Source organism: Janthinobacterium sp., assembly GCF_009923995.1.
Taxonomy (GTDB): domain Bacteria; phylum Pseudomonadota; class Gammaproteobacteria; order Burkholderiales; family Burkholderiaceae_D; genus Janthinobacterium.
In genome coordinates, this window is the sequence record NZ_RFSK01000005.1 from 112,410 (window position 1) to 170,080 (window position 57,671).

General features: G+C 58.4%; 40 protein-coding genes, 1 tRNA gene and 3 pseudogenes (2 of these 44 cut by a window edge). 23 read left to right on the plus strand and 21 right to left on the minus strand.

What is annotated here, in order from left to right:
* Positions 1-941, minus strand: partial view of a S9 family peptidase gene (locus EBS11_RS04270; protein WP_290600804.1) — the start only. It extends 1,072 nt beyond the left edge of the window; only the first 941 of its 2,013 coding nucleotides appear in the window; it begins with the start codon at positions 939-941; its stop codon lies beyond the left edge, outside the window.
* 458 nt (positions 942-1,399) lie between these two features.
* Between EBS11_RS04270 and EBS11_RS04275 the strand changes: the two genes are divergently transcribed.
* The 7 genes and pseudogenes from EBS11_RS04275 to EBS11_RS04305 all read left to right on the plus strand — a co-directional run bounded on the left by EBS11_RS04275 (position 1,400) and on the right by EBS11_RS04305 (position 9,000).
* Positions 1,400-2,635 carry a site-specific integrase gene (locus EBS11_RS04275; RefSeq protein ID WP_290600805.1) on the plus strand — a complete coding sequence of 412 codons (1,236 nt, stop codon included), beginning with the start codon at positions 1,400-1,402 and terminating at the stop codon, positions 2,633-2,635.
* A gap of 187 nt (positions 2,636-2,822) precedes the next feature.
* The gene (locus tag EBS11_RS04280) at positions 2,823-3,968 is read left to right on the plus strand and encodes an ABC-three component system protein (protein WP_290600806.1); all 1,146 of its coding nucleotides are present in this window, start codon (positions 2,823-2,825) and stop codon (positions 3,966-3,968) included.
* Positions 3,965-4,504 carry a three component ABC system middle component gene (locus tag EBS11_RS04285; protein WP_290600808.1) on the plus strand — a complete coding sequence of 180 codons (540 nt, stop codon included), beginning with the start codon at positions 3,965-3,967 and terminating at the stop codon, positions 4,502-4,504. The genes EBS11_RS04280 and EBS11_RS04285 overlap by 4 nt, the downstream gene beginning before the upstream one ends.
* Positions 4,504-6,492 carry a DUF3732 domain-containing protein gene (locus tag EBS11_RS04290; RefSeq protein WP_290600810.1) on the plus strand — a complete coding sequence of 663 codons (1,989 nt, stop codon included), beginning with the start codon at positions 4,504-4,506 and terminating at the stop codon, positions 6,490-6,492. Before EBS11_RS04285 ends, EBS11_RS04290 begins: the two co-directional genes overlap by 1 nt.
* Positions 6,493-6,583: 91 nt before the next feature.
* Positions 6,584-7,407 (plus strand): annotated as a pseudogene (locus EBS11_RS04295) (IS5 family transposase); the annotation flags it as partial.
* Positions 7,408-7,497: 90 nt separating this feature from the next.
* Positions 7,498-7,617, plus strand: a pseudogene (locus tag EBS11_RS04300) (IS5/IS1182 family transposase); the annotation flags it as partial.
* 219 nt (positions 7,618-7,836) lie between these two features.
* Complete coding sequence (locus EBS11_RS04305) at positions 7,837-9,000, plus strand: hypothetical protein (protein WP_290600811.1); 1,164 nt, start codon at positions 7,837-7,839, stop codon at positions 8,998-9,000.
* 301 nt (positions 9,001-9,301) lie between these two features.
* Here the strand turns inward: EBS11_RS04305 and EBS11_RS04310 are convergent, their stop codons facing one another.
* The 4 genes from EBS11_RS04310 to EBS11_RS04325 are packed head-to-tail and all read right to left on the minus strand — an operon-like array spanning position 9,302 to position 17,061.
* On the minus strand, positions 9,302-12,013 hold the full coding sequence (locus tag EBS11_RS04310) for a TnsA endonuclease N-terminal domain-containing protein (RefSeq protein WP_290600812.1): 2,712 nt from the start codon (positions 12,011-12,013) through the stop codon (positions 9,302-9,304).
* Positions 12,003-13,934 (minus strand): site-specific DNA-methyltransferase, encoded by a 1,932-nt coding sequence (locus tag EBS11_RS04315; RefSeq protein WP_290600814.1) that lies wholly within the window; start codon positions 13,932-13,934, stop codon positions 12,003-12,005. The genes EBS11_RS04310 and EBS11_RS04315 overlap by 11 nt, the downstream gene beginning before the upstream one ends.
* Entirely contained in the window at positions 13,931-16,849 is a 2,919-nt protein-coding gene (locus EBS11_RS04320) for an ATP-dependent DNA helicase (RefSeq protein WP_290600816.1), read from the minus strand. Before EBS11_RS04320 ends, EBS11_RS04315 begins: the two co-directional genes overlap by 4 nt.
* Positions 16,846-17,061 (minus strand): helix-turn-helix domain-containing protein, encoded by a 216-nt coding sequence (locus EBS11_RS04325; RefSeq protein WP_290600818.1) that lies wholly within the window; start codon positions 17,059-17,061, stop codon positions 16,846-16,848. The genes EBS11_RS04320 and EBS11_RS04325 overlap by 4 nt, the downstream gene beginning before the upstream one ends.
* A 167-nt stretch (positions 17,062-17,228) precedes the next feature.
* On the opposite strand from EBS11_RS04325, the gene EBS11_RS04330 reads away from it, so the two are divergent.
* Positions 17,229-20,522, plus strand: a complete 3,294-nt coding sequence (locus EBS11_RS04330) for a DUF3883 domain-containing protein (protein ID WP_290600820.1) — start codon at positions 17,229-17,231, stop codon at positions 20,520-20,522.
* 142 nt (positions 20,523-20,664) lie between these two features.
* Positions 20,665-20,976 (plus strand): annotated as a pseudogene (locus EBS11_RS04335) (integrase core domain-containing protein); the annotation flags it as partial.
* 332 nt (positions 20,977-21,308) lie between these two features.
* On the opposite strand, the gene EBS11_RS04340 reads toward EBS11_RS04335, so the two are convergent.
* A complete protein-coding gene (locus EBS11_RS04340; RefSeq protein ID WP_290600821.1) occupies positions 21,309-21,644 on the minus strand; it encodes a hypothetical protein in 336 nt (111 codons plus the stop codon).
* A 165-nt stretch (positions 21,645-21,809) separates the two neighbouring features.
* On the opposite strand from EBS11_RS04340, the gene EBS11_RS04345 reads away from it, so the two are divergent.
* Entirely contained in the window at positions 21,810-22,250 is a 441-nt protein-coding gene (locus EBS11_RS04345) for a hypothetical protein (protein WP_290600822.1), read from the plus strand.
* A 219-nt stretch (positions 22,251-22,469) separates the two neighbouring features.
* Here the strand turns inward: EBS11_RS04345 and EBS11_RS04350 are convergent, their stop codons facing one another.
* Both EBS11_RS04350 and EBS11_RS28355 read right to left on the minus strand, forming a co-directional pair.
* Complete coding sequence (locus EBS11_RS04350; RefSeq protein ID WP_290600824.1) at positions 22,470-23,537, minus strand: phage/plasmid replication protein, II/X family; 1,068 nt, start codon at positions 23,535-23,537, stop codon at positions 22,470-22,472.
* A 333-nt stretch (positions 23,538-23,870) separates the two neighbouring features.
* Positions 23,871-24,050, minus strand: coding sequence for an AlpA family phage regulatory protein (locus EBS11_RS28355; protein WP_365954799.1), 180 nt, complete (start codon positions 24,048-24,050; stop codon positions 23,871-23,873).
* Between the two features lie 271 nt (positions 24,051-24,321).
* On the opposite strand from EBS11_RS28355, the gene EBS11_RS04355 reads away from it, so the two are divergent.
* The 3 genes from EBS11_RS04355 (at position 24,322) to EBS11_RS04365 (ending at position 28,400) form a co-directional block, all read left to right on the plus strand.
* Positions 24,322-24,876, plus strand: a complete 555-nt coding sequence (locus EBS11_RS04355) for a hypothetical protein (RefSeq protein ID WP_290600825.1) — start codon at positions 24,322-24,324, stop codon at positions 24,874-24,876.
* Between the two features lie 433 nt (positions 24,877-25,309).
* On the plus strand, positions 25,310-27,565 hold the full coding sequence (locus EBS11_RS04360) for an AAA family ATPase (RefSeq protein WP_290600826.1): 2,256 nt from the start codon (positions 25,310-25,312) through the stop codon (positions 27,563-27,565).
* Between the two features lie 442 nt (positions 27,566-28,007).
* Complete coding sequence (locus EBS11_RS04365; protein WP_290600827.1) at positions 28,008-28,400, plus strand: hypothetical protein; 393 nt, start codon at positions 28,008-28,010, stop codon at positions 28,398-28,400.
* A 310-nt stretch (positions 28,401-28,710) separates the two neighbouring features.
* On the opposite strand, the gene EBS11_RS04370 is transcribed toward EBS11_RS04365, so the two are convergent.
* From EBS11_RS04370 to EBS11_RS04390, 5 genes are all read right to left on the minus strand, one after another.
* A tRNA-Pro gene (locus EBS11_RS04370) sits at positions 28,711-28,787 on the minus strand.
* A gap of 102 nt (positions 28,788-28,889) precedes the next feature.
* Positions 28,890-29,504, minus strand: a complete 615-nt coding sequence (locus tag EBS11_RS04375) for a TetR/AcrR family transcriptional regulator (protein ID WP_290600828.1) — start codon at positions 29,502-29,504, stop codon at positions 28,890-28,892.
* A gap of 63 nt (positions 29,505-29,567) precedes the next feature.
* Positions 29,568-31,016 (minus strand): AdeC/AdeK/OprM family multidrug efflux complex outer membrane factor, encoded by a 1,449-nt coding sequence (gene adeC, locus EBS11_RS04380; RefSeq protein WP_290600831.1) that lies wholly within the window; start codon positions 31,014-31,016, stop codon positions 29,568-29,570.
* 1 nt (position 31,017) lies between these two features.
* A complete protein-coding gene (locus tag EBS11_RS04385; RefSeq protein WP_290600833.1) occupies positions 31,018-34,182 on the minus strand; it encodes an efflux RND transporter permease subunit in 3,165 nt (1,054 codons plus the stop codon).
* A 15-nt stretch (positions 34,183-34,197) separates the two neighbouring features.
* The gene (locus EBS11_RS04390; RefSeq protein WP_290600834.1) at positions 34,198-35,274 is read right to left on the minus strand and encodes an efflux RND transporter periplasmic adaptor subunit; all 1,077 of its coding nucleotides are present in this window, start codon (positions 35,272-35,274) and stop codon (positions 34,198-34,200) included.
* Positions 35,275-35,653: 379 nt separating this feature from the next.
* Between EBS11_RS04390 and EBS11_RS04395 the strand changes: the two genes are divergently transcribed.
* From EBS11_RS04395 to EBS11_RS04405, 3 genes are all read left to right on the plus strand, one after another.
* Positions 35,654-35,794 (plus strand): hypothetical protein, encoded by a 141-nt coding sequence (locus tag EBS11_RS04395; RefSeq protein ID WP_290600835.1) that lies wholly within the window; start codon positions 35,654-35,656, stop codon positions 35,792-35,794.
* 66 nt (positions 35,795-35,860) lie between these two features.
* Positions 35,861-37,339 carry an ATPase domain-containing protein gene (locus EBS11_RS04400; RefSeq protein ID WP_290600836.1) on the plus strand — a complete coding sequence of 493 codons (1,479 nt, stop codon included), beginning with the start codon at positions 35,861-35,863 and terminating at the stop codon, positions 37,337-37,339.
* An 8-nt stretch (positions 37,340-37,347) separates the two neighbouring features.
* Positions 37,348-38,880, plus strand: coding sequence for an ATP-binding protein (locus EBS11_RS04405; protein ID WP_290600837.1), 1,533 nt, complete (start codon positions 37,348-37,350; stop codon positions 38,878-38,880).
* Positions 38,881-38,883: 3 nt separating this feature from the next.
* Here the strand turns inward: EBS11_RS04405 and EBS11_RS04410 are convergent, their stop codons facing one another.
* Positions 38,884-40,770 carry an MFS transporter gene (locus EBS11_RS04410; RefSeq protein WP_290600838.1) on the minus strand — a complete coding sequence of 629 codons (1,887 nt, stop codon included), beginning with the start codon at positions 40,768-40,770 and terminating at the stop codon, positions 38,884-38,886.
* A gap of 231 nt (positions 40,771-41,001) precedes the next feature.
* On the opposite strand from EBS11_RS04410, the gene EBS11_RS04415 reads away from it, so the two are divergent.
* Positions 41,002-44,217: a DUF2339 domain-containing protein gene (locus tag EBS11_RS04415; RefSeq protein ID WP_290600839.1), complete on the plus strand. Its 3,216-nt coding sequence runs from the start codon at positions 41,002-41,004 to the stop codon at positions 44,215-44,217.
* Positions 44,214-45,668, plus strand: a complete 1,455-nt coding sequence (locus tag EBS11_RS04420; protein WP_290600840.1) for a DUF3999 family protein — start codon at positions 44,214-44,216, stop codon at positions 45,666-45,668. The genes EBS11_RS04415 and EBS11_RS04420 overlap by 4 nt, the downstream gene beginning before the upstream one ends.
* A gap of 411 nt (positions 45,669-46,079) precedes the next feature.
* On the opposite strand, the gene EBS11_RS04425 is transcribed toward EBS11_RS04420, so the two are convergent.
* The gene (locus EBS11_RS04425; protein WP_290600842.1) at positions 46,080-46,823 is read right to left on the minus strand and encodes a helix-turn-helix domain-containing protein; all 744 of its coding nucleotides are present in this window, start codon (positions 46,821-46,823) and stop codon (positions 46,080-46,082) included.
* Between the two features lie 160 nt (positions 46,824-46,983).
* On the opposite strand from EBS11_RS04425, the gene EBS11_RS04430 reads away from it, so the two are divergent.
* From EBS11_RS04430 to EBS11_RS04440, 3 genes are read left to right on the plus strand one after another with little or no spacing between them, the layout of a single operon-like run.
* The gene (locus EBS11_RS04430; RefSeq protein WP_290600844.1) at positions 46,984-47,406 is read left to right on the plus strand and encodes a hypothetical protein; all 423 of its coding nucleotides are present in this window, start codon (positions 46,984-46,986) and stop codon (positions 47,404-47,406) included.
* Between the two features lie 25 nt (positions 47,407-47,431).
* On the plus strand, positions 47,432-47,848 hold the full coding sequence (locus EBS11_RS04435; RefSeq protein ID WP_290600845.1) for a hypothetical protein: 417 nt from the start codon (positions 47,432-47,434) through the stop codon (positions 47,846-47,848).
* 5 nt (positions 47,849-47,853) lie between these two features.
* On the plus strand, positions 47,854-48,639 hold the full coding sequence (locus tag EBS11_RS04440) for a DUF2145 domain-containing protein (RefSeq protein ID WP_290600846.1): 786 nt from the start codon (positions 47,854-47,856) through the stop codon (positions 48,637-48,639).
* Here the strand turns inward: EBS11_RS04440 and EBS11_RS04445 are convergent.
* The 6 genes from EBS11_RS04445 to EBS11_RS04470 form a co-directional block, all read right to left on the minus strand.
* Positions 48,636-49,682, minus strand: a complete 1,047-nt coding sequence (locus EBS11_RS04445) for an AbrB family transcriptional regulator (RefSeq protein ID WP_290600847.1) — start codon at positions 49,680-49,682, stop codon at positions 48,636-48,638. The two genes, EBS11_RS04440 and EBS11_RS04445, sit on opposite strands and share 4 nt — an antisense overlap.
* Before the next feature lie 2 nt (positions 49,683-49,684).
* Positions 49,685-50,758, minus strand: coding sequence for an ABC transporter ATP-binding protein (locus tag EBS11_RS04450; protein WP_290600848.1), 1,074 nt, complete (start codon positions 50,756-50,758; stop codon positions 49,685-49,687).
* Positions 50,759-50,792: 34 nt separating this feature from the next.
* A complete protein-coding gene (locus EBS11_RS04455; protein WP_290600851.1) occupies positions 50,793-52,583 on the minus strand; it encodes an iron ABC transporter permease in 1,791 nt (596 codons plus the stop codon).
* 68 nt (positions 52,584-52,651) lie between these two features.
* Complete coding sequence (locus tag EBS11_RS04460; RefSeq protein ID WP_290600852.1) at positions 52,652-53,749, minus strand: ABC transporter substrate-binding protein; 1,098 nt, start codon at positions 53,747-53,749, stop codon at positions 52,652-52,654.
* 46 nt (positions 53,750-53,795) lie between these two features.
* Entirely contained in the window at positions 53,796-54,782 is a 987-nt protein-coding gene (locus tag EBS11_RS04465; RefSeq protein WP_290600854.1) for a tripartite tricarboxylate transporter substrate-binding protein, read from the minus strand.
* 3 nt (positions 54,783-54,785) lie between these two features.
* Positions 54,786-55,847 carry a porin gene (locus tag EBS11_RS04470; RefSeq protein WP_290600856.1) on the minus strand — a complete coding sequence of 354 codons (1,062 nt, stop codon included), beginning with the start codon at positions 55,845-55,847 and terminating at the stop codon, positions 54,786-54,788.
* A gap of 203 nt (positions 55,848-56,050) precedes the next feature.
* On the opposite strand from EBS11_RS04470, the gene EBS11_RS04475 reads away from it, so the two are divergent.
* Together EBS11_RS04475 and EBS11_RS04480 are read left to right on the plus strand one after the other, a co-directional pair.
* The gene (locus EBS11_RS04475) at positions 56,051-56,773 is read left to right on the plus strand and encodes a response regulator (protein ID WP_290600857.1); all 723 of its coding nucleotides are present in this window, start codon (positions 56,051-56,053) and stop codon (positions 56,771-56,773) included.
* Positions 56,774-56,781: 8 nt separating this feature from the next.
* Positions 56,782-57,671 carry the 5' portion of a sensor histidine kinase gene (locus EBS11_RS04480; RefSeq protein WP_290600863.1) on the plus strand. 622 nt of this gene lie beyond the right edge of the window, so only the first 890 of its 1,512 coding nucleotides appear in the window; the start codon lies at positions 56,782-56,784; the stop codon falls past the right edge of the window.

The following is a 57,671-nucleotide window of genomic DNA, read 5'->3' on the forward strand; positions in this document are numbered from 1 at the left end:
TTTTTCAGGAAGGCCAGGTCGGCCTTCAGCTCGTCCGTCAGCGGCAGGTATTCCTGCTGCAGGTAGTCGACGGAATAGGCTTGCACGCGGCCCGTGCGCGTGTCGTACAGCGCATCGGCAATGTCGGCGCGCGGGTCTTGCGCCACCACCGTGGTCTTGCCGCTGGCGACGTCCTGCGCCAGCAGCGCCGAGGTATTCCGGCCGCGCGAATCGGTCCAGTACAGGGTCTTGCCGTCGACCGTAAAGGCCAGCGGCGCCGTCGTCTGCGAATCTTCCAGCCCCACTTCCGCCAGCGGCGCGCTCTCGACCTTGCCGTCCGTGATGCGGAAATACTGCATGCCGCCGTCGGCCCGCGCCTTGCTGGCGATGCGCAGATTGAGCAGTTCATCGGCCAGGTAGCCGCCATAGCCGTCGTTCTGCTCCACCAGGGTCAGCTTGCCGCTGGCCAGGTCCAGGCTGTAGACGTCATGCCAGCGCGCGTCACGGTTATTGATGCCGATCAAGATACGGTCCTTGACCTTGCTGCTGATCTGGATCACGCGCACGCGGGTCTTCTCGAAGGGCGTGTAATTGATCTGCTTGCCGGTGGCCACATTCACGCCGTACAGCAGGAAATTTTCATCCCCGCCCTTGTCCTGGATGTACAGCAAGGTCGTCGAATCGGGCGACCAGAAGCTGCTGCGGATGGGCCGTACCTTTTCATCCGTCAGCGGACGCGCCTGCGCCAGGTCGCTGGACGGCGCCACCCACACATTGAGCACGCCGTCGCGCGGCGCGATCCACGACAGCCACTTGCCGTCAGGACTGATGCGCCCGCCGGACTTGCTGGGATTGCCAAAGATCTTCGCCCGCTCGATCAGCGGCGTATCGTTGACTGGGGCTTGGGCGTGGGCCGGCAGTACGCTGGCAAACAACAGGGCAGGCAGGGCATAGCGAATCATGGACACCTCATGGTTGTTGAATGAAGGGAAAACATAATAATTGTGCACGTGCCAGCACATGATAGGCGAAAGCCATGTTGCCAGGTTGATTACGGCGATGAAGGACGAAAATCGGGGGATGGACGGGAAGAAACGGGGAATGGAACGCGGTGCAGGTCAGGCGACAGCCGGCGCGCGGCAGGCGTGACCGGACGGAGAAAAGAAAAAGGCCACTCCGCAGAGTGGCCTGAATCCTTGAATCTAATGGTCGGGGCGAGAAGATTCGAACTTCCGACCCCATGCACCCCATGCAAGTATTCAATCAACTCAACGAAATTCATCCACTTTTTTGTGTGCTATAATTCCCTTTATATTCAATAAGTTAAAAGACATTTTTGTATCACGGATGTTCAGCCTGTTTCAACTGCTGCCATGAACTCTGTGTACATTAAAGTGTACACAATGATGAGGATCATGGTATGGCACTGAACGATAAGCTACTGCGAAACCTAAAGGCACGAGACGCCCGCTATGAAGTTGCAGACGCAGGAGGCTTGAGCGTCCGCGTAACGGCGACTGGCACGATCACTTTTCAGTATCGATTCCGGATAGAGGGTAAACAGCACCGTATGGACTTCGGCAACTACCCCGACCTTTCGTTAGCTGACGCCCGAGAACTTCATCGCAACGCTCGCAACAAGCTCGCCCTAGGCACTAATCCGATCGAAGAAAAACGAGTTCTAGAAGTAACGGAGCGTAGATCGCTTACAGTAGCCGAACTGGTAGAAGACTTCATGAAGAAGGAAATCCGAGTGACCCGCAAGCGTCCACTGTATGCAGAAGAAATACTTAACAAGAACGTAGTTAGCGTGCTTGGCAAGAAGAAGGCAAAGGATGTGTCCAGACGCGACATTGTTGAAATGCTGGAGGCCGTTGTCGCCCGGGGGTCTCCGGTGATGGCAAATCGAACTGGCTCAATCACAAAACAGATGTTCAGTTTTGCTCAAACGCGTGGCTATCTTGAAAACAATCCTTGCTCTAACATCACAAGAACAAGCATCGGCGGTCAGGAAAAGCCCAAGGAATATTTCCTTACCTATCAGGAGATATGGAAATTTTGGCATGGAATCGAAAAAGCAAACTTTAGCGAGTCCCTCAAGATTGCATTGAAAATCTTACTGACAACGGGGCAACGTCGATGCGAAATTATCTATGGGGAATGGGCGCAAATCGACTTCCTAAAGGAACGCTGGATCATCCCCGTTTCGCTTTCAAAAAACGGAAAGGAACACGTTGTTCATCTTGCGCCCATGGCAATCGAACTCTTCAAGCTACTTAAGAGCTACTCCGGTGATAGCAAGTATCTAGTTCCCTCACCAGTCCTTGAAGAAGATGTGCCGATAAGTGAACGCGCAATCAATAGAGCAGTAGCACGCAATCGAGATGAACTCGGATTGAAAGACTTATCCCCTCACGTGCTTCGGCATACCTTTAGTACAAAACTGAGCGGATTAGGCGTAGCTCCTCACGTTATTGAGAAACTGCTAAACCATCAGCTTGGGGGAATGTTTGCCGTCTACAACCATCATCCTTACTATGCAGAACGCAAAGCCGCACTTCTACTCTGGTCAAGTAAATTGGAGGAAATTCTGGCTGCGAAAACAATAGATAGTGTAATTGAAGAACCGGACTTATTTGACGACTCCCCCTCCTAAAGTAACGTCTCCTGCCCTTATCAAGGCAACACTTACCATGACAAGGGCAGGAAGAGCCCTCATTCCTCAATGCAGCTACTTAGATAGTTTACGATGACTTGCAAGATAAGTTACAATTAATCAACACGCACGTTCGGAGTACAGGGCGCCACACCCGGCTAAAAAATGAAAAAGAGGCAAATATAAAGTGAGCCAAAACGCATCAGGTCAATTGTTGGGTTATGCCATGCAGTTCCCTCGAGCGCTTTGCCACTTGCTCAAAGCGGGTCCTGGCTGCACAGTCTGCATTGAAGTGCACGGGGATGTCGCGACCTTGCTACCGACAGGCGAAATTATTGCTGAAGAGGACAAGTCCTCCATCAACAGCAATCCTGTCACGGACAAATCAGTCAATCTTTGGAAAACACTTTCCAATTGGGTGGACAGCGTTAGGGCCGGTGAGTTCGATGTCAAATTAACCACCTTTGTACTGTATCGGAACAAGTCAGGTCAACTGGGCCTAGCAGAGGTCTTTGACGCATGTGCAACTCGAGATCAAGCGAATCAGGCGCTGCTGGACGCGGATCCCGAATTTGCGAACCTGGATGAGTCTCACGCTATCTGGCCATATTACAAAAACGTGGTGCTCGACTATCCAGACATCCTGCTTGATGTGATCGTCAAATTCCAACTTGAAACCGGAGATCTCGCCGGGTATGCGGATGTCGAGCAAGGACTGCGCACGAAACTGGTCGCACTGAACCAGCTCGATGCGGTCGTTCATCACCTAAATGGCTGGTTAGTCAAATTAGTGATGACGCGCATCAGCCAAAACCAGGCAGCCATAATCACATTTGACGAGTTCGCGCACGAGTGCGCCGTGCTCTTTTCCCGGGCCCGTTGCTTCGACTTACTGGACTTCACCACATACTCTCCACTATCTTCGGACGAGATCGACAAACACATCAAGAGTCGCCCTACCTATCTACGCCAGATTGAATTTCTGAAGGCTGATAATGACGACCTCATCGAAGCTGTAACGGACTTCCTCAAAGCAAAAACCAATCGCGACAAGTGGATCGAAGACGAGCTAATCGACGAAGAGTTGGCAAGTCAGTTCGAGGAAAATCTACGAAGGTTTTGGAAAAACAAGCAGAAGGAGGTGAAGCTTGTCAACGGCACACTCGACAAAGAGGCACGAGGCATGGTCTTGTTTGTTCAGTGCCAGAGTCACCAGGAGACAATTCGCAACGTGAAGCCTCCGCCGTCCACCATTGCAGGAACCTACCACGCTCTAGCCGACAAGCCAAACCTCGGCTGGCATGAAGATTGGGAAGCGGAATTCAAGCGATGAGTGAGCCAACCCCCGAAAAGCCAGAGGCAGATGATCACTCCTTGCTCGCCGAAGAAGTGCGCACGTGGAATACTCCGCTAATTGGCGCTTACCAGCTTTGGCAATTCACGCTAGGCTATTGCCAATCCCGAGCAGATGGCGATGCCCCAGTCGGATTACTCCACTTTATAGCCGGGCCAATTCTCGCAAGTCCCCAGCTCAGCGAGACCGTTAGCTTGCGTCGCAAGAGCTTGCAGTCATACGCCCTTGGTTTCGAGGACAAGAAGCAGATGGATCTACTACTCGGCCTGCAGGACCGGATACGTCGTCGTCGCCCTCAGACGATGGCGGCTATCGATGCCGCCATCTGCGCGGGATTGTTGATCTGGGATGCCGAAAGCGGCAAGCTATATCCGCGTCCAGCTCCAACCGCAAGTCGCGGCCGCAATTTGCGTAGCACACTCAAGCGTGAAGGCGACAAGGCACGTATATTGGGCGCCTGGTTTGCCGCACATGACCTTCCAACCATCGCCGCATATCTGAAAGTGGTGTTGTAATGCAGCTTCAACTAGTCAAGCTCATCATCTGGCCGAAGATCCAGACTCATGGCCTACATTCTATAAAATTCAAGAAGGGTGCTGTCAACGTCATCACTGGTGGATCCCGCACAGGCAAGTCGGCAATCATCCCGATCATCGACTATTGCTTGGCCTCTAGCGAGTGCCAAATTCCCATCGACACCATCCGTGATCACTCCGCTTGGTACGGACTTCTTCTGGAAACCGAGAACGAGCAAATTCTGGTCGCTCGAAATGGGCCGAGCGGTCGCGAACCATCGGACGAGTTTTATCTGATGCGAGGCCAAGCTCTCAGTATCCCACCAACCATCGTCGCGCCAAACGAAAAGCTCGATAGTGTGAAGCATATCCTGAATTCGCTGGCAGGCACTCCCTACTTTCGATTAAGTGGCGCCGACGACCCTCGCCCCTATCAGGAGCGGCTCGGCTTCCGGGACCTGATGGCCTTAGTCTTCCAAAGCCAGGAAGTAGTGGCAAATCAAAACATCCTTTTTTACAAGACCCATGCCCACGAGCACCGGGAACGACTGAAAAATTGGCTACCCTACATTCTCGGTGCAGAAACACTCGAAGTCTTGATGGCGAGGCAACGACTAAGCGTGGTGCAGGCTAAGCTCAACCAGCTTCGCCGAGAATTCCAGAAGACCAGGAGCGTCTCTGACAACTGGATCGCTAACATGATGGGCCACTTTCAGGTCGCTAAAAGCTATGGACTGGTTGATGAAACCTATGATTTGCCTGAAGCACCTCTTCCCGACGACCTGATCCGTATGGCTAAGGACATCCTTGCTGCCAAGCCGGACCACCCGACCCCGACTGCGCAGCGGGTCGATCAGGACGTACAGGAAATGCTTCGACTTGAGAGGGAAGATGACAAGCTCAGCGATGAGATCAGCCTCGTTCGCAAACGCCTCAACGACATAAATCAACTCAAAGCAGGGCTGACCGGATATGGCGGCACGGCGAGACGCCGTGCCGATCGACTGCAAATCTCCCAATGGTTCGATGACATAGCACGGGAAGCGCAGGATTGCCCGTTGTGTGGAGAGGCGAAGCACGACAAAAGTCGCGATGAAATCAAAAAGATCGCGGCCGCATTCCAAGTGGTCGAAGCAGAAGCCAATCGCACGAAGGAGATTCCCACTTCATTCGAACGTGAGCAAGTATCCTTGACGCGCCAGCTCGAAACGGCGCTTGACCGCCGCAAGGCCCTCAATAGCCGCATGGACAGGACACTCGCGCAAAACCGCGCCACTAGGGAACTGTTCGATAGACGTCAGAGCATGTTTTTCTTCCTCGGGCACCTCAAGGCTTCTGCAGACATGTTTCAGAACCTTGTCCCCGGCGGAGATATGGCCCAGGCGATCGCTGCCATGGAAAATGAGGAACAAGAACTACTGAAGCAGATGGATCCGCAAGGCGTCCAACGCCGACTTGACGCAGCGCTGAAGATCATCGCACAAAAAGCCTTGGTGCGTCTTGATACCCTCGATGTAGAGGAGAAATACAAGCGCACATCTCCGCAGTTCTCGGTGAAAGACCTGAGCCTTAAGGTAATGAGTAACGATGGCCATTGGCATTTTCTTGCCGAAGTGGGCAGCGCATCGAATTGGCTATCCTTCCATATCGCTTTCGTTTGTGCGCTGCACGAGTATTTCAACGAACTACCAGAATCCTGTGTGCCCAGCTTTGCCGTCTTTGATCAGCCCAGCCAGGTATATTTCCCAAAAACGAACCGCAACACGCAAAGCGATGACCAGTCGCAGTATGACGATGAGGATGTACAAGCAGTCATCGGCATCTTCAAAACGTTGGCTAATTCAGTGCGAGCACAACGGGGAAAGTGGCAGTGCATTGTGCTGGACCATGCGAGAGATGAAATCTATGGTGGAGTCGATGAAGTCTACGAAGTGGATGTCTGGCGGGATGGCAAAAAACTTATTCCGCCACACTGGTACGAATCTTAGCTGTATTGATCGAGACTTGACCTGACGTAAACGGCTTTGTTACACAAATGCCCGAGGCGCGCCGGAATCGCGCTCCAGGTAGACTATCGGCATGAGTGTACCGAGCAAACCGATGTATCGAACGACCAACTGGAGGGAGTACAACGCGGCGTAGAAGACACATGTTTCGCTGCTCATTTGGTTGAACCAGGACATGTGCTGGCACGGCAGTTGCAGTGGCAAACGTGGGCGCAGCCGGAAGTACAGCGAGGCGGCGATTCAATTTTGCCTGACCATCAAGGTGTTGTTCAATCTGGCACTACGGCAGGCGACGGGCATGGTGCAAAGATTGCTCAAGCTAGCGGGCCTCGACTGGGAAGTTCCCGACTTCAGCACCGTGAGCCGCCGACAAAAGCATCTCGCCGTGAAGATTACAGCGAACCCGACGATGACGGGATTACACTTACTAGTCGACGGTACCGACATCAAGATGTTGGGTGAGGGGGAGTGGAAAACGAGGAAACATGGTGCCGACTACCGCCGTCAATGTCGTAAGGTGCACCTTGGAATTGATGCCACGACCTTGGAAATCCGGACTATTGAAGTGACGGCCAACGCCACCGACGATGCGCCGACGCTACCGTGCTTGCCCGACCAGATTGGCGCAAGCGAAGCTATCGCTGGCGTCAGCGGCGATGGCGCCTACGACACCAAGTCCTGCCATGAGGCCATTGCCCTACGTAGCGCACATGCCATTATTCCGACACGCAAAAACGGCAAACCCTGGAAAGACCGTCGGCGGGGGCTGAGGAGCGCAACGCGATACTACATGCCATGCGGCGCCTTGGTCGTCGGATATGGAAGAAGTGGACCGGCTACCATCGGCGCAGCCCGGTGGAAACCAAAATACGCTGCTTCAAGCTACTAGGGGACCACTGATTAATTCGACTTTTCGATGAAACCTCGTATATAAGTATTTGATTTTTAAGGCGACGAGTTTTGTAAATTGAATTAATCAGCGCTTCCCTAGGAGAACGAGTGATGGTACGCGATTTTGACCGTTAGGTCGCCGAGTTGCAAGTGCGCACCGCAATTCTCAACGGATTCACCCAACTCGGCACACCGAAGACGGTGACCATGGCATAACTTCGTTTGGGAAAAAGGGTATTACGCTCTCAATTTATTTGTGCAACAAAGCCGTTTCGCAGAAATAATCGTATCAGCGAGCATATTACTTCTCGGCATTAAGATAGAATCGGGTGTTTCAACTGTAATGAAAAACGCTTTCAATTTCGTATCTTTTGCCCTGGGAATAACAAGAACATGTCTGAAAAGTGGACTGAGCGACAGAGACGCACGAATCAAATGGCCCGCATACTGGGGACTTACTTGCTTAGCCAGGACACTGTCACGCCTCGTCAGCTATACGGACTATCGAAATTATCGTGGATTACCAGCAGCTATGAAGACGATGATGCCGCCTACATTCAAAGCACGAAAATCCCCGCGCTCGGTGATATTTTTGAAGAAAATTATTCTTCTTTGTCACTAAACGATGTCGCTGCCGAGGTTTCAAATCGACTCGATAGCGAGCTTGTCGGGCGCCTGATTCTGCAACACACCGGTTTTACCAATTTCTACAAGGCATATAGGAATAGCGTCAGCACCTGGATCGAAGCGAATCATTCGCGCTTGTTGCCGATGTACCGCGCCGCGTTGCAGGCCACCAATAGCGGCCACCGGCTGAGGATTATTCAAGCCATTCAGGACCTGCCAGGAATATCAAAGGCAAACCATGAAGAGCAAAGGATGCGACCGGAATATTTCTTGACGCCAGCATTTTTCATACTGGATCCGGAAATAAAATTTCCGCTGATTAATGGGAACGCCTGGGTTAAGAACTTGCTCGATACGTTGAAGGTGAAAGATTCCGGGTTGGATGAACAGTACCTAGCAATGGTGGGACTGTACGGCGTCGGCGGCATCAACGATGCCGCCGATCTCGATCAGGTCGGACGTGATTCGCCCGATTTCATAACGACCGAAACCCGCACCGCGACGAAACAACTGCTGCAATCGAAACAGACCGAAGACAATGTCACTTTGCCGCTGAAGGATGAAGCTGACGTCGAGTCGATCAGGAAAGCGGGGTCGGTTATGCAACGGCGTATCCACAACCGACTGACCAATCTGGTGCGCTCCAAATTGTCTGGCTACACCTTGCTGGAGGGACGCGCCCCCGAATGCATGTTCGATGTGCTAGTCAAGAAATACAACGATGAGATTGACTTGCTGATCGAGGTCAAAAGTTCAATCGAAGTCGCGCACGTCCGGATGGCGATCGGCCAGCTGTTCGACTATCGCATGCGGTTGAACGCAACACCAGGGCCACACCTTGCGATACTGTTGCCGGCACGTCCCGAGGAAGAAGTGATGGATCTGCTGATTTGGTTAGAGATTGGCTTGATGTGGTTTGAGGGAGACGCATTATGTACCGAGGACGTATGGTTGGCGCACCTGCAAGGCTAGCGCTGTGAATGAGATTGCCGCATGCATTGCACCCGGTCAAATTGCATGCAGATCAGGATTTATTGACCGCACCGGATAATAGCTGCGCGGTGGTGCGCAGCATGCTGGAATAGGCAGGCGGGGAGTTTCATGCTATCGACTTTGGACGCGAAATGCATTTGATATTGGACCTTCGCTAAAAAGTTAGGCCGACAGTGCCGTTTTAACCTATATGCCACGGTTCAATTGTGCCATCGTCATTGCGCCAAGCTTTCAAAATCCACGCCCCTGAAAAGTACGGGACGTGGGGCTTGAAGTCGACTTACATCAGCACCCGGTAGTGCCGATTGTCCGCGTCAGTTGACTTCATGAGACGGTATTCCATGCCGCTTGCCACAGCGATTTGGTGAGCGAAGTCCTTTTTGGCTTGGACCACCGCATCGTTGATTTGGTTGTCGGCTTTGACCTCAACGATAACGTATTTTTCGCTGCCATCCGGTTCCGCACGCAGAAAAACGAAATCGGGATAGTAGCTGCGCACGGTCTGCGAGTCCGGATCGATATACTGAATGAAGAAATCTGACTGACCATGTGTCAGCATTCCTGTGAAGTAGATTTTCTTGACGCGCTGTTCACGGAGTAGGTCCCAAAAAAGCAATCGTTCAGACCCCGAATCGAAGCAATACGTGTCGAGGTGGAAGCTTTTTCCGCGCTCGGCGTCATTAACATCAGCCATGCGGACGATCTTGTCTTTCGCCGCTGTTACCTCGTAGTAGCCACTAGGTGGCAGCTTGATGAGATCAACTTCGTGCTCCTCAGTTTGCTGCGCCTCGTCCAAATCGAACATCAGGCGGAAGAGTCGGGGAATGATCTCGTCGTAGAGCAACTCGTTAAACTCATTGGCCATCGCCACCAGTTCCTCAGTGCCTTCCGTGGTCGAATCAAGTAAGTCTTCGATTTCCAAAGGGCGGCGGTTGAGGTAGCGAGAAACCTCCGCGATCATGGTCATGCGCGAAAACGCCTGCTTTTCACGGCGAGTGGTCAGATCGAAAGTGCGACTGGTCGGTGCTCGCGCGGCATCTGCAAGGTTGAGCCCGTCCTGTTGAGTTTCAATTAGGCGGTACTTCTCAACCATATTGTTCCAGGCGACCTTATCCGACCGATCAAGACCGAGAGATTGCCCGGGAAGTACTAATTTCTCACGCATCTCGTACTGCTTGCGCACCCGCACAAGTTTGATTTTGACAGGAGGCGCAACGACGCGCACCTCGATGCGCTCCTTGTCGCTGGCGATCTTCTGCAGGTCATCAACACTGATGTGGAAGTTCTGCTGAAGCTCCTCGTTGAGGATATCGAGATTGGCATTTGAAAGGAATACATGACCGGTGTGCTGGGCTTGGCCAATGGACCGTAGGCAGCGCATCGTAGCTTGAAGAACAAAAACGCGCGACTTCGGTTCGCGGAACATGCCCACACCAAAGAGCGAGCGACAGTTCCACCCTTCGCGCCCTTTGTTGACCAACAGAATAAATTGCTTCTCCGACGCTTCAGTGTCGAGGCGATTGAACTCGCGGATGTCATCATTGGTGGTGAGCTTTTCGTCGCCGACGTTCACTAGGATGCGAGAAGTAGGAATGCCATACTTCATCAGCGCCCGCTCGACTGCGGGCTTCAACTCACCAGTCAACTCATCGATGGTGGCTGCGAAGAAAGCTAGCTTTGGCAACAAGCCCTCGGGACGCAGGCCCCCAGCCTCTATGAGAAAGCGCTCGATGGCGATGTCCACGAACTCGTCCGTACGAGAATTTCCGTAGCCGTGCAATAAGACTTTCTTAAGAAACGCCTTATCGATAGCCTCTTTCAAGCCATAGGCGTAAACCACCTCCGGCAACACTTCACGCCCGACGTACGGCGTACCGGTATAGTTGTAGCACGCCACTACGCGCGTTCCTGCAGCGTTGAGGCTTGCTGCAAGAATGTCGATGGTTGTCCGGAGGCTGGTGTCGCTCGCCTTCGCGCCAACGCCCATGTCTTTGGCAAGCGCCTTCCCAAACGCGTGATGAGCCTCATCCACGTAGATACCTAGCTGTTCAAGGCGACGCAGTTTCTCGAAGCGTTGGTTGGTGGTCAGTTCGCCTTCCTCTTCTGGTTGATCGAAGTTATAAAGATCAGCTGCGTCTGCATAAACACCGGTAGCCCCGAGAGTTTCGCCGGTCGCGCCGAAAAGTTTGTCAACGGAAGACCTCTCCTTGCGCTGGCGCTTGAGAATGATCTTCTGTGTATTAGAGACGATGATATTGAAGCGCGAGCGATCCAGAGCATCCAGCGACGTGCCTGCTTCTTCAAGATAGTGAAAGCGCAAATGCGTGGTCAGAAAGTTGACATACTCCGGCGGCACCACACGAGTGAGATCGAACGATTCGATCTCCTTCAGTGAATGCAGGACCGTTTTGTCAGGCGCGAACACGAGCGCGTTGTGGCAATAGCGCGCGTCTTTCTCGAATTTGTTACCCAGTAGAAATTCGTAGAAGATACAGGTTGCCATTAGGATGGTTTTGCCAGTGCCCATCGTCAATGCGAAGATATAGTTTGGGTAGACACGGGAATTCTTGCGCATCTTCTCGAACAACACTTTGTATGAGTTCAATTCAAGCTCATCACTTTCGCCGAACTCGAACATCTCCTGCCTGGCGTTACCGAGGAAGGATCCGAATTTGCGGCCCTCGAACTTGCCGCTGCGCTCGTACCATGCCTTGAAGATTTCCTCGACCTTTGCATTTCCGAGGAACTCCTTAAGGAAGACGTAGGTCTCCAGTGCCTCAAACTGCGGCTGGCGCAGGAAAGCTTTGGGATTACTCTCAGGATTATTGAAGTCGAGAAACTTTCGGGTGAGCTCTTTGTAATTCTGCCGAATCTTCCCTCGGTTGTCTTGATAGAACCGCCATAGAAAACGAAAGAAGGCGAAGTCGAGCGACGCGCCCGACGTGCTCGCCCCCTTGGCGCCGGCCTTTGTCATTGCACGCTTAGTCGCCATTGCCAACGCTCCCTTCCCACGATTCCGAAAGCAGGTCAGTGATCTTCACGCGGATGGTACCCGCGTTGTCCGGCACGTTGTAAATGCCCCTTACCAGGTCGCCCTTGCTCGGAATATCTAGCACTGTCGGTTGCAACACTGCTCCATCGTAGTTCCAGTCGATCAGCACGCTTTCCGTAAGCTCCCTCCAGTCGTCCACTACCTCTTTCTGGAGAGAGAGCTTCTGTAACAGATTCATCGGGTAGAAATTGACGATGACCAGCTCACCCTCCTTTATAGCAACCTTTGCCTCAGAGTCACGCCTGAACTCCAGATCGGCCTTATCTCGCAGGATATCGACCACCTTTACATCGATCTTGAAGGGCTTCGCAACCAGAATCAGTTGCGCTGCCAAATCTGGCTCGTGGCCCATACAGACAAGGGTGATCTTCTCGACTGCGCGATTCGGGTTTTCGTTATGACGGCGCTGCCACGTTTTCTGGTCAAAGTTGTGGATCAGCTCGTTCAAGTCTGCGCGCGTGGCAATGCGGTTGACTGGCATTATCTTAACCATACGCCCGTCCTTCTCACCATCGAACACGGTGTTGAATTCCAGCTTCTGCACCTCCAACGCCTCGATCAGCAGCTCCTTCGCTTGGACTGGGTTCCGGAAAATGTCATAGTGATTGACGTTGTGCAACTCGAACCCAGTGAAGGACTTCGTCTCGCCACTGAGTGATTTCTGTCGCAATTCCTCGGCAATGCCGAGGAGACGCTTGGTGGTCGTCTGGATCGCGCCAAGGTTGATGTCGGCACCAATGAAGCGACGACCCAGTTGCATCGCGACAGCTTGCGTAGTTCCTGATCCCATGAAGCAATCGAGAACAAGTTCACCCGGCCGGGAACAAGCCAAGATGATTCGTTCCAAAAGGGTTTCTGTCTTCTCTGTAGGATAGTCAACGTACTGAGGGTCTTTCATGGTCCATACATCTTGTACGCGATTCCCTTCATCTTCGTCTGCATACCGAATTAATCGTGGATTACCGGAGGACGACCATTCAATCTTTCCCTGAGTATCAAAGTGATCAAGTTGCGAATGAACGTATGCCCAGTGTCGCCCACGTGGTGGTGGCAAGCCGCGCCATGGCTGACCGGTCTGCCCTGCTCGCTCTCCAGGTGCGTGCAAAGCCACCGTCGTAAATCTGCGACCTGTGCCATCCACCTTTTCAAAGATGCGAACTAAGTCTTCTGAATCTTTTTCTTCACGGAGCGGTGTCCAGGCGTAGTTGTCCCCACCCTTTCGATAGAAAAGTACAGTGTCATGAATATTGCCGAACGCAGTCAAATCCGAGTTTTTCGGGTTTGACTTAATTCGTGCGATCTCATTGCAGAAGTTTACCTGACCGAAAATTTCGTCAAGCAGACAACGGATATGATGATTTTTATGCCAGTCGCAGTGAAGAAAAATAGCACCAGTTGGGCTAAGTAGCTCTCTCAGTAGGAGAAGTCTTTCATATAGGAACTGGAGATACTCGTCGTTCGTCCAGATATCCCCATACTGTTTTTCCTCAAATGCAGCTTGATCTCCTCTTGCCTTGTTTCCACGAAGTGAAACCTGTTTTCTATAATCTGCTTTCGAATCGAACGGGGGGTCGATGTAGATCAAATCAACTTTGCCTCTAAATTCCTTCAGCAGATGACTCATCACCTGCAGGTTGTCGCCCCAAAAGATTTTGTTACGCCAACCGTCAACTTCCTCACCATGGATTTCCTTCAATTGCGCTGGGTAGTATTGTGTTGAAGTGAACGGACGCTTGCCCCGCCAATTGAGCATCGGAAAGCCCTTGATCGGCTCGAACTCGTACTTCTCGACGTTAGTCGTCCCGCCGTTGGGCGTAGTCAGTTGCAGACTTTCCTGCATAGGGGTATTGGTGTTTTTCATTTGTCGTTTTCCCTGAATATCCAATTCTTGTTGTCGCAGTAAGCGCGCATGTCACAGTTCTGGCACAGCTTGGCCGGGCGGGCCGCAATCTGGTAGTCGTGCCGCTCGATACGCGCCACGATTTCATCGAAGCGTGCAATGGTTTTCCCGATAGCGCGGTCGTCCTTGGTGAAGGAAATATAAGGATTTCCGCCATCCTCACCGGTGTAGTACAGATGCATACGGCTAACTCTTTGGCCGGTACGTTCCTCGACCAGATGGGCATACACTTCCAACTGATGCTGGTACTGCTGGATTCTGCTGCGATCCTTTTCCATGTCGGGCTTCTTCTCCGACTTGAAGTCGATAATCTCGACCGTGTCGTTTTCGCCCCGGATGAGGTCGACGCTGCCCTTAAGTATGTATTGATCCTTTATTAGGGATATCTCGACCTCGGCTTCTTTGATCCGATCCCAATTTCCATTCTCGCGCTCGTGGTAGCGCATTACGTGTAGCAGCGCCGCCTGCTGGGAGCTGGGAGCGAGGTATACACGCTCCTTTTTGGAAAGCAGGGCGTAGTTAGCCGAGAACCAATCTTTAATGGTGTCAACACTGATGCTGCCCTCCTCGCCGCGTAAGACTGCCTTGTGTATATCCTCGATAGTTTGATGCACCAAGGTACCGAAAAGCATCGGGCTCTCGCGGATCGCGGCGAACTCCAGTTCCTTAAAAAAACGGTATTGTTCAGCGCAGTTTTCGAAAACTGTGATGTGCGAGGTGAATGAGTATTCACGCTTAAGGTTGATCTGCTTGACCGGCGCGTAAGTGAGGACGGCGAGGTCAACGTCTCGCCAACTTGGAAGTTCGTAGAACATGCGCTCGAAGTATTTGGACGGCGACCTTCCCCGCCCCTGCTTTTCTTGAGCGGCCAGCACCAACAAATTTTGTGAGCGGGAAAAGGCTGTGTAGAACAGGCGCCAGAAGTCGAAGTTCTTGATAAGGTCAAGCGGCTCAAAGCGCTCCTTCGAGAGGTAGCCACCATCTTCCAGTAGCACGTCCAGTGCGCTGTATTGCTTGCGCGGTACCGCCTCGAGTGAGCCGCAGACGACAACAGGAAACTCTAACCCTTTGGACTGGTGGATAGTGAGGAAGGACACACAGCCTTTGGGCGCGTACTCCGCCTCGTCCTCGTATTCGCCGATGCCGCCATCCACCAGAAAACGCAGGAACTGGTTAAACAGGTCGCGGATGTTCTTTTCCAGCCATTCGGGGTTGAGCACGCTGACAAAATGCAAGTACTCGAACTTGGTAAGCAGCTTGGAGAAGGTTCCGAGATTGCGCGAAGCGCGGCCCTTGTCCACGCCCTGCACGGCATCCTCGGCGAGGAAGCGCCCGAACAGCGGAAACTGGAGCAGCTGATAAAACAGGCCGGAGAACGAGTAGTCGGTATTCTGAGTCAGCACTGCGTGGCGCTTGGCCAGAGGGCGCGCCCAATCCAGCAGGGGCTTGTTCTCAGGTTTGCGCAGTTCCGTAATAAAGGCTGCGAAGCACTGCTGGTCGTAGTAATCCCAGATTGGCAGCGTGACGCCTTCAGCCCAAGCCCTCACCTTGGGGAACTGCGGGAACAGGAAGATCAGCGCACCAATCATCAGGCGGATTTCCTCGCGCTCGAAGAACATATTCGAGCGCGGTGAAAACACCGGAACGCCCTCGGCTTCGAGAAAGCGTGCCAGCGCGACCACTTTGTCGTTCTTGACTGAGCGGAACAGGAAGGCGACCTGGTTCCAGTCCGATAGGTTGCCGGATACTTTTAGGCCGTTGAGGAAGGCCAGTACCTCGGCATGCCAGTTAGTGGTTTCGTCCTTGTTGTCAGTGGCGGCCAGCCGCACAGCCGTGGGCACGTCGGGAAAGACATCCTCGCGCGGGACAATCTGCTTGGTGAAGCGGAAGACGCGCGTACCATCGTCCCACGACTGCTCACGCATCCATTCGTTATAGAAACGGATGATATCCGGGTGCGACCGATAGTTGACGGAGAGCGTAACACACTTGCACAGACCTTCGTCGAACAGCGCGGGGAACTCCAGGATATTGCGAATGGTGGCCCCGCGAAAGCGGTACAACCCTTGATCATCGTCACCGACTACGCACAAATTGCGCTTCTCGCCCGCCAGCAGCAGCAGGATGCGCTCCTGAATGGTGTTGGTGTCTTGGTACTCGTCAACCATCAGGTAGGTCACCTTCTCGCGCAATTGCGCCAGCACATCGGGGCGCCTTTCCAACAGTTGCAGCGCCTCGTACTGGATGCCCGAGAAGTCAAGCGAGTTGTTCTCGTGCAGCAGCTCCTGATACTTAGCAAAGCACGTGGCCAACGCGCGGATTTCCAATTCAGGGGCAGCTGCCAGGGTGGCGAGATCGAGCGCTTCCTCGCTGACTTTGTTGAGCCACTTGAGCAGGTTCTCCGACTGCGCCCAGCGGCCCAACTGGTCGTCACCAATGACGAGCTGGGCGTCGGGCAATTCGCGGAAGTACTTGATGCGCTGATACAGGAAGTATTGCTGGTCAAACTGGTCGAACAACGTGAAGCTGCGCTTGAGCCGGGTGAACTCTCGAAAGTCCTCCAGGATGCGCAGACAGATCGAGTGAAAGGTACCCAGATACATCTCGTTGAGGTTGAACATAATGCCCAACTCGCTTAAACGGTTCGAGATGCGAGTAGTCAGTTCGCGAGCCGCTTTGTCGGTGAATGTCACGACGAACAGCGACTCGGGAGCCACGCCATTATGCGTGATGAGATATACGATTCGCTCCACGAGCGTAAAGGTCTTACCGGAGCCAGGGCCCGCAATGATCAGCACCGGGCCCTCGGTGGCCAGGATGGCTTCCCGTTGCCGCGAATTCGCCTTGCTCTGGAGGTCGGGGAAAGAGTTCGTCATTTGCCCGCCCCTTCGTCGGCGGAGTCCGTCGCCTCGCCTATCTGGCTGGCTATCCACTGATCAAGTTCCGCTCGACGGAACCGCCACGTACCACCAAGCTTGAATGCCGGAACCCTTCCACTCGACGCGAGTCGATAAACCGTGCGTTTGCCGACCTTCAGGTATACAGCGACCTCGTCAATTGTAAGGATCTCGGCTGGATGGTCGCTCATTTTTTCACCTGTCGGCATTGCAATAAAGGGGTGGTTACTGGTACAACTTGTCACAATAGGGCAAGATTATACAAACTTGGCAAAACGTAACACAGGAATATGTGTATTTGCCCTCACATTCTTGCTTTTTCACGGCTGCAAGAAGTGAACCAACAAAGGAAGCAACAGTGACATCGAACTACGAGGCAATTTGCCAGGAGAATCGGCAGCGGTATGGCACCGAAATAGGACGGATTGGCCCCATGCTGCTGGCGGATCGCTACGATGATCGAACGCATTTTATCTTCGAATTGCTTCAGAACGCCGAGGACGCTCTCAGTCGGCGTGGGACGTCGATGGGAGCCAGGGGGGTCAACTTTAATCTAACAGCCTATAGCCTAGCTCTCACGCACTTTGGACGCCCGTTTGACGAAGCGGACGTACGGGGCGTGTGTGGCATCGCTGAAAGCACCAAGGACAAATTTTCGATTGGCCGATTTGGCATCGGTTTCAAGTCCGTCTACACGTTCACCGACCGACCCGAGATTCATTCCGGCGCGGAAGACTTCGCCGTTGAGAATTACGTTCTGCCGAAACGGGAAGTCTTCCGCGCGCGCAAACGTGACGAAACGCAGATTATCTTGCCGCTGAAATCTGGAGACGAGACTGCAATTCAGGAAATCACAGAAGGCTTCAAACGCCTAGGCCCAAGCGCCCTTCTATTTTTGAGGCAAATCGACGAGATCAATTGGGATGTAGACGGAGGGGCATCAGGCGTTTATTTGCGTAGCCCCCCTGAGTCCCTCGGTCATAACGTTCAACGGATCACTGTGATCGGTCAGGAAAGTGGCCTGCAGGAGATTGATCAGAACTGGTTGGTATTTCACCGTGACGTGTTCACAGTTAACCAAGAAAAAGTTGGTCGAGTCGAGATTGCTTTTTCACTACACGCAATCGAGTCCGGATCGGCCCGTTGGTCGGTACAACCAGTAACAGCGTCGCCTCTCGTAGTGTTCTTCCCAACAGTGGTTTCAACCAATCTGGGTTTTCTCGTTCAAGGGCCCTACCGCACAACTCCCAGCCGCGACAACATTCCGAGAGGAGATCCATGGAATCAGCATCTGGTGACGGAGACAGCCAACCTACTAGTCGAGGCCATGCATTGGCTGCGCGATGAATCAATGCTCGACATTTCCGCCTTGCGCTGCCTCCCCCTAGATCGCGAGAAGTTCCCCGATGGCTCGATGTTCGCGCCGCTCTTCGACGCTGTGCGCGACGCGCTGACTGAGGAGACACTTCTACCGACCTTTGATGGTAGATATGCCCCTGCTTCTCTAGCAAAGTTGGCTCGCACCCAAGAGCTACGCGAACTCTTTAGTCCTGAGCAGGTTTCCATGCTATTTGGAAGCGAAGTTACGGCATGGCTAACCGGAGACATGACGCAAGATCGTGCCCCTGAGATTCGCCAATATGTGATGCGAGAACTAGGCGTCGCCGAGGTGACGCCGGTAACGTTAGTACCGCGACTGAACCAGAGTTTTTTGGAGGCGCAGCCAGATGACTGGATATTGCGACTGTACGAGTTCCTAAGCGGCCAGGAAGCGGCATTGCGTCGCCGCCTCGACACGATTCCTCTCATTCGCCTCTCTGATGGCTCCCATGTCATCGCACGCGAAAACGGCAAGCCAAAGGCATTTCTGCCAAGTTCCTTTGAAACTGGCTTCCCAACGATGCATCCCGCCGTCTGTGCAACTGCGGAGGTGCGCAGTTTTCTAATCTCTCTCGGCATCACCGAGCCAGACCCGGTAGATGACGTCGTTTGGAATGTCCTGCCGAAGTATCGCCAAGATAAGGTAGCCGTGGATAAAGTCCAGTATGCCGCCGACATCGAACGCATCCTCACGGCTTTCGCCTCTGACTCGAAGGCACAGCGGGATAAGCTTCTGTCCGCACTTCGCGAAGCATCTTTCGTGATGGTGATAGACGCAGGTGATGGTATCGGGTATCTCGCCCAACCTACCGGCATCTATATCGCCACAGATCGATTGAAGCAGCTATTTTCGGGAGTGGCCGACGTTTTGATCGTCGATGACTCCTATGCCTGTCTGCGTGGCGAAAGCATGCGTGAGCTTTTGGATGCCTGCGGAGCATTGCGATATCCGCGTCCGATAGAGGCGCCTCGCGTGCTAACATCAATTGAGCGCCAGGAACTACGTCGGCAAACTGGCCACGAGGCTACATCCGGAATCAACGACCGAATCATAGACTGGCTTCTTCAGGGGTTCGACGACCTGCTGAAAGCGCTACCTACACTCCCAGCCAAGGAGCGGGTCCATCGAGCAAGCCTCATATGGGACAGTCTAGGCGATCTTGAGGAGCGGCGTGGGCGCGGGATCTTCGAAGGCGCGTACAGTTGGACGCACAACGGCAGTTATAGAAAGGAGTTTCCAGCGGCTTTCGTGCGCCAGCTAAATGCGATGTCTTGGGTGCCAGACATACACGGTGAACTCCATCCCCCAAGCCTTATTATGTTCGCCCCTCTTGGCTGGAAGTCCAACCCATTTTTGTTGAGCAAGATCGTCTTCAGGCCACCGATCATCGACCAACTGGCGAAGGAAGCTGGCATCGATCCTGCCGCGCTAGATCTATTGAAGTTGCTCGGAATCACAAGCGTCGCCGAATTGACGGCTCGGCTTGGCATCACCGGACAGCCGTCGGGACTGGAAACTAAGCCAGAGGAGCCAGACGCGGCAGAGCCATCTGGCGATGACGTCTACGGCAACGCGAAGGATTTGTATGGCGACGATATGCCAGAGATTCCCCCTGGTACACCTGACCCGGACGGCGGCGATGTAGAGAAGGGGGGGGCGGGTAGTTGCGGCGGACACGGTCAACCTCGTGCCAGCGACGCTGCATCAGGAAGCGGAACGGGTAACGGAGGTTCGCAGGGGGGCGGTTCAAGTCGGCATGGCGAAAAAGGCGAAAGGGGTGAAATATCCGGTGGAGGGCCCCACGGGAGGAGATCCCCCGGTCAAGGTGGAGGACGTCAGTTCATCTCATATTTGGGCACCCATCCTGACGAAGATGGGCAAGATCCAGACGGCCTTGATCAGGCAGCCCGGATGAGGATTGAGGAGTTAGCTATCAATCAAATTCTCAAGTTCGAGCCCGCTCTGATGCGGACACCAGCAGGTACCCCTGGGTACGACCTGTATGAGAACGACATCACTGGCAAGCCTGCTCGCTGGATTGAGGTTAAGTCAATGACAGGCACACTCGCTGATCGACCGGTGGGTATTTCTCGTACCCAATTCGACTATGCCCAAGATCGAGGCGCAAGGTATTGGTTGTACGTCGTCGAGCATGCAACTGACCCCGAACAAATACGAATACTACGAATTCAAGACCCTGTGGCGCATGCCCGGACGTTTACGTTTGACCAGGGATGGATCGAGATCGCCCGAACAGTACCTCCAACGTGACACCGTTGAAGCTTGCAGAAGCTCTGTGCACGAAAACCCAACTGACCTGTCAGCCAGTTGGGCCTTAAGCCACAAAGAGAATCACTACGCGATCATCAAAAGCGCCTGTTCAAGCGCCTTAGCCATAGCGGCCAGCAATCTCCTGCGCGGTGAGGATATCGTAACGGCACTCAACCGCCTCATTGCAAAACGGACGGCGCCGAAGTGCCAGTTCGTCGACAACGGCAGCGAATTTTCCGGGCAAATGCTGGACCTCTAGGCTTACCATCCCCATACCAAGATCGATTTCAGCCGGCAGGGAAGGCCGACCAACAACTGCTTCATCGAAACGTTCAACTGATCGCTGCGTGATGAATGCCTCAACGTCCACTGCTCCACCTCTCTATTCGAGGTCCAGGCCGTCTTGGAGGCATCGGTTGTGGATTACAATGAGATTCGGCCTCACATGGCTCTCAATGTGCCATCGCTGGCTTGATAGCTTTTCTTAATGAATTGCACTCTGGTTTCGCGCAACGAGATGCACAGCCCGGCCAGGCGCCACGCATGCAGTACGTCGCCGCTGTCGCTGCACAGAGTACCGCTGACCGCAATAGGCCTCTAGATTTGAGGTTCCAGGTACAAGGCAAGTTCGAGGTTCCAGGTAAGTTCGAGGTACCAAGTTTTGGCTGGTTAGAAGCAAAGTAAAAGACCATCCATCACGATCATTAAAAGTTGTAGTAACGGCTTTTACTGCTATTAAATGCAATTGGTAAACCTTGCATCTTCAACGCTTACCACTAACTTAAATCAATGCTTCGGAATATCACCGACACAGCAAGGACACTCATACACTTTTGTGGGCCCTACCGTAACGTAAACCAGCAAGGGAAAAACAACAAACCAGAAGATCCACATTGGATACCCGCTCGCTTGAAATACGATAGCTACAACACCTGCGACAAGTAGCAGAACAATCAGTCCTGCAGTTATGCCTTCAGCCGCCACGTATCGGATAAAACCCGCCGGGCCTATGTAAGCACAGTGCGGGCACATGACTAATTCGTGATTTTTGTACTTAGAAAGATTTTTCCGCACCATTTCTTGGGATATGCAGCGCTCATCTGGAACCTTTTGATATTGCATTTTAACTCCCAAAGAAAAGTCTCGAATACACGCCCTGGCGTCATATTCCTGCCCAAAAATTGCAGGTTACAGGGGTATGGAACAAAATTTTACAGTAACTACTTGGTTTTTAGCAAGAACAATATTTCTACATAGTTACTCCTCCAATAGGTAGCTTGCTGAGTCATGGAAACAAGCAATGAAGAAATCCGGCGCCAGTTCAGCGAACGGCTGCAGAAAGAGTTCATACGCGCAGGCCTAACTGTGAGCAGTCCGACGCAATTAGCCAAGGAGTTCAACGAGCGCTACCCATCGAGCAAGGTAGCCGCTCAAACAGTACGCAAGTGGCTACTTGCGGATGCGATACCAACGCAGGCAAAGCTGTTAGCTCTTGCAGATTGGCTTAGCGTATCGCCCCAATGGCTGCGGTACGGGATAGGAAAACGCACCCTACCAAACCCCGGAAAGGGAGCTGATAAGGGTGAAGATACAGTGATAGTCGTTGGTCATCGTAAGAGTGAGCTTGTCCAGCTAGTTGAAGTACTAATGCAGCTTTCTCCAGAAAACATTCGCTTGGTAGAAGGCATCGCTCAGTGCGTGCTAAGAAATCAGCAAGGGAAAGCGTAGTACTTGCGACTGCATGGAGGCTGCAGGTATGTAAATACCTGCAGCCTCATCCATAGCATAGTAACCGCCTATAAATTTTCTAAATTAGTACACAAGCGTGAGCACAAAAGTGTAGTGAGCTTAGAAGTTTATGATCGCGAAGATTCATGAAACCAAGACAAACTCAGAAAGGCAGTAATCGAACAACCAACATCAGGGGGCAAGTATCTCAGGATGTGCCTAGAACTTTGGGTTACGAGCGACTTTCTCAGCATTTTTAGCAAGCCACGCGGGTACTTTAGCAACCCGCTTTCCGCTCAATAAAATTGTGCGTAGCTTCCTCATCTCTCCTGTTGTCGGCGGGGCATCAATGTCAATACCGAGCGCTCGGAACGCCGCGCGGTGCACCTGTAGCGTTCGCTTTGAATAGACCGTTTCAAGGTCCCCTCCCAGCTTTGCAAGAGCCAAAACAGCACGCAACTTTGGTTTCACGCAATCTAGTTCTTGTTTCGTCACAACCGGGCTTAGTACATTCAAAAGCTTCAACCGCTTTGCGTACTTTTCAAATAGGGTCCGCGCGGTATCACTATCCCATGCAGAAGCCTGGTCGAGACCAAGTTCTCTTAACAAGGAACCACGGAATCGGATTTCAAGTCGAAGCATCCCCTTGCAGTCCGATACCAACTGGTCGTAGTGCTCATTGTCATCTGATTTATCTTTGTTTCTCTTTGCAAGCATTTGAGGGTGCTTCATGTACATGACGATCTGATACTTGGTTCCCAGTTGGGGGCTCCAATAAATGCTATTTCCAATCTTGTGCATGGAGCCTCGATGCCCCACAAGCTGATGAGCTACTTGCTTCAAAACACGTGATAACTGCTCGTCAGACTTAAACGCAAGATTCACCGCTATGTCTACGCGGCTTAAGGTAATCTCGCCAGCTAGCCAAGCTGCCGGCAGCTTCTCCTCGCCAGCATTTAGGCCGATCTTCTTCTTCAGATCTTGCAAAACATTGAGACAACCATTCTTCAGGTTAGGCGACGTATACACGTTCTGACCCGACTTATAGGCAAATATTGAGCCCTCCACAGACAGCTCTCGCGCCATCGATTCGTAACGCACATGCACAGCGTGACGCTTCTGGTATCCAGCTATACGCCTCCTATTGGTTTTACTGCTCTTCTTCTCACCGTCGCAATAGACTTCGCCACGCGTCTTCGCTTTTAAAAGCGTCATGTCGACATCGGCGTTTGCGACTGAGAATTCTACGGTGTCGATATTGAACAAGGTTTCTTTTGGAAAGTTCATGAGGGTCCTTAAAGTTAGAGATGAGGGCGTGTCAGCACAAGCAACGTTGTGCTGACATCACGGCATATTTACTAGTAGGTTTAGAACGACTTGAAGAGGAAAGCAGGTTCCTGATAACCAGGCAGTCCAGTGGTTCCGCTATGCAGGTACGGAAGGCGTGCTAAAGGCGGTGCCTGACACATCATTCTCTCTATTGTTACGTATAGGTGTATCTACATCATGTATTACAGAGGATGCCCTGACGGGCAGATAGATAACCTCACTACAGCGTTTCGTCATCCTCATCACTACTTAAATCAGCACACGATCAACGCGCTGCGCATGCTGCCTCATTCACGTTGATGTCGTAGTTCGCGCCAGCAACCATGCATCGATTTCTTCAAGGTTCCATCCAATTGCTTGGCTGGATAGCTTCAGGTGCTTAGGGAAGCTCCCTGCCCTTTCGAGACGCCAAACGGTTGATCGAGACAACCCGATTTTTGCGAAAAGGGCTTTAGGACGAATAATTTTCATTGGTGTCTCACACAGATAAGTTACGTTACAGCCGTAGCTGTTCTTGTGTAGAGGCTGTCCACATCACGGTGGCCAGATGCCTGTACCAACTCTATTTACTTGGTCGCTATTTTTAGGTTCCATGTTTGTGAAAACATCAAAAAACAGCATTTTTTCAGCGTTTTTTACTGTTTTTCAGATTTTTTTCTCAGTAATAGAAATTTTCAATTTTGCATTTTTTTTGACTTTTATGCTACGATGCTACAAGTAATAGAAATTTTTAAGACGGAACATGACCCAGAAGACTGCAACGAATGAAGAGCGTAAAAAACAGGATTTGATTCGTAAGATCACAATCTGGAGAGACGGATGGGAGAGGCAACTCCGCCCATTGGCAAGGAACTGGGTAGACCGTAAGTTAGGTGATGCCGCTAACTCTATTAATTCGTTCTACTTTATGGACCCTGGAGAATTAGTCGATCAGTTACAACGCGAAATTGTTGCGATGCAGGCGAAAATCTTCAAAGCTGGCTACAGGGGCAGGACAAGGCCACGGACGATGTGGATACCTAGTCTTTATCTCTACCCTACAAAATTAGAGGTTCACAAATACATTGCTAAATCTGTTCGCCGTCCGACCGCCTTAACAAAAAAGGACTCAGAAACGATACGAAATGGTGAGTCGCGACGCATTTATCGAACGGGCCATTTATACAAGCTTTCCGTCAAAACTGCGGAGGGAACTCGATTTAATAGCCTGACAAACTTTATTGTTTGTGTTTGCGATCCAGACAAAAAAATGCCTCAAGTCTTGCAAATTTGCAGAAATGGAGATTTCTTGGTTTAGCTAACCACCGTCAGTCGGGCGCTCTGGTGAGGCAGATAGAATTTACAACTTCTATGAGAGCCCGAAGCAAAAGTGCTCCGTTCATATCCCGCCTGAACTTTCTTAGTAAATAATGGCATCCAGACCACGGCACTTTAGCTTTCGGTTCCGCCATTGTTTCGCATTGAATTCAACCGCCAGCCACGTATATCATCGTGACAAGCATTGCAACCAGAGTACAAAACTTTAATGCGAACAAACAACAAAGATTACGATTTTTCAATATTATAATTAATGTTGTAAAATTAAGTGTTAAAAAATAAACATAAAGAGATTTAACTCTGGCGCCGAGAAGGCTCACTAGGGTCAACATTTATACAAATCCTTACCACCCAAATATGTGAACTTGGCGGGAAAGGCAATGTGCGGGCTTCCACCAGAAAAGGCGCAAGATATGTTGAAAAATATACAACAAATCAAGGGACTTGGTGTTTTTAATGACTACACACATAAAACGGATGAGACCAGCGAATTTGGAGCAAAAAACCTGATCTATGGCTGGAACTACTCCGGCAAGACAACGCTGTCCCGCCTAATGTCGACGTTGGAGCGTAAAGCCCTTGGCCCTGACCTCCCTGCCTTTAGGTTCACACTAAACACTGATGGCGATGCCATCAACGAAACCAACTACACCGCCCATCCTTTGACCGTTAGGGTGTTCAATTCAGACTTCATTGTGGAGAATTTGAACTTCGCAGGCTCATCGTTCAAACCGATCCTGTTGCTCGGTGCTGACTCGGATAAAGCCCAGAAAGAGATCGATGATCTCGAATTGGAGAGGAAGGAGCTGCTGGAAGAAGCCGAGGTTAAGTCGAAACAGGCCGCCGCTAACTTGAAGACAATGACTACGGCAAAGACAACGACTGCTGCGACGATCAAAACGACGATAGGTATTGTCGAGGCGTTTGGATCAACTCAGCTCGAAAAGCAGATTGGGCTCGCCCGCATCGATACAGCGAAATTCAAGCTCAACGAATCAGTCGTACAAGAGAAGCTCAAAATCGCTCGAACTCAGGAAGCCGATAAGCTACCAACGCTGCCTCACGCCACTATATCGTTCAAACTTGATTCCTTATTAGCTGAAGTCCCAGCGCTGCTCGTCAAGATTCCAGATATGGCAAATACCATCGACCACTTGGCACAGCATCCAAAAGTGGAAGCCTGGATTGCCACTGGCCTTCCACTGCATGAGGGTAAAGGAGAATGCGAGTTTTGCGGGGGACCATTGAAGCAGGACCATATGGCGGTCCTTATCGCTCACTTCTCAAAAGACCTCAGTAATCACAAACAGGATCTGACCAATCTAAAAATCAAACTTGCGGGCGCCGAAATAGCCTATACCGCACCAAAGGATGCCGAGATCGAATCAGCTTACCGCACGAGGATTGCTGCTGCTGCTGTAAAACTGACCGATACGATCAAGTATTACAATGCCGCGATCGAAGCAGCGATCTTGGACTTAAACAGAAAATCACAGGCTCCATTCTCGACTGCAATCCTAACGCCTGTTACTCCAAACTCGACCCAAGCAGTAAAAGATGCGGCGAAGGAGCTTAATGACCTGATCGATGCGAACAACAAATCGTTCGACAACTTTCCCTCAGAAAAAGCTGAGGCCATCAATGCACTCAAACTGCACTTCGCACAAGAATTTTGTGTAAACCAAAAATTGGCTGGCTTTGAGACTAGCCAAAAAGAACTGGCAGATTCTGTCGCGAACTACAATGATCGTGCAGATAAGTTAGCGGCCGCCATTCAAGAGAAGAAGGCCATCATCAGCAAATCTCAGTTGGGACGAGAAGAGATGAACAAGATGATACAAAGCCTTCTCGGTGTGAACAGTGTTCATATCGATGTGGTCTCAGTCGGCACCGAAGAACGCTTCCAGCTTCAACGGGCGAACAAAAAGCCGGCTAAGCATCTGAGCGAGGGGGAGAAGACTGCCATCGCATTCTCCTACTTCCTTACACAGCTCCGCGAAACCAAGAATTTTGAAGATATCATTGTATACATCGACGACCCCATTTCGAGCCTGGACAGCAATCACATTTTTCAAGTGACAGCCATCATCAAAGAGACGTTTTTCCAACAGGCGAAACCAGGAAGTGAATGGACAACCCGTTGCAAGCAGATCTTCGTCTCAACACACAACTTTGAATTCTTCTCTTTGATGAAGGAGCTGAAGCCAGACAACAAGTCGTCTAAACACTATCTCGTTAAGCGGAATTCGCCAACCACCTCAACCTTCTGTGATCTTCCGAAGTCGCTTAGCCAATACAGTTCAGAATACCACTTCCTATTCAGTGTCCTACACGATTTCCAACAAGCCCCCGATAAAAAAGACTTCCGCGTTCTGATGATGCTTCCAAATGCAGCTCGCCGCTTCTTAGAGCTATATAGCTATGCAAAGTATCCCGACACAAAAAACGCTACTGTAGATCAGCGAGTCGATCGAATCTTTGGGGCAGTGAAGTCCAAGCGTATCCTCAAAGCTCTGCATTATTTTAGTCACGCAAACAATATTGAGCGCATGACTGAGAACAACGAACTCATGTGCGATATCGAAGCAGCAGTGAAGGATCTGATGACGGCATTGGAAGAAGACGATCCAATGCATATGGAAGCACTGCGGGCAGCCATCGCGGCTTAGGCGAACCGTAAGCATCTTGTCCGAACCGTCTTTATCTGCTCGCCGCCGACGCTTGCGTCGACTTCAGTGCGGCCCACCACAGTGCGCCGGCGCACAGTGCAGCCAGCTATCCCTGCGACCGAGGCGGTGCCAGCAGCACTGAATTCGTTCGGTATGGTCGTCACGCCAACTGTGCTGGCTAACGTGGGATTTCCGGCAATCGAAGCGCGCGCTGCGTACAAGGAGCCGGCGACCGCTACGCGTTCCGGTATGACGAACTGGCTATGTTTATAGTTGCGGGTCAGGAGGCGCGGTTGGCGGCGCTCGAAGCGGCGTAAAAAACTCAATGCACCACCACAACCCCTTCGGCGGATTTTTTCATTTCTACCGCCTGGAGATGCTCCACTTGCAGTATCCACATGGCAATATATATTGCCATTTTAATACTAATTAAGAGGTGTAAATGGACGATATGTACAAATTTGCAATGGCGGCGGTTTTATTCGTCTTAGCTGTCATTCTGTACAACTGCTATATCTTTGCAAAAGCCAATGGGGTTGAAACGAGCATCGTTTTCCAAACAGCGTTGGCTATCATCGGAGTCAGCGGACTGGCGATCGGGGTAGTCAGCTTGATTGGTCTTACGGAAGGTTTTTGTTTTTGGCTCGTCTTCTGCTGGATTTCCCTATGTCCACTGCTGAGCGCTATTGCTTACGTGAATTCAGTCAGCTCACACTGGCGGTTAAGTGCTCAGGAGACCGTTTACTATGGGATGTGGTGGTTCCAGTGGGGCATCGGCGCTGCTTTCGTTGTCTTGGGATATTTCCTCATTAAGCGGAAGCGCAGCTACTACTGACCCATAAACAGCCTAAGACGAAGCCCTCTATCAGAGGGCTCTTTTACGCCTTGATTAGTGACAATATCCGCGCAATTTTGCCATTAAATAATAGAATATCTGGGTGTAAAAGTGTGCGCCGCTCTACACTTAACGTTTGAAGTTTCGGGCAAAATAAAAAGACTTCAAGATACCCTTCTACAACGAAGACGCCCCTTGTTCTCGTAACACATCCTCATGAAGACAATAGTCACAAAAAAAGCTGTGTACACATCTGTGTACACAGCTTCTTATCTCAGCAGCACAAAAACTGCTAAGTCTTTGATTCTAATGGTCGGGGCGAGAAGATTCGAACTTCCGACCCCATGCACCCCATGCATGTACGCTACCAGGCTGCGCTACGCCCCGACGAGGTGAGAATTATAGCAGACGCTTTTAGGTTTTTGCCATGCTTTCCGCATGATTCATATCGAACTGCGCAAACTTTTTTGCATGTTCGTGGCAAGCGCCCTATTCGTTCAGCAATAAGGCCGTCAGGATGATGCGAAAACCGGCGATCAGGGGTTCGACCTTGACGTCCGGATTGTGAATGAAGCGCACCGGCAATCCCTGGTACAGGGCCACCAGGGCGTTCAGGCGTCCTTGCAGCATTTCCTCGTCGGCCGGCAAGCCCCGCTTGATGCGCGCATCGCGGACGATGGAGAGGAACAGTTGGCGCGAACGCTGGTCCGAGCATTGCAGCATTTCGGCGATCGCCGGATTGCGCGACGCTTCGGCAAAAATTTCCAGCGGCATCATCCACGTTTTCGGGTCCAGCGCTTCGAGCACATGCTCGCCCGCATTGTCGATCACGGCCTGCAGCGGGTCTTCGCGCTGCGCCAGGTCCTGCATCAGGTTCGACACCCGCTCCGTATTCTGCATGACGAAGGCGGCGATGATCGCATCCTTGCTGTCGAAATAATTATAGATGTGGCCCGCGCTCATGCCGGCCGCCTTCGAGATCTCGGCCATGCTCGCGCCGTGGAAGCCGCGGCGGCTGAAGCAGCTCTCCGCCGCATCGAGCACCTGCTTGCGCCGCGTGTTGGCGCGCTCGGGATCCGGATGCTTCTTTTCAACTTGGTTCATGACTTTTCCAGTAGCGCGCCGGCCCTGCCCTCGCGGGCAAGGCCGGCGTCGGCGTCCCCGTGATTATTGGACGCCGCCAGCCGCCGCGACGGCTGTCTGCTCAGGCTGCCAACCGCCGCCCAGCACCTTGTACAAGGTCACCAGGTTGGTCGATTTGGCCAGGCGCGCCGTGATCAGGCTTTGCTGCGCCGTGTACAGCGCGCGCTGGGCCACCAGGGCGTTCAGGTAGGACTCGGCGCCCTGCTTGTAGCGCGCGTCGTGGATGGTGTAGCTCTTCATCGACGCCTCGGCCAGCGATTCCTGCGACTGTAGGCGCTCGTCGATGGTGCCGCGCTGGGCCAGCGCATCGGACACTTCGCGGAAGGCGACCTGGATCGCCTTCTCGTATTGCGCCACGGAAATTTCACGCTGCACCTTGGCGATATCGAGGTTGGCGCGGTTCACGCCGCCATCGAAGATCGGCAAGCTGATCTGTGGAATGAAACTCCACGTGCCGCTGCCGCCCTTGAACAGGCCGGACAGGTTGTCGCTGACCGAACCCGCCGTCGCCGTCAGCGAAATGCGCGGGAAGAAGGCCGCGCGCGCCGCGCCGATGTTGGCATTGGCGGCGCGCAGGGTGCGCTCCGCCGCCAGCACGTCGGGACGGCGCTGCAGCACGTCCGACGGCAGGCCGGCCGGAATCTCGGCCAGCGTCGTGACGGCGCCGAACTCGCCTTGCGGCAGCAGCTCGGCCGGCACGGGACCGCCCACCAGCAGGACCAGCGCGTTCTGATCCAGCGCAACCTGGCTCGTGTAGACGGCGACGTCGGAACGGGCCGATTCGACGCTCGTCTGGGCATCGTACTTGTCCAGGCCGGACGTGGCGCCGGCACTGAAGCGGCGCACGGCCAGATCATACGACGACTGCTGGCTCTTCAGGGTGTCCTGCGCCACGCGCAGGCGCTGCTGGTCGGCCACCAGGTTCAGATAGGTGCTGGCCACTTCGGCCACCAGGCTGATCTGCTGCGCACGGCGTGCTTCTTCCGTGCCCAGGTATTGCTCCAGCGCACTGTCGGACAGGCTGCGCACGCGGCCGAAGAAGTCCAGCTCGTACGCCGACACGCCCAGGTTCGCCGTGTACTGGCGGTTGATGTATTCCTGGCCCGTGGTGCTGGTGTTCTTCGGAATGCGCGTGGCCGACTGGCCGCCCGACGCCGACAGGGTCGGGATCAGGGCGGCGCGCTCGATGCCATACGTGGCGCGCGCCTTCTCGATGTTGAGGATCGAGACGCGCAGGTCGCGGTTGTTGGCCAGCGCCAGTTCCAGTACCTGGCGCAGGCGCGCGTCGGCAAAGAACTCGCGCCAGGCGATGTCCGACACCGGCTTGGCGTCGGCAGCGGCCGTGTCGGCCTTGTAGGACGGGCCCGTCGGCCACGCCGTGGGCGCCGGCGCTGCCGGACGCTCGTACGTGGGAGCCAGGCTGCAACCGGCCAGCAAGGCCAGTGCCGCCATGGAGAGTAGCGATTTTTTCATATTAATGTGCATCCTTGGAAAGCGTGACGGCTGGCGAGCCAGGCGTCGCCGGCGTGGCAGGCGCGTCCGGCTTCGAGAAGAAGCCGCGCACCAGCACGAAGAACACCGGCACGAAGAAGATACCGAGGAACGTGGCCGTCAGCATGCCGCCCAGCACGCCGATACCGATGGCGTTCTGGCTGCCCGAACCGGCGCCGCTGGAAATAGCCAGTGGCAACACGCCCAGGCCGAAGGCGATCGAGGTCATCAGGATCGGACGCAGACGCAGGCGCACCGCATGCAGGGTCGCGTCCAGCAGCGACATGCCCGATTCCTGCATTTCCTTGGCAAACTCGACGATCAGAATCGCGTTCTTCGCCGACAGGCCCACCACCGTGAGCAAGCCCACCTGGAAGTACACGTCGTTCGACAGGCCGAACATCCACGTGCCCAGCACGGCACCGATCACGCCCAGCGGCACGACCAGCAGCACGGAGAACGGAATCGACCAGCTTTCATACAGCGCGGCCAGGCACAGGAAGACGATCAGCAGGGACAGCGCGTACAGCTGCGGCGTCTGCGAACCGGATTCGCGCTCTTCCAGCGACACGCCGGTCCAGCTCATGCCGATACCAGGCGGCAGCTTGGCCACCATCTCTTCCATCGCGTTCATGGCGGCACCCGTGCTCTGGCCTGGTGCCGGCGTACCGAGGATCTCGACCGACGGCAAGCCTTCGTAGCGTTCCAGGCGTGGCGAAGCATAGATCCACTTGCCGGTGGCAAAGGCCGAGAACGGCACCATTTCGCCGGCGGCATTGCGCACGAACCACTTGTTCAAGTCTTCCGGCAGCATGCGCGAACTGGCCTCGCCCTGGATGAACACTTTCTTCACGCGGCCGCGGTCGAGGAAGTCGTTGACATAGGAACTACCCCAGCCCACGCTCAGCACGCGGTTGATTTCCGAGATCTGCAAGCCCAGCGCCGTGGCTTTCTGCTGGTCGATGTCGATCTTGTACTGCGGCGTATCTTCCTGGCCGTTCGGGCGCACGCCCACCATGACGGGGTTCTGCGAGGCCATGCCCAGCAGCTGGTTACGCGCCGCCATCAGGGCGTCATGACCGACACCGCCGATATCCTGCAGCTGCATGTCGAAACCGGTGGCGTTACCCAGTTCCAGCACGGCAGGCGGCGCAAAGGTAAACACCATCGCGTCCTTGATCTGCAACAACTTGCCCATGGCGCGACCGGCCACGGCAGGCGCCTTCTGCGACACGTCCTTGCGCAGCGCCCAGTCTTTCAGGCGCACGAAGGCGATACCCGTATTCTGGCCGTTACCGCCGAAGCTGAAACCGGCCACGGCAAACACGGAAGCGACGTTGTCTTTCTCGCTGTTCATGAAGTGGTCTTCGACCTGTTCGATCACTTTCAGGGTGCGCTCCTGCGTGGCGCCCGTCGGCAACTGAATCTGCGTAAACAGGATGCCCTGGTCTTCTTCCGGCAGGAAGGAGGTCGGCAGGCGCATGAAGATGAACACCAGGCCAGCGAGCAACAGCACGTACAGCAGCATCGAGCGGGCGCGGTGCGTGATCATGGCGCCAACCCAGCCCTGGTACTTGTTGCTGCTGCTGTCGAAGCTGCGGTTGAACCAGCCGAAGAAACCCTTGTTCGTCGCGTGATGGCCTTTTTCGACCGGCTTGAGCAAGGTGGCGCACAAGGCTGGCGTAAACACCAGCGCGACGATGACGGACAGCACCATCGACGACACGATCGTGATCGAGAACTGGCGGTAAATCACGCCCGTCGAACCGCCGAAGAAGGCCATCGGCACGAACACGGCCGACAGCACCATGGCGATACCGACCAGCGCGCCCGTGATCTGCGTCATGGACTTGCGCGTCGCTTCCAGCGGCGACAAGCCCTCTTCGCTCATCACGCGCTCGACGTTTTCCACCACCACGATCGCATCATCGACCAGGAGGCCGATGGCCAGCACCATGGCGAACATGGTCAGGGTGTTAATCGAATAGCCAAACGCATTCAGGATGCCGAAGGTACCCAGCAGCACGACCGGCACGGCCATGGTCGGGATCAGGGTGGCGCGGAAGTTTTGCAGGAACAGATACATCACCAGGAACACCAGGATGATCGCCTCGACCAGGGTTTTGACCACTTCTTCGATGGACAGTTTCACGAACGGGGTCGTGTCGAACGCCACCTGGTAGCTCATGCCTTCAGGGAATTGCTTGCTCAGGTTGCTCAGCATGGCTTTCGCCGCGTTGGCCGTATCGAGCGCGTTGGCGCCCGTTGCCAGCTTGATCGCCACGCCGGTTGCTGCATGGCCATTGTAGCGGGCCACGGTGTTGTAGTTCTCGCGGCCCAGTTCCATGGTAGCCACGTCCTTCAGGTGCACCATGGCGCCGTCGGTGGTGGTTTTCAGCAGGATGGCGCCGAACTGTTCCGCCGTTTGCAGACGGCTTTGCGCCGACACGGTAGCGTTCAGCTGCTGGCCCTTGAGGGACGGCGTGCCGCCCAGTTCACCGGCCGACACTTCCGCATTCTGCGCCTGCACGGCCGTGATCACGTCCGCCGGGGTCAGGTTGAAGCTTTGCAGCTTGGCCGGATTGAGCCAGATGCGCATGGCGTACTGCGAACCGAACAGGGTCACGTCGCCCACGCCGGCAGCACGGCTCAGCGGATCGACGACGTTGGCGGCCACATAGTCGCTCAAGTCGGTCTGGTCCATCTTGCCGTTTTCGGAAATGAAGCCGAACACCATCAGGAAGTTCTTCGTCGCTTTCGAGACAACCAGGCCCTGCTGCGTGACAGCCGTCGGCAGCAGTGGCGTGGCCAGCTGCAGCTTGTTCTGTACTTGCACTTGAGCAATATCAGGATTGGTGCCGCTGGTAAACGTCAAGGTGATGCTGATGCCACCGGTGGCATCGCTCGACGAGGCCATGTAGCGCAAGCCGTCGATCCCCTTCATCTTTTGTTCGATGACCTGGGTGACGGCATCTTCCACGGTCTTGGCGGAGGCGCCAGGGTAGGAGCCGCTGATGGAAATCGACGGCGGGGCAATGCTCGGGTACTGCGCGATCGGCAGGCTGAGGATCGAAATCACGCCGGCAAGCATGATGACGATCGCGACCACCCAGGCAAAAATCGGGCGGTCAATGAAAAAACGGGCCATTAATATTCTCCTGGATTAGTGGGCGCTGGCAGCCGATGCTGCGGCAGAGGCTGCAGCGGCAGGCGCGTCAGCCGCCTTGGCCGGTACGGCAACGGCTGGAGCGCCTGGCTTGACTTTTTGCAAGCCTTCCACGATCACGCGGTCGCCTGCGGCCAGGCCGGACGTCACCAGCCAGTCGTTGCCGATGGTGCCGCTGGTGGTCAGCACGCGTTGCTCGACCTTGTTTTCCTTGTTCAGGATCAAGGCCGTCGCCTGGCCTTTCTGGTTGCGCGTCACGCCCACTTGCGGCACGGTGATGGCTTTTTCATCCACGCCCGTTTCCAGCTGCGCGCGCACGTACATGCCTGGCAGCAATTCGCCTTTCGGGTTCGGGAACAGCGCGCGCAAGACCACGTTGCCGGTGGTCGGATCGACGGACACGCCGGCGAACTGCAGCTTGCCCGATACGCCGTACTTGGTGCCGTCCGGCAGGATCAGGTCGACCTTGGCCTGGCCATCACCCACTTTTTTCAGCGAGCCGTCGGCCATCTGGCGCTTCAGGCGCAGCAGGTCCGTGCTGGACTGGGTCACGTCGACATACATCGGGTCCAGCTGTTGCACGGTCGTCAGGGCATCGGCCTGGCCAGCCGTGACCAGCGCGCCGGCCGTCACGGTCGAGCGGCTAGTGCGGCCGCTGATCGGCGCCGTCACGGTGCTGTATTTCAGGTTGATGTTGGCCGTTTCCAGCGCGGCGGTGGCGGACTCGACGTCTGCCTTGGCCTGTTCGAAGGCGGCCACCGCGTCATCGTATTCCTGGCGGCTGACGCCTTCGATGGCAACCAGTTCCTTGTAGCGGGCCGCTTTCGGGCCGGCCGTCAGCAGGTTGGCCTTGGCTTTCGACAGGGCCGCCTTGGCCGAGTTGTACGCAGCCTGGTAGGTGGCCGGGTCGATCTGATACAGGGCCGTGCCCGCTTTCACATCGCTACCTTCGACGAACAAACGCTTCTGGATCAAGCCGCCCACTTGCGGGCGCACGTCGGCGACCTGGTAGGCATTCGTGCGGCCGGGCAATTCGGCGCTCATCGGCAACGCGGCCGGATTAACAGTAAACACGACCACCTGCGGCGCTTGCTGCGCGTGAGGTGCTTCCTGTTTTTTACTGCAGCCGGCCATGATTACAGTGGCGCACAGAACGGCAATAGCGCCGCTCGTACGCGGCGACGTCAAGGAAAAAGTTGGTTGCATCTTGGACTTTCTGAAAAAGAAGCTGGCTAGTGTCGTTAGAAATGAATAAATTTATTAACGCAGATCAAAGAATGAACGATCATTCTAAAATCGTCAAGCATCGTTACAATTGAAACATAGTAACTTTCTGGCGAATTGTATTATTAATGATGCAATAAAATGACGACAACAACAGCGTGGGGCGCACCGGCAGGATCAGTTGGCAGCCGGGCAGATGGTAATAAAACGGCAATGCGGGAAAGTTGGGATGAGTGAATACTTTAGCAGGGTCAAGATTTCTTTGCTGAAGCAACCGACACGTGTGCAACACCGCCAGGCCGGCGCACGCCGCGCCGCCATGAATATTTACCAATGGTATCGAAAAGACATGGCGCTGGCGGTGCGCTAATATGCAGATCCACACCTTGCCATGACAGGGGGCGCAACGATGATGGCACCGGCGCAGCAGACAACCGTGGCAGGGGCTGGCTTGGTCGTGCCGCCCCTGCTGTCGACGGGCGTGCCCGGCCTCGATACGGTGCTGGCGGGCGGCCTGCTGGCCGAGCGCCTGTACCTGCTCGAAGGCGAACCGGGCACGGGCAAGACCACCCTGGCGCTGCAGTTTCTCGCCGAAGGCGCGCGCGCGGGCGAAAAGGTGCTCTACATCGCCCTGGCCGAATCGGACATCGAACTGCGCGCCGCCGCCCTGTCGCACGGCTGGGACCTGGCCGGCATCGCCGTCGAGGAAGTCGCGCCCAGCGACGACATCCTCGATCCCGAGCGCCAGTACACCATCTTCCACCCGTCGGAAATCGAGCTGGCGTCGACCAACCAGCGCATCCTGGCCGCCATCGAGAAGCACCACCCCGCCCGCCTCGTGCTCGATTCGCTGTCCGAACTGCAACTGCTGGCGGAAAACCCCCTGCGCTACCGGCGCCAGGTCATTGCATTAAAGCAATATCTAGCCAGCCGGCATTGCACCACCATCCTCATCGATGACCGCTCCGCCCTCGACGACGGCTTGCAAGTGCGTAGCGTGGCCCATTGTGTCATCTCGCTGGAACTGCAAAACCAGGCCTACGGCAACGACCGGCGCCGCGTGCGCGTGGTGAAATACCGGGGCGTGCCATTTCGCAGCGGCACGCATGACTACAAGATCGCCGAGGGCGGCCTGGTCGTATATCCCCGCCTGGTGGCGGCCGACTCGCGCCGCGACGGCAACCACCATCGCCTGTCGAGCGGCATCGCCGAACTCGACGCCATGATAGGCGGCGGCCTGGAAGAAGGCATGAGCACCCTCATTTCCGGTCCCGCCGGCAGCGGCAAGTCGACCCTGGCGGCGCAGTTCGTGCATGCGGCCACCGCGCGCGGCGAGCCATGCGCCATGTTCCTGTTCGAGGAAGCGCGCAGCAAGCTGCTGCACCGGGCCGACGACCTGGGCATGCGCCTGAAGGACATGCTCGACACGGGCCTGCTGAGCGTGCAGCAGGTCGATCCGGCCGAGCTGACGCCCGGCGAATTCGCCCAGGCCGTCGTCGACGCGGCCGAACGGGGCGCCCGCGTCATCGCCATCGATAGCCTGAACGGCTACATGCATGCCGTGCCCGACGAGCGCTTCCAGAGCACTTACCTGCACGAGCTGCTCAATTACCTGAGCCAGCGCGGCGTGGCCACCCTGCTCGTCGGGGTGCAGCAGAACATGCTGGGCACGGCCATGACCACCTCGGCCGACGCCAGCTACCTGGCCGACAATGTCATCATGCTGCGCTATTACGAAACGGAAGGCGAGGTGCGGCAAGCCATTTCCGTCTTCAAGAAGCGCGGCAGCCCCCATGAACGCAGCATCCGCCGCTTCGAGATCGGCCCGCAGGGCATCCGCATCGGCCCGGCCCTGGCCGGCTTCCACGGCATCCTGACGGGCATGCCCACCGTTGGCGGCACGCCATTTCCCTAGGGCTGGCCATGGAACAGCGCATCCTGATCTACGCGCCGGCCGGCCAGGACGCCGCCCTCGCCGTCCAGGTGCTGGCCAGCGGCGCCATCGCCAGCCATGCCTGCCGCTCGCCCGGCGAACTGGCCGAGCAGCTGGCGCTGGGCGCCGGCGGCGTGCTGACGGTGGACGAGGCGCTGCATGCGGGTGCCTACCAGGTGCTCGACGACTTCGGCCGCCAGCAGCCGGAATGGTCCGACCTGCCCATCATCCTGCTGACGCACGCGGGGCTCGATTCCCTGCCCCTGCGGCAAGCCATCGCCACCCTCGGCAACCTGACCCTGCTGGAACGTCCCGTGCACATGCTGACCCTGATCACCTCGGCCCATGCCATGCTGCGGGCGCGCCAGCGCCAGTACCAGGTCCGCGAGACGCAGCGGCGCAAGGATGAATTCCTCGCCAGCCTGGGCCATGAACTGCGCAATCCCCTGGCTCCCATCAAGACGTCCGTGGCCCTGCTCAGCCACCTGTATCCGGAATCCGAGCAGGTCAGCAAGGTCAAAGGCGTGATCGAACGCCAGGTCACGCACCTGACGCGGCTCGTCGATGACTTGCTCGACGTGGCGCGCATCACCAGCGGCAAGGTGCAGCTGCAGCGCCAGGACATTGCGCTACAACAAGTCCTCGCCCATGTCATCGAGCTGTGCCAGCCCGCCGCCAGCAGCCGCCACATCACCATCGCGCTGGACTTGCCGCCGCAGACCATCGTGCTGCACGCCGACTATGCGCGCGTGGTGCAAATCTTTGCGAATATCGTCTCGAACGCCGTGAAATTCACGCCGAATGGCGGCCACATCCACATTGCGGCGCAGCTGGCAGGCGGCCAGCTGCAGGTGACCATCGAGGACAACGGCATCGGCATCGACCCCGAAGCCATTCCCCGCATCTTTTCCATGTTCGAGCAGGGCCGCACGCAGGCGGGACAGATGGCCAGCGGCCTCGGTATCGGACTGAGCCTGGCCCGCCAGTTCGCCGAAATGCACGGCGGCTGCATCGAAGCGCACAGCGACGGGCCCGGACGGGGCAGCCGCTTCGTCGTGCGCCTGGCGGCCAGCATGGTCGAAGGGCCGCCCGCCGCGCCGGCGGATGCGGCGCCCGCCAGCGCGGGGCGGGCCGTGCAGGTGCTGGTCGTGGACGACAACCGCGACGCGGCCGATTCGCTGCAAACGCTGTTCCAGCTGGAAGGCTATGCCGTGCGGGTCGCCTATGACGGCGCGCAGGCGCTGGCCGCCATCGATGCCGCGTGGCCGCAGCTGATCGTCATGGACCTGGGCATGCCGGGCATGGACGGCTATGAAACGGCGCGCCAGATCCGCCGCCTGGCGCAGGGCCGCGACGTGCTGATGATCGCGCTGACGGGCTGGGGCCAGGGCGATGCGCGCCAGCGCACGGCGCAGGCCGGTTTCGACCATCACCTGACGAAGCCCGTCGACTTCGCCGCCATCGCCGCCCTGCTGGGCCAGCACCTGGCGCGGCGGGCGGGCGCGGCGACGGGCGCGGAATGACACTTACTTCCACTTGCCCCGCAGCTCTTGCACCTTTTGCTGCAGCAACTCCGGCGTGGCGGCCTCGGGCGGCACGGGCATGCCGACGGCCAGCGACAGGCGCGAGCGCAAGCCCGCCTTGAAGGCGCGCTCGAACAAATGGCCATTGCGGTGGCTCAGCAGGTGGCCCCACAGGCCGCGCAGCGCCAGCGGAATCACGGGCACCTTGCTGCGCGCGACGATCTTGGCGATGCCGCCCTTGAATTCGCTGATCTGGCCCGTGCGGGTCAGCTTGCCCTCGGGGAAGATGCACACCAGTTCACCTTCGTGCAGGGCTTGCGCAATGTCAATGAACGCTTTTTCCATCAGGAAAGGATCTTCCTTGGCCGGCGCGATGGGGATGGCCTTGGCCGTGCGGAAAATCCAGCCCATCAGGGGCATCTTGAAGATGCGGTGGTCCATGACGAAGCGGATGGGACGGGGGCTGGCCGCCATGATGACGATGGCGTCCACGTAACTCACGTGGTTGCACACCAGCACGGCCGCGCCTTCCGCGGGAATACGCTCGCCATCGACCACTTTTACACGGTGCACGGTCTGGATGAGTATCCACGCGAGGAAGCGCATGAGAAATTCCGGCACCAGCGAAAAGATGTAGGCCGCCACCAGCGCATTCAGGATGGCCGTGACGAGGAACAGCTGGGGTATGGTGAAGCCTTGCCCCAGCAGCACGATGGCGACGCCGGCCGCCGCCACCATGAACAGGGCATTGAGAATATTCATGCCGGCGATCGTGCGCGAAATGTGTTTCGGGTCGCAGCGCGTCTGGATCAGGGCGAACAGGGGCACGATGAAGAAACCGCCGAACATGCCGATCATGACGATGTCGAGCAGGATGCGCGGCACGCCCGCCTGGCTGACGAACGCCAGCGCGTCGACCACCTGCGTGTTCGCATACGCATTGCTGGCGAAATACAGGTCGATGCCGAACAGGGACAGGCCGATGGAGCCGAACGGCACCAGGCCGATCTCGATCTTGTGGCCGGACAGGCGCTCGCACAGCAGCGAGCCCGTGCCGATGCCGACGGAAAACACGGTCAGCAGCAGCACGAACACGCTGTGGTCGCCATGCAGGAAATCCTTCGAATACACGGGGAACTGGGCCAGGATCAGGGCGCCGTAGAACCAGAACCAGGAGTTGCCCAGCATGGCCAGGAAGACGGGACGGTTCTTGCGCGAGAAATTCAGGTTGCGCAACGATTCAGCGACAAAGTTCAGACTCACCTTCAAGTCCGGCTCGGGCGCGGGCGTGCGCGGTACGCGGTAGCTGGCGATCAGGCCGAACACGGCCACGGCGATGGTGGCGCCCGCCACCAGTTCCACGCCCAGCGGCTTGTGCACGATCAGCACGGCGCCGAGGATTTCACCCAATAATATGCCGACGAAGGTGCCCATTTCGATCAGGCCATTGCCACCGACCAATTCCTCGGGTTTCAGCTGCTGCGGCAGATAAGCATACTTGACGGGGCCGAACAGGGTCGAATGCACGCCCATGCCCACCACGGCGGCCACCAGCAGCCACAGCGTATGCGTCATCCAGCCTGCGGCGGCCACGGCCATGATGGCCAGCTCCATCCATTTGACGAAGCGGGCCAGGCCCGCCTTTTCGAACTTGTCGGCCAGCTGGCCCGCCGTGGCCGAAAACACGACGTAGGGCAGGATGAACAGGCCGGGAATCAGGTTGGTGATGGTGGATGGATCGAGCGTGGTCCAGCTCAGCGCGTCGTAGGCGAGGATCACCATCAGCGCCGTCTTGAACAGATTGTCGTTGAAGGCGCCAAAGAACTGGGTCCAGAAGAAGGGCCCGAATCGGCGCTGCGACAATAAGGAAAACTGGCTGCTTTGACTCATGGCATGGGGACGGGCAATTAAGGAATTGCTAAAATACAGCACTATCCTGCGCACGACAATCTTAATGTCTCGCCCTTGCTCCCCGTCAATACGAGCGGCAGCGCGGCGCGCCATGCCGGCCCCACCCCTTGACGCCTGTCCTGGCACAACAAAAATCGCCTGTTTCTTGATAATAAGGTAATGTGCGCATACCCTGGGTGCCGTCGCCCAGCCTCACAGGAAAGCTGTCCCATGACTGGATTGTTATCGCTGATCATATTTGGCCTGCTGGTCACCGCCTTCTTGCAAGTGCTGCAGTACCGCAGGAAAGTGGCGGACCTGGAGGTGCTGGCGGCCCGCCTGCGCAAGGAGGTCGACAGCGTGCAGCTGCGCCTGCTGGCGCTGGAAAGCCGGTCCGCCAGCGTGGCGGACATGTCGCCCCCAGCCGCCGCGCCGCAACCCGTCCCGCTGCCGGCGCCTGTGCCGCAAGCCACGCCAGCGGCGCAGGCCGGGCAGGACGACGTGGCCGATGTGCCCCTTGCCGCCCCTGCCATGTCCCCCGTGGCATCCGACAAGCCCGTGACTGCCCCGGCAGCCACGGTGGCAGGCACGGCACCGCCCGCCGCGCCGCGGCCTGCGACAGCCCCCGCCGCGCCGCAGACCCCGTCGTGGATCGCGCGCCCGGACGGCCTCCTTGCCAAGGCCAGGAACTGGTTATTTACGGGCAACCTGGTGGCCAAGCTGGGCCTGCTCATCCTCTTCCTCGGCGTCAGTTTCCTGCTCAAGTACGTCTCGGCGCAAGTGACGCTGCCCATCGAGCTGCGCCTGGCCGGCATCGCGCTGGCCGACGTCGCCCTGCTGGCCTGGGCCTGGCGCATCCGTGTCAAGCGTCCCGGCATCAGCCTGCCCCTGCAGGGCACGGCGCTGGCGATCTTGATGCTCGTCACGTTCGGCGCCTTCCGCCTGTATGCACTGATCCCGCCCGGCCTGGCCTTCGGCCTGCTGTTCATCCTGACGGCATTCACCTGCCTGCTGGCCGTGCTGCAGAACGCCGTCTGGCTGGCCGTCTTCGGCATCGTCGGCGGCTTTGCCGTGCCCCTGCTCGTGTCGACGGGCAACGGCAGCCATATCGGCCTGTTCAGCTATTACGCGCTGCTCAACGCGGGCGTCTTCGCCATCGCCCTGAAACGCGCATGGCGCATGCTGAATGTGCTCAGCTTTGGCTTCACCTTTGCCGTCGCCACCACCTGGGGTGTGCTGCGCTACACGCCAGACCACTACCTGTCCGCGCAACTGTTCCTCGTCCTGTTCGTGCTGTTTTACATCGGCATCGCCATCGCCTACTGCGCGCGCCAGGCGCCGCGCCTGACACACTACGTGGATGGCACGCTCGTCTTCGGCACGCCGCTGGCGGCCATGGGCCTGCAATACGGCCTGGTGCGGCACTTTGAATTCGGCCTCGCCTTTTCCGCCCTGATTGCCGGCCTGTGCTACACGGGACTGGCCCTGGCCCTGTGGCGCCGCGCAGGTTTCAAACTGCTGGCCGAAGCCTTCCTGGCACTGGGCATCGTCTTCGGCACCCTGGCCATCCCCTTCGCCCTCGACGGCCGCTGGACCTCCGCCGCCTGGGCGCTGGAAGGCGCGGGCATCGTCTGGGTCGGCTTGCGCCAGCGCCAGACCCTGGCCTGGGCCTTCGGCCTGCTGGTGCAGGCGGCCGCCTGGCTTGCCTTCCTGTTCGCCATGCTGGGACTCGATGCGGCAACGGCCCTGCACGCCAACATCTGGCTCGGCTGCCTGCTGCTAGCCGCCGCCGCGCTGGTGATGGCCTTCAATTTCCGCCGCCACGGCAGCCACCTGTACCCGGAACTGATGGCTGGGCTGTCCGTGCTGTTCCTGACGGCTGCCACGGCATGGCTACTGGGCGGTGTCTGGAATGAAATCCTGCTGCGCGCGCAGGCGGCCACCTTGCTGAACCTGCTGACCGTCAGTGCCCTGGGCGTGACTGCCCTGCTGGCGTGGCTGGCGCGGCGCGAAGACTGGCATGCGCCGCGCGCCCTGCTGCTGGCCGTGCAAGTGCTGGCGGGCCTGATGCTGCTGAGCCGCAGCAGCTGGGACTGGGATGCGCATCCGGCCAGCCTGCTGGACGGCTCCTTCCTCAGCGCCCTGCTGCTGGGCGCCGCCGCCTTCGCCAGCGCCTGGTTTGCCGCGCAGCGCGCGCGCGGCGGCGATGCCCTGATCGCCCTCGTGGCGCGCCCCCTCCTGCAATGGAGCGGCGTGCTGTGGTTTGCCGCCATCCTCGTGCCGCTTGCCAGCTGGCTGCTGCGCCTGGTCGACGGCGAGGCGAGCATGCAGCCGCACGCGGGCGAGCACTGGCTGGCGCTATACCTGCTTGCCGTGTGCGTCACGACGCCGGCGTTCGCCATCGTGGCGCGGCGCCTGGATTGGCCGCAGCTGCGCTGGTTCGGCGTCGCCGCCTGGCTCGGCCTGGGTCTGTGGAGCGCCAACCTGCTGCAAGCCCTGTACCTGCGCGATTACCTGCCGACGGGCCTGTCCTGGCTGGCCCTGGCCGGCGCGCTGGCGGCCGGCGAATACCTGCTGCGGGCCTGGCCGCAAGCGGGCTGGCGCCTCGACGTGCGTGCGCAGCGCCTGCTGCATACGCTGCGCACGGCCGCGCCCTGGCTGATGCTGTGGCCCGTGGGCGCCATGCACGTCAGCGCCTGGCTGGCGGACCATGCAGGCGGCGCCAGCCCTGCCTGGGCCCGCTACTTGCCGGCCTGGGCCATGATGCTGGCGCTGGCCTGGCTGATCCGCCGCTGCCGCGCGGGCGGCTGGCCCGTGGCCCCCATCGCCACGTGGTACCAGCGCACCCTGATACCGCTCGGTGCGCTATGGTCGCTGCTCTTGATTGCCGCATGGAATATCGTCGACGATGGCGCCATGGCACCCCTGCCCTACCTGCCGCTGCTCAATCCGCTGGACCTGAGCACGGGCTTTGCCGTCCTGCTGGCCATCGCCAGCTACCGTTTATTGCCTGCGGGCCAGGTGCCGCTGCCCGCCCTGTGGCAAGCGCGCTTGCCTGTCGTGGCCGCCTGCTTCCTGTATGGCTGGTTCAACCTGATGCTGTTGCGCACGGTCTCGCACTATCTGGGCGTGCCATACCAGTTCGAGGACTTGTTCGCATCGCAATTCGTGCAAGCCATGCTGTCGCTCGTGTGGAGCGTCACGGCCCTGTTGCTGATGCGCCATGCGGCCCGCCAGCAACGGCGCCAGCAGTGGGGCCTGGGCGCCGTGCTGCTGGGCCTCGTCGTGCTGAAACTGTTCGCCATCGACCTGTCGAACGTGGGCGGCATCGAGCGCATCGTCTCCTTCGTGGGCGTGGGTTTGCTGATGGTCTTGATCGGCTACCTGGCGCCCTTCCCCAAGGCCGAAGCGGAAGCGCCAGCCGAACCGAACCAGGGAGCCGCATGAAAGCCGCCCTTCTTTTCTGCACCGCGCTGATGGCGGGCGCCGCGCTGGCCGCGACAGCCCCCCAGGTACCGGATCGGCCGCAGGATTATGGCTGGAGCATGTCCGTGCAGGTGCCCGCCGGCGCGGGCCTCGTCCAGCTACCGCTGCCCAGGGAAGTCTACCTGCACGCCCGCTCGGCCAGCCTGGCCGACGTGCGGCTGTTTGATGCCGACGGCAAGCGCCTGGCCTACGCCATCGGCGTGCCAGCCGCGCCATCGGCCACGCGGCGCAGCAGCATTCCTGCCCGTATTTTTCCCGTGACAGGCGCGTCCGGCAACGGCGTGCCAGGCATCGATATCCGCACGGCGGACGATGGCCGCCTGCTGTCGGTCAGCACGCGCGCCGGCACGGCAGCGGCCACGGCCACGCTGCAGGCCCTGATCCTCGACCTGGGCAAGCAGGCCGAAGGCAGCCGCATCGCCGCCTTGCGCTTCACGCCACCGGCCCGCGCCGACAACTACAGCGCGCAAGTGCTGCTGGAAGTGAGCGATGACCTGAAGCAATGGGATGCCATCGGCACCACCACCCTGAATTGGCTCAGCAACGCCTACACGCAGACCCTGGCCAACGACGGCATCGCCTTCGCGCCGCGCGCCTTCCGCTATGCGCGCCTGAGCTGGCAGGCGGGCGAGCCGCTGGCCTTTGCGGCGATCACGGCGCAAGCCGTCAGCGAAACGGAAGTGGCCGCGCCGCGCGCCGCCATCGTGCTGCAGGGATCGCCCGGCAAGCAGGAGCATGAATGGCGCTATGCCACGCCCATCGCCATTCCCGCCGACAGCATCGCCCTGCAATTTACGCAAAGCAACGTGGTCCTGCCCGTGACCCTGGGCGTGTACCGTCAGAACAGCGAGCCTCCCCGGCACCGGCTGCACCTGCGCCAGCCGGCGCGACCCGCCCAGGGCGCGTATTTCGATCCACTGCTGAGCACGACGTTTTACCGCATCGGCCTCGATGGCAAGGAAAGGATGTCGGGCGAGCTGGCCATGCCCGTGACGCAGACGGCACTCTGGGTGATGCAGACGTCGCCCGAGCACCCGCTGTCCGCCGCCAATGCGCCCGCCTTGCGCCTGGGCTGGACGCCGGCCACCGTCGTGTTGCTGGCCAGCGGCAAGCCGCCCTATCGCCTGGCCTTCGGCAGGAACGATGCGGCAGCCGTGGCGCAGCCGCTGTCGCAGGTGGCGCCCGGCTTCCAGGCAGAAGAATTGCGCGCGCTCAAGACGGCCAGCGCCGGCCCGCTGCAAACCAATGCAGGTGCGGCGCCCGCCCCCGCCGCCAGCGATGGCGCGCCATGGCGGCTGGCCGCACTGTGGGCCGCACTGCTGCTGGGCGTGGCCGTACTGGGCTTTTTTGTCTGGCGTTTGCTGACGCAGATCAAGCAGGAACAAGCGGATAGCGGCAGGCCGCGAAATTAGATTGGTAGTTGGTGACTGCCAACTGGCCGCGAACGCCGCCGCAGCATGACGTTTGCCGTTTGCCGTTTGCCGTTTGCCGTTTGCCGTTTGCCGCCAGGCTAACGTCTGGTACCGGGCGCACTGTGCACGGGCAAGGGCGAGCGGGTAACGCTGGCAACAGGCACCTGCCGCAGGACAGGATCAGCCAGCGTGAGTCAGCGTGCGCGAATACGCGCCCCCATCACGCGACAGCAGCAGCAATCACCCGGCATCCCGCCAAATTCCCAAATTCAATTCATATCCCCATTTCCAGCATTTACGCGCATATGCGCATCTACACCGACGCACGTCTCCGCAGCATCAATGTTGCACCGCACGGCATAGCCGATGTTGCACTGCCTGCCTCGCCGCCCGCGTCGCCCACCTCTGTCGTCACTGCCGCAGCAGCGCCTTAAACGTCTGCGGCATCCAGGGACGGGCCGCCAGCAGGAAGCTGATGGCCAGGCGCTCATCGCCAGGCAGGCGGGCGTCTTCCTGGTGCTGCTGCGAGAATTCCAGGGCCACCTGCTGCAGCCGCTCCAGCAAGGCCGCCGTGGATTTTTTCGACAGCATCACGTTCACCAGGCGCAGCAATTCGGTCTCGCCGTCGAATTGCGAATTCAGGTAGTCGCCATAGGCCACCTCTTTGAAATAGCTATGAATCGGGCCGTTCGGTATCCACGCAAACGTGCGCGCTACCAGCAGTTTGACCCGGTTATTCGGCAGCAGTTCCAAAAAGCCGATCTTGTCGAGGCGCAGCAGGTATTTCACGGCTTGCGCCTCGCTGATGTCATAGGTGGCGACGATCTGTTCCAGCGGCAGCAGGTTCAGGGCCGAGACGGCCACCACGAACAGCCGCGTATCCTCGATGATTTCCTTCTCTTGCGCATACGTCAGTCCCGTGATCAGCGTCGGCCTGGCCTGCGCCGCCTGCACGGCCAGCGCCAGCTGCTGGAAGTCGCTGCCGACGGCCACCAGGATCTGGTCCAGCCGCTGCAGGGTAAATTGCTTCTGCGAAAACATCCGCTTGACGCTGGCTTCGGACACGCCGATGCGCTGGGCCAGTTCGGCATACGTGACGGCGCGCGCTTTCAGCAGGCGCTTCAAGGCCTCGATGAGGGCGTGGGTTTGCGGCATGCACTTCCTTTGTAAAAATATTATCATCTCGGCAGCTAAAAAAGTAGCGTAAAACGCTACCCTCGGTATGCCTTCTCGCTACGAGTAGCGTTTTCATTGACCAATGGGCCCCAGTCTACAATGATGACGTGGCCAATTGGCACACTTGAAGGAGAAACACATGAAACGCCTGCTGCCCCTCTGCCTGTCCCTGTCGCTGTTGACGCTCTCCGTGGCCGCCCCCGGCATGGTCCATGCCGCCGCGTCGGAGAACCTGTCGAAAGGCTCGCAAAACCTCAGCGACGGTTCCGCCGTCGTCGTCGGCGGTTCGCTGTCGATGCTGGTCGCTTCCGGCCAGGTGGTCATTGCCAGCGTGGAAACGGTGGGCGAAGGCGTCGTCATCGTGCTGAAGGGCGCGTCCGAAGCGGGTGGCGCTTCCATCCAGATGAGCACGCAAGCGGCCAAGGGCCTGTCGCTGGCCGCCGGCACCGTGGTCAATGTGGTGGCGCTGTCCACCGGCCACATGCTGGTCATGTCGGGCAAGGCCATCGCCTTCATCCCGAACGAACTGGGCAAGGCGCTGCTGCACCATTCCAAAGTGTAAATCATCAATGAAAAACAGGCATGCCATGAAACAGTTATTCGCCACCGCCCTGCTGTGCGCCGCCACCCTGGCGCCGCTGGCCCAGGCCGCCAATTCGGACACCACCAACGCCTCCGACCATGCCAGCATGGCGTCGGCCATCGTGCTCGTCGGCTCCATGTCGCTGCTGGCCGCCGCCGGTGAAGTCGTCGTCGACACGGTGGAAGACGTGGCGGACGGCAGCGTCCTCGTGCTCAAAAGCACGGCCAAAAGCGCCTCGTCCGCCGCCACGGCTTCCGTCAAGCTGAGCCGGAAGGCCGCGCAGGGCCTGGCGCTGGCCGCCGGCACGGTGCTCGACGTGGTCGCCGTCTCCACGGGCCATGTGCTGGTGCTGTCGGGCAAGACTATTGCCTACCTGCCCAATGCGGCCGGCCAGGCCATCCTCCACCATTCGAAAGCGTGAAGCCCATGAAACGCCTGACTGTCATCGTCCTCTGCCTGGCCCTGGCGGGCGCCGCCCATGCGGGGCGCTCGTGCGAAGAGAAACCGACGGATGCTGCCACCCTCGTCAAATCGATGGACCTGGCGCAAAAGACCCTGCAGGCGCTCGACAAGTCAGGCGCGCAGGTGGCGCTGGTGGCGCGGGCCGGCCAGGACCTGTCGAAATACCAGGTGCGCTATTCGCACATGGCGCTGGCCTGGCGCGACCACCCGAAGGGCCGCTGGCTGGTGGTGCACGAACTCAACGAATGCGGCACGGCGCAATCGTCGCTGTACAACGAGGGACTCGGCAATTTCTTCATGGATGATGTGTTCATGTATGAAACGCTGATCCTGATCCCGGGTCCGGATACGCAGCAGCAACTGGTGCGCCTGCTGGGCAGCAGCACGCCGAAGCGCCTGCACGACGCCCGCTACAATATGCTGGCCTACCCGTTTTCCACCAGGTACCAGAACTCGAACCAGTGGGTGCTGGAAACCCTGGCCGCCGCCAGCAACGAGCCGGGCAAGATCGAAACGCGCGAGGAAGCGCAGAACTGGCTGCGCAGCGTCGACTTCATTCCGCAGACGCTGAACATCCCCGCCGCGACGCGCCTGGGCGCGCGCATGTTCCGCGCCAACATCGCCTTCGACGACCAGCCGTTCGACCGCCGCATGGCGGGCAAGATCGACGCCGTCACGGTGGACGCCGTGGCCCGCTTCGTGCGCCAGCGCGAGCCCCAGGTGCAGGAAATCGTGGTGCGGGGAAACTAACTGCGCTGCAACAGGCGAAACAGCGGCCCGATCAGCAATACCAGCACCACCATGCGCGCCACGTGGAAAGCCGTGACGATGGGCACGCCCAGATGCAGGGTCTTGGCCGTCAGCGACATTTCCGCGATGCCGCCCGGCGACGTGGCCAGGATGGCCGTGCCGGGATGGAGGTCCAGCCAGTGCGCCAGGCCCAGGCCGAAGCCGGCGGCCAGCAGCAGCATCAGGATGCTGCACAAGGCCACGCTGGCCAGGTAGCGGGGGGCCGCATGCAGGAAGGCGGGGCTGAAGCGCGTGCCCAGCGCGATGCCGATGAACAGCTGGCCCGCGCGTATCATCCACTCGGGCAGGCGCGACAGATGGATGCCGAACGCCGTCAGCAGCAGGGCCGCCAGCAGGGGGCCGATGACCCAGGCGTTGGGGAGGCCGGCCCGCTTGAATGCGAGAGCGCTCAATACGGTGACGAGCACCAGCAGCGCCAGCCCGCCCGGATCGACGAACGCGGCGCCGGGCACGAAGCTTTCATGCCCTTCTTGCAGGCCATGGCTGCCCCAGTAGCGCACGCCGAACGGAATGGTCGCCACCACCAGCATCATGCGCAGGCTGTGCGCGGCAGCCACCTTGCCCACGTCGGCGCCATGGCGTTCGCTCTGCACCGCCATTTCCGACGCGCCGCCCACCGCCATGGCAAAAAAGGCGGTGGCCTGGTCGATGCCGGACAGGCGCCGCAGCAGCAGTGCGCCAACGCCGCCCAGCGCCAGCGCGAACAGCACGGCACCGGCAATCCATGGTGTGTAGGCCGTGAGCACGGCCAGCACGGGCGCCGTGAAATACAGGCCCAGCGCCGTGCCGATGGCCCACTGGCCCGCTTCGCGCACCCGCACGGGGCAAGCCAGTTCGCGTCCGGCCAGGCGCAGGCCCGCCGTGGCGAACAGGGGACCGATCATCCACGGCAGCGGCGTGTGCAGCCACAGGCAGATGGCGGCGCCCGCCAGGCCGGCGGCCAGCGCCGCACCGAAGGCGCGCCAGCGCGGCCACCACCACACCGTTAAAACACCCAGAGTTTATCGGCCGGCATGTGCAGCCAGTACTTGCCCGCTTCCAGCTTGTGGCGCGAATAGGCGCGCAGGCTGATGTTGTCCGCGCCGCCCCGTTCGAACAGGCATTCCCAGCGGTCGCCCAGGTACATGCAGGTCAGCAGCGGCATCTCGATGGCGTTGTCCACCTGCGCGGCGCTGATCTTCACCTCTTCCACGCGGATCATCGTCGTCACCTCCGCGCCCACATTGGCGCCGCGCGCCACGCCCAGCATGGGCGCGCCGTCGACGAGCAGGCGCACCTGATTGCCGTCGCGCTGCACCACCTTGCCAGGCAGGCGGTTGTTGCTGCCCATGAATTCCGCCGTGAACAGGGTGTCCGGGGTTTCATACATGCTTTGCGGCGTGCCCTGCTGCTCGATCTTGCCGTTATTCAGCAGCAGGATACGGTCGGAGATGGCCATCGCCTCGCCCTGGTCATGCGTCACCATCAGGGCCGACAGGCCCAGGCGCACGATCAGTTCGCGCAGGAAGGCCCGCGCTTCCTCGCGCAGCTTGGCGTCCAGGTTCGACAGCGGCTCGTCGAGCAGGATCACGGGCGGGTTGTACACCAGCGCGCGGGCAATCGCCACGCGCTGCTGCTGGCCGCCGGACAGCTGGTGCGGATAGCGCTCGCCCAGGTGCCCCAGGCCCAGCTGCGTCAGCACTTCCTTGATGCGCGCCGCGATCTCCGTGCTGCCCATCTTGCGCAACTTGAGGCCGTAGGCGACGTTGTCGAAGACGGTCTTGTGCGGCCACAGCGCGTACGACTGGAACACCAGGCCCAGGTTACGCTGCTCGGCCGGCATCTCGAAATGCTTCGCGCCGTCGAAGACATTGCGCTCACCGATCTGGATGGTGCCCGCCTTCGGGCTTTCCAGCCCGGCCACGGCGCGCAGCAAGGTGGTCTTGCCGCTGCCCGAAGGCCCCAGCAGGGCGACCACTTCGCCCTTCTGCAGGTGCATCGAAACGCCCTTCAGGATGGGGTTGGCGGAAGCGCCGGTGCCATAGTCCAGGTGCAGCTCATTGACGGTCAATTCATTCATGATGTGATCTCAGTATATTTATTAGTTATGCAGCTCAGTTATGCAACTTGACGCCAAAGCGCAGCGCGATGCCCAGGCCGATGGCCACCAGCGTGATGTTGATGAAGGACAGCGCCGCCACCAGGTCGGTCGAGCCGCCCGCCCACAGCGACACGAGCATGGCGCCGATCACTTCCGTGCCTGGCGAGAGCAGGTACACGCCCGTCGAGTATTCGCGTTCGAAGATCAGGAACACCATCAGCCAGGCGCCCAGCAAACCGTATTTGATCAGCGGCAGGGTGACGTCGCGCGTCACCTGGCCGCGGCTGGCGCCGACGGCGCGCGCCGCCTCTTCCAGTTCCGGCCCCACCTGCAGCAGCGCGGTGGAAATCAGGCGCATGCCGTAGGCCATCCACACGACGGAATACGCCAGCCACAGGGCGAAGATGGTCGAGCGCAGTTCGCGCAGCACGGGAATCACGTGGCCGCTGAGCCACAGGGCCACGCCGTTGTCCATGCCCTTCAGGATGCCGTCGAGCCAGGCCGGCACGAACAGGAACACCCACAGGAAGGACAGGCCGGCCAGCAGGCCCGGCACGGCGCGCGGCACCAGCACGCTGTAGTCGAGCAAACGGGTGATGCCGTCCTGCTTGCGGTGCATGGCCAGCGCGATGAAGCTGTAGCAGGCCACGGCCAGGGCGCCGCCGACGACGCCGATCAGGATGGTGTTGACGATGCCGCGCACCAGCGAGGGCTGGTCGAAGATGTCGCGGAAATGCTGCAGGGTCAGCACGTCGGCCAGGTGCACGCCCTCGCCCCAGTACTGCACGAAGGAGCGCAGCACGATGCCCGTCAACGGCAGGATGATGGTGAAGATCAGCCAGCCCGCCAGCAGGGCGAACGCCAGCCACTTCCAGCGGCCCAGCGGCATCGCCTTGCTGCGCGCGCCCTTGCCCTTGATCGACACGTATTTGTTGGCCGACTTGAGCAGCCAGCGCTGTATCATCACCAGCGGCATGGTCACCATCACGAGGCACACGGCGACGGCGGCCATCAGGTGGTAGGACGGCGTGCCCAGCTTGTTCGTCAGCTTGTACAGATAGGTCGGCAGCACCAGGTGGCCTTCCGGGTCGCCCAGCACCAGCACCAGGCCGAACACCTCGAAACCGAGGAAGAACACCAGCACGCCCGCATACGCCAGGGCCGGCATGATCATCGGCAGCGACACGTTCATCATCACCTGGATCGGCGAGGCACCGGCCACGCGGGCCGCCTCTTCCACGTCCGAGCCCAGGCTTTTCAGTGCCGACGAGGCATACAGGTAGACGTGCGGCACGTGCGTCAGGCCGGCGATGATGACGATGCTGGTAAACGAGTAGATATTCCAGGGCACGAAGCCGAGCAGCTCCTTGGCCCAGGTCGAGTAAAAGCCCACGGGGCCCATCGAGACGACGTAGCCGAAGCCCATCACCATCGGCGAGACAAAGATCGGCACCAGCAGCATGGGCGCCACCCAGCCGCGGCCCGGCAAGTCCGTGCGCACCATCAAGAAGGCCAGCATGCCGCCCAGCGGCACGGCGATGACGGTCAGGCCGAAGGCCAGCATCAGGCCATTCTTGAAAGCCATGGAGAAATCGGGATCATCGAAGATGAAACGGTAGGAATCAAAGCCGAATTCGCGCACCGGCATGAAGAACGGCGCGTTCAAAAAGCTCTGGTAGAAAATCAGGAACAGCGGCAGGAAAATGGCGACCAGGGTAATCGTCACGACCACGCCGCGCGGCCAGTTCAGGCGCGACAGGAGAGAGCGTGACCGGACAGGTAACGGCAGGATGGCAGTTTGCATGATGAATCCAATGAATGAAGGGTGCGGCATCCGCCCGCAAGCGAGGCTCGCGGGCGGCTAAGACGGCATTATTTTTTGCCGGCTGTCTCTTTCCATTGCTTCAGGAAGGCCATGCGCTTGGCCGGTCCCAAAAATTGCAGGATGATCGGGTGCACGGGAATCGGCTTGACGTTGGACGTGCCGATTTCCTTGATCAGCTCAGCCGAGGTGGTCTCGCCCGTGACGTCGGCGCGGATGGCGAACAGCTTGGCGCCGTTGGCGATGATGGTCTGGCCACGGTGCGACAGCACGTAGTCGAGCCACAGCTTGCCCGCGTTGACGTTCTTCGCGTTCTTGTTGATGAACTGCACGCGCGACAGGATCAGGGTGTAGTCCTTCGGCAGCACGACGCCGATCGACGGGTCGGTCTTGGCGCGCACCAGGGCGTAGGAGCCCAGCACGTTGTAGCCGATCAGGTTTTCGCCGGAGGAGATACGCTCCATCATGGTGCCCGTCGACGACTGCACGCGCACCTTGGCCGTGCCAAACGCGTTTTCCAGCGCCAGGAACTGCGGATATTCCTTGGCATCCTGCGCCATGAACATGAAGCCCACGCCGGATTTTTCGATATCGTAGGTCGTGACCTTGTCCTTGAATTTCGGCGTGGCGATCAGCTTGACGAAGTCGTCGTGGGTCTTCGGCACTTCCTTCGGATCGAGCAGGCGCTTGTTGTAGACGATGGCGGCCGGCTCGAACGTGGTGCCGTAGGCCTGGTCATCCCACATGGCCCAGCCGGGGATCTTCGACGCTTCGACGGACTTGTATTTCAGGGCGTAGCCGTCCGAGGCCAGGCGCATCTGCAGGTCCATCGCCGACGACCACATCACGTCGGCCGTGTTGCCGCCGGCGGCCACTTCGGAAATGAAGCGGTTGTACACTTCGGTGGAATTCATGTCGTTGTATTCGACGGAAATACCGGGATACAGGGCGCTGAAGTCCTTGATCAGGGGCGCTGCCGCCTTGCTGTCGGTGGCGCTGTAGATCACCAGCTTGCCTTCCTTCTTGGCCGCATCGACGATCTTCTGGTAGTCGGCCGGATAGCCGGACGGCACTTGCGCGAAGGCGGCGCCGGCCAGGCTGGCAAACGCGGTGGCAATGGCGGCTTGAAGCAGGGTCTTGGTGTACATGGGTTGTCTCCGTCTGTGAAATAGATTTTTTAATATGTAGTCGAACTCAGCGCATCAGGCCAAGTTCGGTAGCCTGCCGCGCATATTCATCGACCGCTTTCCTGACATACGCGGTCAGCTTTGGCCCCGTCAGGGCGAATGGATACAGGCCGGCCTGCGCGCGCCATTCGGCGAACTGCGGCGTGGCCATGGCACGGTCGAAGGTGGCGACCCAGCGCTGGTAGTCCGCGTCGGGCACCTGCGGCCCCATCCACACGCCGCGGATGATGGGCCAGACCACGTCGACGCCCTGCTCGCGCGCCGTCGGCACGCCGGCCAGCACGCCCGGCAGGCGCTTTTCCGCCAGCACGGCCAGCACGCGCGCATGGTTGGCGCTGGCGTTCAGGGTGGCTTCGGACGTATCGCCGGACACCACCTGCACGTAATCGGCCTGCATCGCCGTAAACACTTCGCCGCCCCCTTCCAGTGCCACGAAACGCAGCACTTTCGGGTCGATGCCCGCGTGGCGCGCCACCAGCGCCATCTTCAGCCAGTCCTGACTGCCGATGGTGCCGGACACGCCGATCAGCACCTTGTCCGGATGCCGGCGCAAGGCGTCGATCAGGTCCGCCAGCGTCTTGTAGGGCGAGTCGCTGCGCACGGCGATCATGCCGTAGTCGGCGCCCAGCGCCGCCACCCAGCGCACGTCGCCCGCCTTGGCGTTGCCGAACTTGCCCTGCGCCAGATTGAGCAGCGAGCCGCCCGAAAATGCCACCAGGGTGTTCGGCTCCGCGCGGCGGCGTTGCGACGCCATCGAATGCCAGGCCACCGCGCCGATGCCGCCGGGCAGATAGCTGATGCGCATCGGCGCCACGGCGGCTGCCGCGCTCTCCTGCGTCAGGCCTTTTTTCGCCAGCTTGCAGGTCAGGTCCATGGCGCCGCCCGGCTTGGACGGCACCACGCACTCGGCCGGCGCGGGCGCGCCGGCCTGCGCCCCGGCGAAGGCGGGCAGCAGGCAAAGCAAGGACAGGAACAGGGAGCGCAGCATGGTCATGCCTTAGAAGCGGTGCTGGATGCCGGCGATCAGGCCGCGCTGCGTGTCGCCGAAACCGGCATCGTCGCGCGACAGGCTGACCAGCTGGTTATGCTTGGCCTTGGCATACGCGCCGGCCACGTACAGGTCGGTGCGCTTGGACAGGGCATAGCGCAGGCGTGCCACGTACATGATCGGATCGGCATCCAGATTGGCGGGCACGTTCTTCACGTCCTGGTAGTAGATCACGCCCGTCAGCGTGATCACCGGCGTGGTCTTGTAGCTGACGCCGCCCCAGTACAGGGTACCGCGCACGTCAGGCTTGCCGGCGGCAGCCGGATCGAGCTTGTAGTCGCGCGCCACCGCCTGTACCTTCCACGGGCCGTCGTCATACATGGCACCGAGGTGAACAACGGTATTCTTGTCGCGCGCGCCGCCAACGATGGTATTGCCATTGACGCGTTCATACGTGGCCAGCAGGCTGACGGGACCCGTCTTGTACGTGACGGCCGTGGACAGCTTGGCGCTGTCCGACGTGCCCGTCGTCTGCTCGCCGAAGCCGTAGGACGCGCCGTAGCTGAAATCGCCCGTCTTGCCCGAGTACTTGACCATGTTGTCGAAGGCGGTGGTCATGCCGTACTTGCTTGGACCGCTGGCATTGCCCGAGGTGGCCCACGAATAGAACGGCGCATACGCCATCGGATCAAACGGCAGCACGAAGTCGTACACGGTGGTGAACGAGCGGCCCAGCACCAAGCGGCCGAAGGCGCCTTCCAGGCCCACGTTGGCCTGGCGCTTGAACAGCGCGCCGTCGGCGGCGCCCGTGTCGACGAGAATGCCGCCTTCCAGGTTGAACACGGCCTTCAGGCCGCCGCCCAGGTCTTCGCTGCCCAGGATGCCCCAGCGCGAGGTGTTCATGCCGCCGGAACTCACCTGCGTGACCGAGCCCTTGTTCGGACCGGCGTTGCTGGTGGTGCTGACGCCGGCGTCGAGGCGGCCGTACAGGGTGACGTTCGATTCGGCCTGGGCGCTGCCGGCGGTGGCCAGGACAGCCATGGCGGCCAGCGAGAATGCGGTTTTCTTCATGTAGAGTGTCTCCCTTAGATATAGTTATTAGTGATATGCCTGATCAATTTCATGAATCAGGATCACACTATATGAGCGCCATCCTTTCAATTCGCTTTCAGACTGACAGGTGTCGCCGGCCAGCCACAAATGACACAAACATATTCAGCGCCTCCCCTGCCGGCAGGCTTACACTGCACCCATTTCAACGAATGGCGGAGACCATGCGCATATTATTAGTGGAAGACCATCTGGAACTGTCGCACTGGCTGGCCAAGGCCCTGCGCGACGCGCACCTGACGGTGGAGACCGCCCACAACGGCGCCGATGCCGACGCCCTGCTGCACACGCAGGAATACTCCCTGGTGCTGCTCGACCTGACCTTGCCGAAAATGGATGGCCTGGACGTGCTGCGCCGCCTGCGCGCACGCGGCGGCACGCGCGGCAAGACCCCCGTCATGATACTCACGGCGCGCGGCGGCCTGGATGAAAAAGTGCAGGGCCTGAACCTCGGTGCCGACGATTACATGGCCAAGCCCTTCGAGCTGGCCGAACTGGAGGCGCGCGTGAAGGCCCTGCTGCGCCGCAGCCAGGGCAACGAAGCCCTCGTGCACACCTGCGGCGCCCTCAGCTTCGACACCGTCACGCGCATGTTCAGCTATGGCGGCGCGGCGCTGGCGCTCACGCCGCGCGAACATGCCGTGCTCGAAGCGCTGATCACGCGCTCGGGGCGGGCCGTGTCGAAGGAAAAGCTGTTCGACGAAGTCTTCGCGCTGGCCGACGACGCCAACCTGGACGCCATTGAGCTGTATATCCACCGCGTGCGCAAGAAACTGGAGAACGGCGTGGAGAGCGGCTCGCCCGACGGCGCCGTCATCACCACCCTGCGCGGCATCGGCTACCTGCTGCAGCCGCGCAGCGCCATGGCGCCGGCCGCGTCAAAATGAGCGCAGCAATGCAGCGCCTGCGCCGCCCCCTGATCGAGCGCCTGCGCCGGCGCTGGGCGCAAGGCCGGCCGCTGGGCACGCTGCGCAGCCAGCTGCTGCGCTGGCTGCTCATCCCGCTGGTGATGCTGGTGCTGCTGGACGCCGTCTTTGTGTACCGCAACGCCCTCGACGCGGCCGACATGGCGTATGACCGTTCCTTGCTGGCCTCGACGCGGGCGCTGGCCGAGCGCGTCTCCATCGTGGGCGGCAAGGTGGTGGCCGAAGTCCCCTACGTGGCGCTCGACAGCTTCGAGACCGATACCCTCGGGCGCATCTATTACAAGGTGACGGGTATCAATGGCGAACTGGTCTCGGGCTACGGCGACCTGCCGCCCGTGCCGAAAAACGTGCCACGCTCGCAGAACTATCCGGCCCTGGTGCGCTTCTACCACGCCGACTACCACGGCAAGCCGATACGCATCGCCGCCCTGCTGCAGCCCGTGTACGACGATTCGATGCGCGGCATCGCCCTGATCCAGGTGGCCGAGACGCTGGACGCGCGGCGCGGCCTGTCGAACCAGATCCTGTTCGATACCCTGATCTGGCAGGCGGCGATGATACTGGCGATGGGCGCCCTCGTGTGGTTCGCCGTGCGCCTGGTGCTGCAGCCCCTGATGCGCCTGAAGACGGAAGTCGAAACGCGGGCCCTGTCCGACCTGTCCGACGTCGATCCTGCGCTGGTGCACAAGGAGATGCGCCCGCTGGTGAGCGCCATGAACGGCTCCATGTCGCGCCTGCAGCAGCTGATCGCCAGCCAGCGCCGCTTCATCGCGGATGCCTCGCACCAACTGCGCACGCCCCTGACGGTGCTGAAGACCCAGGCCGAACTGGCCTTGCGCGAATGCGACCGCCAGGGCGC

Excerpts from the sequence above, each read along its gene's own strand:
- EBS11_RS04275 (WP_290600805.1), top strand. The coding sequence starts at position 1,400 with ATGGCACTGAACGATAAGCTACTGCGAAACCTAAAGGCACGAGACGCC.
- EBS11_RS04285 (WP_290600808.1), top strand. The coding sequence starts at position 3,965 with ATGAGTGAGCCAACCCCCGAAAAGCCAGAGGCAGATGATCACTCCTTG.
- EBS11_RS04290 (WP_290600810.1), top strand. The coding sequence starts at position 4,504 with ATGCAGCTTCAACTAGTCAAGCTCATCATCTGGCCGAAGATCCAGACT.
- EBS11_RS04305 (WP_290600811.1), top strand. The coding sequence starts at position 7,837 with ATGGCCCGCATACTGGGGACTTACTTGCTTAGCCAGGACACTGTCACG.
- EBS11_RS04310 (WP_290600812.1), bottom strand. The coding sequence starts at position 12,013 with ATGGCGACTAAGCGTGCAATGACAAAGGCCGGCGCCAAGGGGGCGAGC.
- EBS11_RS04315 (WP_290600814.1), bottom strand. The coding sequence starts at position 13,934 with ATGAAAAACACCAATACCCCTATGCAGGAAAGTCTGCAACTGACTACG.
- EBS11_RS04320 (WP_290600816.1), bottom strand. The coding sequence starts at position 16,849 with ATGACGAACTCTTTCCCCGACCTCCAGAGCAAGGCGAATTCGCGGCAA.
- EBS11_RS04325 (WP_290600818.1), bottom strand. The coding sequence starts at position 17,061 with ATGAGCGACCATCCAGCCGAGATCCTTACAATTGACGAGGTCGCTGTA.
- EBS11_RS04340 (WP_290600821.1), bottom strand. The coding sequence starts at position 21,644 with ATGCAATATCAAAAGGTTCCAGATGAGCGCTGCATATCCCAAGAAATG.
- EBS11_RS04345 (WP_290600822.1), top strand. The coding sequence starts at position 21,810 with ATGGAAACAAGCAATGAAGAAATCCGGCGCCAGTTCAGCGAACGGCTG.
- EBS11_RS04350 (WP_290600824.1), bottom strand. The coding sequence starts at position 23,537 with ATGAACTTTCCAAAAGAAACCTTGTTCAATATCGACACCGTAGAATTC.
- EBS11_RS28355 (WP_365954799.1), bottom strand. The coding sequence starts at position 24,050 with ATGAAAATTATTCGTCCTAAAGCCCTTTTCGCAAAAATCGGGTTGTCT.
- EBS11_RS04355 (WP_290600825.1), top strand. The coding sequence starts at position 24,322 with ATGACCCAGAAGACTGCAACGAATGAAGAGCGTAAAAAACAGGATTTG.
- EBS11_RS04360 (WP_290600826.1), top strand. The coding sequence starts at position 25,310 with ATGTTGAAAAATATACAACAAATCAAGGGACTTGGTGTTTTTAATGAC.
- EBS11_RS04365 (WP_290600827.1), top strand. The coding sequence starts at position 28,008 with ATGGACGATATGTACAAATTTGCAATGGCGGCGGTTTTATTCGTCTTA.
- EBS11_RS04375 (WP_290600828.1), bottom strand. The coding sequence starts at position 29,504 with ATGAACCAAGTTGAAAAGAAGCATCCGGATCCCGAGCGCGCCAACACG.
- adeC (WP_290600831.1), bottom strand. The coding sequence starts at position 31,016 with ATGAAAAAATCGCTACTCTCCATGGCGGCACTGGCCTTGCTGGCCGGT.
- EBS11_RS04385 (WP_290600833.1), bottom strand. The coding sequence starts at position 34,182 with ATGGCCCGTTTTTTCATTGACCGCCCGATTTTTGCCTGGGTGGTCGCG.
- EBS11_RS04395 (WP_290600835.1), top strand. The coding sequence starts at position 35,654 with ATGAGTGAATACTTTAGCAGGGTCAAGATTTCTTTGCTGAAGCAACCG.
- EBS11_RS04405 (WP_290600837.1), top strand. The coding sequence starts at position 37,348 with ATGGAACAGCGCATCCTGATCTACGCGCCGGCCGGCCAGGACGCCGCC.
- EBS11_RS04410 (WP_290600838.1), bottom strand. The coding sequence starts at position 40,770 with ATGAGTCAAAGCAGCCAGTTTTCCTTATTGTCGCAGCGCCGATTCGGG.
- EBS11_RS04415 (WP_290600839.1), top strand. The coding sequence starts at position 41,002 with ATGACTGGATTGTTATCGCTGATCATATTTGGCCTGCTGGTCACCGCC.
- EBS11_RS04420 (WP_290600840.1), top strand. The coding sequence starts at position 44,214 with ATGAAAGCCGCCCTTCTTTTCTGCACCGCGCTGATGGCGGGCGCCGCG.
- EBS11_RS04425 (WP_290600842.1), bottom strand. The coding sequence starts at position 46,823 with ATGCCGCAAACCCACGCCCTCATCGAGGCCTTGAAGCGCCTGCTGAAA.
- EBS11_RS04430 (WP_290600844.1), top strand. The coding sequence starts at position 46,984 with ATGAAACGCCTGCTGCCCCTCTGCCTGTCCCTGTCGCTGTTGACGCTC.
- EBS11_RS04435 (WP_290600845.1), top strand. The coding sequence starts at position 47,432 with ATGAAACAGTTATTCGCCACCGCCCTGCTGTGCGCCGCCACCCTGGCG.
- EBS11_RS04440 (WP_290600846.1), top strand. The coding sequence starts at position 47,854 with ATGAAACGCCTGACTGTCATCGTCCTCTGCCTGGCCCTGGCGGGCGCC.
- EBS11_RS04450 (WP_290600848.1), bottom strand. The coding sequence starts at position 50,758 with ATGAATGAATTGACCGTCAATGAGCTGCACCTGGACTATGGCACCGGC.
- EBS11_RS04455 (WP_290600851.1), bottom strand. The coding sequence starts at position 52,583 with ATGCAAACTGCCATCCTGCCGTTACCTGTCCGGTCACGCTCTCTCCTG.
- EBS11_RS04460 (WP_290600852.1), bottom strand. The coding sequence starts at position 53,749 with ATGTACACCAAGACCCTGCTTCAAGCCGCCATTGCCACCGCGTTTGCC.
- EBS11_RS04465 (WP_290600854.1), bottom strand. The coding sequence starts at position 54,782 with ATGACCATGCTGCGCTCCCTGTTCCTGTCCTTGCTTTGCCTGCTGCCC.
- EBS11_RS04470 (WP_290600856.1), bottom strand. The coding sequence starts at position 55,847 with ATGAAGAAAACCGCATTCTCGCTGGCCGCCATGGCTGTCCTGGCCACC.
- EBS11_RS04475 (WP_290600857.1), top strand. The coding sequence starts at position 56,051 with ATGCGCATATTATTAGTGGAAGACCATCTGGAACTGTCGCACTGGCTG.